This window comes from Aeromonas sp. 5HA1, from assembly GCF_029237245.1.
Lineage (GTDB): Bacteria > Pseudomonadota > Gammaproteobacteria > Enterobacterales > Aeromonadaceae > Aeromonas > Aeromonas salmonicida.
The window spans coordinates 114,534-172,204 of sequence record NZ_JAACFW010000009.1 but is presented as its reverse complement, the minus strand read 5'-3'; the positions used below and the strand labels follow the sequence as shown (position 1 = coordinate 172,204).

Annotated in this window: 48 protein-coding genes and 1 pseudogene (2 of these 49 cut by a window edge); 24 read left to right on the top strand and 25 right to left on the bottom strand. The window is 59.0% G+C overall.

Going from position 1 to position 57,671, the window contains the following annotated elements:
* Together GWQ27_RS10645 and GWQ27_RS10640 are read right to left on the bottom strand one after the other, a co-directional pair.
* Positions 1 to 1,874: the 5' portion of a type I secretion system permease/ATPase gene (locus tag GWQ27_RS10645; protein WP_005314720.1), read on the bottom strand. It extends 271 nt beyond the left edge of the window; 1,874 of the gene's 2,145 nt are visible here — the first part of the coding sequence; its start codon is at positions 1,872 to 1,874; the stop codon falls past the left edge of the window.
* A gap of 400 nt (positions 1,875 to 2,274) precedes the next feature.
* Positions 2,275 to 3,210 carry a TIGR01212 family radical SAM protein gene (locus GWQ27_RS10640; protein ID WP_219598768.1) on the bottom strand — a complete coding sequence of 312 codons (936 nt, stop codon included), beginning with the start codon at positions 3,208 to 3,210 and terminating at the stop codon, positions 2,275 to 2,277.
* A gap of 600 nt (positions 3,211 to 3,810) precedes the next feature.
* On the opposite strand from GWQ27_RS10640, the gene gltB reads away from it, so the two are divergent.
* Positions 3,811 to 8,268 carry a glutamate synthase large subunit gene (gene gltB / locus GWQ27_RS10635; protein ID WP_275907317.1) on the top strand — a complete coding sequence of 1,486 codons (4,458 nt, stop codon included), beginning with the start codon at positions 3,811 to 3,813 and terminating at the stop codon, positions 8,266 to 8,268.
* A gap of 12 nt (positions 8,269 to 8,280) precedes the next feature.
* Positions 8,281 to 9,696 carry an FAD-dependent oxidoreductase gene (locus tag GWQ27_RS10630; protein ID WP_275907316.1) on the top strand — a complete coding sequence of 472 codons (1,416 nt, stop codon included), beginning with the start codon at positions 8,281 to 8,283 and terminating at the stop codon, positions 9,694 to 9,696.
* A gap of 93 nt (positions 9,697 to 9,789) precedes the next feature.
* Here GWQ27_RS10630 and GWQ27_RS10625 read toward each other — a convergent pair whose 3' ends face one another.
* The 3 genes and pseudogenes from GWQ27_RS10625 to soxR form a co-directional block, all read right to left on the bottom strand.
* Complete coding sequence (locus GWQ27_RS10625; protein WP_345893541.1) at positions 9,790 to 10,200, bottom strand: nuclear transport factor 2 family protein; 411 nt, start codon at positions 10,198 to 10,200, stop codon at positions 9,790 to 9,792.
* Positions 10,201 to 10,247: 47 nt separating this feature from the next.
* Positions 10,248 to 10,367: pseudogene (locus tag GWQ27_RS10620) on the bottom strand (methyltransferase); the annotation flags it as partial.
* A 62-nt stretch (positions 10,368 to 10,429) separates the two neighbouring features.
* The gene (gene soxR / locus GWQ27_RS10615; protein WP_058394131.1) at positions 10,430 to 10,909 is read right to left on the bottom strand and encodes a redox-sensitive transcriptional activator SoxR; all 480 of its coding nucleotides are present in this window, start codon (positions 10,907 to 10,909) and stop codon (positions 10,430 to 10,432) included.
* A 60-nt stretch (positions 10,910 to 10,969) separates the two neighbouring features.
* On the opposite strand from soxR, the gene GWQ27_RS10610 reads away from it, so the two are divergent.
* On the top strand, positions 10,970 to 11,965 hold the full coding sequence (locus GWQ27_RS10610) for a questin oxidase family protein (RefSeq protein WP_275907315.1): 996 nt from the start codon (positions 10,970 to 10,972) through the stop codon (positions 11,963 to 11,965).
* On the opposite strand, the gene GWQ27_RS10605 is transcribed toward GWQ27_RS10610, so the two are convergent.
* The 6 genes from GWQ27_RS10605 to GWQ27_RS10580 all read right to left on the bottom strand — a co-directional run bounded on the left by GWQ27_RS10605 (position 11,962) and on the right by GWQ27_RS10580 (position 17,541).
* A complete protein-coding gene (locus GWQ27_RS10605; protein WP_034282895.1) occupies positions 11,962 to 12,396 on the bottom strand; it encodes a hypothetical protein in 435 nt (144 codons plus the stop codon). The genes GWQ27_RS10610 and GWQ27_RS10605 overlap by 4 nt on opposite strands.
* Positions 12,397 to 12,445: 49 nt before the next feature.
* Positions 12,446 to 13,486 carry a M35 family metallo-endopeptidase gene (locus GWQ27_RS10600; protein ID WP_275907314.1) on the bottom strand — a complete coding sequence of 347 codons (1,041 nt, stop codon included), beginning with the start codon at positions 13,484 to 13,486 and terminating at the stop codon, positions 12,446 to 12,448.
* 405 nt (positions 13,487 to 13,891) lie between these two features.
* On the bottom strand, positions 13,892 to 14,536 hold the full coding sequence (locus GWQ27_RS10595; RefSeq protein WP_111587651.1) for a DUF2913 family protein: 645 nt from the start codon (positions 14,534 to 14,536) through the stop codon (positions 13,892 to 13,894).
* A gap of 139 nt (positions 14,537 to 14,675) precedes the next feature.
* Complete coding sequence (locus GWQ27_RS10590) at positions 14,676 to 15,971, bottom strand: DEAD/DEAH box helicase (protein ID WP_005314664.1); 1,296 nt, start codon at positions 15,969 to 15,971, stop codon at positions 14,676 to 14,678.
* Between the two features lie 274 nt (positions 15,972 to 16,245).
* The gene (speG, locus tag GWQ27_RS10585; protein ID WP_017413054.1) at positions 16,246 to 16,779 is read right to left on the bottom strand and encodes a spermidine N1-acetyltransferase; all 534 of its coding nucleotides are present in this window, start codon (positions 16,777 to 16,779) and stop codon (positions 16,246 to 16,248) included.
* Between the two features lie 111 nt (positions 16,780 to 16,890).
* On the bottom strand, positions 16,891 to 17,541 hold the full coding sequence (locus GWQ27_RS10580) for a DedA family protein (protein WP_275907313.1): 651 nt from the start codon (positions 17,539 to 17,541) through the stop codon (positions 16,891 to 16,893).
* 321 nt (positions 17,542 to 17,862) lie between these two features.
* On the opposite strand from GWQ27_RS10580, the gene GWQ27_RS10575 reads away from it, so the two are divergent.
* From GWQ27_RS10575 to GWQ27_RS10565, 3 genes are all read left to right on the top strand, one after another.
* On the top strand, positions 17,863 to 18,825 hold the full coding sequence (locus GWQ27_RS10575; protein ID WP_275907312.1) for a hypothetical protein: 963 nt from the start codon (positions 17,863 to 17,865) through the stop codon (positions 18,823 to 18,825).
* A gap of 374 nt (positions 18,826 to 19,199) precedes the next feature.
* A complete protein-coding gene (locus GWQ27_RS10570) occupies positions 19,200 to 20,054 on the top strand; it encodes an NERD domain-containing protein (RefSeq protein ID WP_275907311.1) in 855 nt (284 codons plus the stop codon).
* A gap of 46 nt (positions 20,055 to 20,100) precedes the next feature.
* Positions 20,101 to 21,675 (top strand): TIGR04141 family sporadically distributed protein, encoded by a 1,575-nt coding sequence (locus tag GWQ27_RS10565; RefSeq protein WP_275907310.1) that lies wholly within the window; start codon positions 20,101 to 20,103, stop codon positions 21,673 to 21,675.
* A 68-nt stretch (positions 21,676 to 21,743) separates the two neighbouring features.
* Here the strand turns inward: GWQ27_RS10565 and GWQ27_RS10560 are convergent, their stop codons facing one another.
* From GWQ27_RS10560 to dapB, 5 genes are all read right to left on the bottom strand, one after another.
* Entirely contained in the window at positions 21,744 to 22,910 is a 1,167-nt protein-coding gene (locus GWQ27_RS10560) for a DUF1615 family protein (protein WP_275907309.1), read from the bottom strand.
* A 216-nt stretch (positions 22,911 to 23,126) separates the two neighbouring features.
* Positions 23,127 to 24,785 carry a 2-isopropylmalate synthase gene (gene leuA / locus GWQ27_RS10555; RefSeq protein ID WP_275907308.1) on the bottom strand — a complete coding sequence of 553 codons (1,659 nt, stop codon included), beginning with the start codon at positions 24,783 to 24,785 and terminating at the stop codon, positions 23,127 to 23,129.
* 532 nt (positions 24,786 to 25,317) lie between these two features.
* Positions 25,318 to 28,542, bottom strand: a complete 3,225-nt coding sequence (gene carB, locus GWQ27_RS10550; protein WP_275907307.1) for a carbamoyl-phosphate synthase large subunit — start codon at positions 28,540 to 28,542, stop codon at positions 25,318 to 25,320.
* A 16-nt stretch (positions 28,543 to 28,558) separates the two neighbouring features.
* A complete protein-coding gene (gene carA, locus GWQ27_RS10545; protein WP_275907306.1) occupies positions 28,559 to 29,695 on the bottom strand; it encodes a glutamine-hydrolyzing carbamoyl-phosphate synthase small subunit in 1,137 nt (378 codons plus the stop codon).
* 676 nt (positions 29,696 to 30,371) lie between these two features.
* Complete coding sequence (dapB, locus tag GWQ27_RS10540) at positions 30,372 to 31,184, bottom strand: 4-hydroxy-tetrahydrodipicolinate reductase (RefSeq protein WP_087755431.1); 813 nt, start codon at positions 31,182 to 31,184, stop codon at positions 30,372 to 30,374.
* Between the two features lie 241 nt (positions 31,185 to 31,425).
* On the opposite strand from dapB, the gene GWQ27_RS10535 reads away from it, so the two are divergent.
* The 5 genes from GWQ27_RS10535 (at position 31,426) to serA (ending at position 37,271) form a co-directional block, all read left to right on the top strand.
* On the top strand, positions 31,426 to 32,394 hold the full coding sequence (locus GWQ27_RS10535; RefSeq protein WP_275907305.1) for an alpha/beta fold hydrolase: 969 nt from the start codon (positions 31,426 to 31,428) through the stop codon (positions 32,392 to 32,394).
* Between the two features lie 409 nt (positions 32,395 to 32,803).
* Positions 32,804 to 34,138: a Na+/H+ antiporter NhaC family protein gene (locus tag GWQ27_RS10530; protein WP_275907304.1), complete on the top strand. Its 1,335-nt coding sequence runs from the start codon at positions 32,804 to 32,806 to the stop codon at positions 34,136 to 34,138.
* A gap of 154 nt (positions 34,139 to 34,292) precedes the next feature.
* Positions 34,293 to 34,901 carry a 5-formyltetrahydrofolate cyclo-ligase gene (locus tag GWQ27_RS10525; RefSeq protein ID WP_275907303.1) on the top strand — a complete coding sequence of 203 codons (609 nt, stop codon included), beginning with the start codon at positions 34,293 to 34,295 and terminating at the stop codon, positions 34,899 to 34,901.
* A gap of 255 nt (positions 34,902 to 35,156) precedes the next feature.
* The gene (gene rpiA / locus GWQ27_RS10520) at positions 35,157 to 35,810 is read left to right on the top strand and encodes a ribose-5-phosphate isomerase RpiA (protein ID WP_111587643.1); all 654 of its coding nucleotides are present in this window, start codon (positions 35,157 to 35,159) and stop codon (positions 35,808 to 35,810) included.
* Between the two features lie 228 nt (positions 35,811 to 36,038).
* Positions 36,039 to 37,271, top strand: coding sequence for a phosphoglycerate dehydrogenase (gene serA, locus GWQ27_RS10515; protein ID WP_099992663.1), 1,233 nt, complete (start codon positions 36,039 to 36,041; stop codon positions 37,269 to 37,271).
* Between the two features lie 242 nt (positions 37,272 to 37,513).
* On the opposite strand, the gene GWQ27_RS10510 is transcribed toward serA, so the two are convergent.
* A complete protein-coding gene (locus GWQ27_RS10510; RefSeq protein ID WP_005314618.1) occupies positions 37,514 to 37,894 on the bottom strand; it encodes a diacylglycerol kinase in 381 nt (126 codons plus the stop codon).
* A gap of 154 nt (positions 37,895 to 38,048) precedes the next feature.
* Between GWQ27_RS10510 and GWQ27_RS10505 the strand changes: the two genes are divergently transcribed.
* Positions 38,049 to 39,110 carry a 3-deoxy-7-phosphoheptulonate synthase gene (locus GWQ27_RS10505; protein ID WP_275907302.1) on the top strand — a complete coding sequence of 354 codons (1,062 nt, stop codon included), beginning with the start codon at positions 38,049 to 38,051 and terminating at the stop codon, positions 39,108 to 39,110.
* A 116-nt stretch (positions 39,111 to 39,226) separates the two neighbouring features.
* Here GWQ27_RS10505 and GWQ27_RS10500 read toward each other — a convergent pair whose 3' ends face one another.
* The 3 genes from GWQ27_RS10500 to GWQ27_RS10490 form a co-directional block, all read right to left on the bottom strand.
* A complete protein-coding gene (locus GWQ27_RS10500; RefSeq protein WP_275907321.1) occupies positions 39,227 to 40,036 on the bottom strand; it encodes an ATP-binding cassette domain-containing protein in 810 nt (269 codons plus the stop codon).
* Between the two features lie 59 nt (positions 40,037 to 40,095).
* A complete protein-coding gene (btuC, locus tag GWQ27_RS10495; protein WP_275907301.1) occupies positions 40,096 to 41,103 on the bottom strand; it encodes a vitamin B12 ABC transporter permease BtuC in 1,008 nt (335 codons plus the stop codon).
* A gap of 103 nt (positions 41,104 to 41,206) precedes the next feature.
* Positions 41,207 to 41,938, bottom strand: coding sequence for a transporter substrate-binding domain-containing protein (locus tag GWQ27_RS10490; RefSeq protein ID WP_265433875.1), 732 nt, complete (start codon positions 41,936 to 41,938; stop codon positions 41,207 to 41,209).
* A gap of 111 nt (positions 41,939 to 42,049) precedes the next feature.
* Here GWQ27_RS10490 and GWQ27_RS10485 point away from each other — a divergent pair, with 111 nt between their 5' ends.
* The 4 genes from GWQ27_RS10485 (at position 42,050) to GWQ27_RS10470 (ending at position 45,775) form a co-directional block, all read left to right on the top strand.
* On the top strand, positions 42,050 to 42,406 hold the full coding sequence (locus GWQ27_RS10485) for a DMT family protein (protein WP_005314602.1): 357 nt from the start codon (positions 42,050 to 42,052) through the stop codon (positions 42,404 to 42,406).
* A gap of 59 nt (positions 42,407 to 42,465) precedes the next feature.
* Complete coding sequence (gene tapW / locus GWQ27_RS10480) at positions 42,466 to 43,605, top strand: type IVa pilus ATPase TapW (RefSeq protein WP_275907300.1); 1,140 nt, start codon at positions 42,466 to 42,468, stop codon at positions 43,603 to 43,605.
* Positions 43,606 to 43,877: 272 nt separating this feature from the next.
* Positions 43,878 to 45,149: a glucose-1-phosphate adenylyltransferase gene (gene glgC / locus GWQ27_RS10475; protein ID WP_017412109.1), complete on the top strand. Its 1,272-nt coding sequence runs from the start codon at positions 43,878 to 43,880 to the stop codon at positions 45,147 to 45,149.
* A gap of 146 nt (positions 45,150 to 45,295) precedes the next feature.
* Positions 45,296 to 45,775, top strand: a complete 480-nt coding sequence (locus GWQ27_RS10470) for a WbuC family cupin fold metalloprotein (protein ID WP_275907299.1) — start codon at positions 45,296 to 45,298, stop codon at positions 45,773 to 45,775.
* 114 nt (positions 45,776 to 45,889) lie between these two features.
* On the opposite strand, the gene GWQ27_RS10465 is transcribed toward GWQ27_RS10470, so the two are convergent.
* From GWQ27_RS10465 to GWQ27_RS10455, 3 genes are read right to left on the bottom strand one after another with little or no spacing between them, the layout of a single operon-like run.
* A complete protein-coding gene (locus GWQ27_RS10465) occupies positions 45,890 to 46,132 on the bottom strand; it encodes a FeoC-like transcriptional regulator (protein WP_021140137.1) in 243 nt (80 codons plus the stop codon).
* Positions 46,129 to 48,399, bottom strand: coding sequence for a Fe(2+) transporter permease subunit FeoB (feoB, locus tag GWQ27_RS10460; protein ID WP_275907298.1), 2,271 nt, complete (start codon positions 48,397 to 48,399; stop codon positions 46,129 to 46,131). Before feoB ends, GWQ27_RS10465 begins: the two co-directional genes overlap by 4 nt.
* Entirely contained in the window at positions 48,396 to 48,623 is a 228-nt protein-coding gene (locus GWQ27_RS10455) for a FeoA family protein (protein WP_005314583.1), read from the bottom strand. The genes feoB and GWQ27_RS10455 overlap by 4 nt, the downstream gene beginning before the upstream one ends.
* 119 nt (positions 48,624 to 48,742) lie before the next feature.
* On the opposite strand from GWQ27_RS10455, the gene GWQ27_RS10450 reads away from it, so the two are divergent.
* The 7 genes from GWQ27_RS10450 (at position 48,743) to GWQ27_RS10420 (ending at position 54,291) form a co-directional block, all read left to right on the top strand.
* A complete protein-coding gene (locus tag GWQ27_RS10450) occupies positions 48,743 to 49,072 on the top strand; it encodes a translation initiation factor (RefSeq protein ID WP_005314581.1) in 330 nt (109 codons plus the stop codon).
* A gap of 244 nt (positions 49,073 to 49,316) precedes the next feature.
* The gene (locus GWQ27_RS10445) at positions 49,317 to 49,874 is read left to right on the top strand and encodes a TMEM165/GDT1 family protein (RefSeq protein WP_234595776.1); all 558 of its coding nucleotides are present in this window, start codon (positions 49,317 to 49,319) and stop codon (positions 49,872 to 49,874) included.
* Between the two features lie 252 nt (positions 49,875 to 50,126).
* The gene (locus GWQ27_RS10440) at positions 50,127 to 51,065 is read left to right on the top strand and encodes a DUF2157 domain-containing protein (RefSeq protein WP_275907297.1); all 939 of its coding nucleotides are present in this window, start codon (positions 50,127 to 50,129) and stop codon (positions 51,063 to 51,065) included.
* Between the two features lie 36 nt (positions 51,066 to 51,101).
* Positions 51,102 to 52,109: a DUF4401 domain-containing protein gene (locus GWQ27_RS10435; protein WP_234577584.1), complete on the top strand. Its 1,008-nt coding sequence runs from the start codon at positions 51,102 to 51,104 to the stop codon at positions 52,107 to 52,109.
* Complete coding sequence (locus GWQ27_RS10430; RefSeq protein WP_275907296.1) at positions 52,106 to 52,609, top strand: GDYXXLXY domain-containing protein; 504 nt, start codon at positions 52,106 to 52,108, stop codon at positions 52,607 to 52,609. The genes GWQ27_RS10435 and GWQ27_RS10430 overlap by 4 nt, the downstream gene beginning before the upstream one ends.
* Before the next feature lie 73 nt (positions 52,610 to 52,682).
* Entirely contained in the window at positions 52,683 to 53,429 is a 747-nt protein-coding gene (locus GWQ27_RS10425; RefSeq protein WP_275907295.1) for a transporter substrate-binding domain-containing protein, read from the top strand.
* Positions 53,430 to 53,544: 115 nt separating this feature from the next.
* A complete protein-coding gene (locus GWQ27_RS10420) occupies positions 53,545 to 54,291 on the top strand; it encodes a transporter substrate-binding domain-containing protein (protein ID WP_034282846.1) in 747 nt (248 codons plus the stop codon).
* Between the two features lie 218 nt (positions 54,292 to 54,509).
* On the opposite strand, the gene GWQ27_RS10415 is transcribed toward GWQ27_RS10420, so the two are convergent.
* Positions 54,510 to 55,523, bottom strand: a complete 1,014-nt coding sequence (locus GWQ27_RS10415) for a GGDEF domain-containing protein (RefSeq protein WP_271787958.1) — start codon at positions 55,521 to 55,523, stop codon at positions 54,510 to 54,512.
* Positions 55,524 to 56,240: 717 nt separating this feature from the next.
* Positions 56,241 to 56,549: a hypothetical protein gene (locus tag GWQ27_RS10410; RefSeq protein ID WP_059169322.1), complete on the bottom strand. Its 309-nt coding sequence runs from the start codon at positions 56,547 to 56,549 to the stop codon at positions 56,241 to 56,243.
* A gap of 789 nt (positions 56,550 to 57,338) precedes the next feature.
* Between GWQ27_RS10410 and GWQ27_RS10405 the strand changes: the two genes are divergently transcribed.
* On the top strand, positions 57,339 to 57,671 hold the 5' portion of the coding sequence (locus GWQ27_RS10405) for a hypothetical protein (RefSeq protein WP_275907294.1). Its footprint extends 882 nt past the window's final position; only the first 333 of its 1,215 coding nucleotides appear in the window; it begins with the start codon at positions 57,339 to 57,341; its stop codon lies off the right edge, out of view.

Sequence of the window (57,671 nt, the reverse complement as noted above, 5' to 3'; positions counted from 1 at the left end):
CGTGCCAGCAGGATCGCCTGACGCTGACCGCCGGATAGCTGACGTCCCCCTTCCCCTATTTGTCTGTCCAGACCGTTAGGGTCACGGTTGGTAAAGTTGGTGACACCGGCCCGTTTGGCCGCACGCAGCACACGCGCATCGTCCACCAGCGGATTGCCCAGCATGATGTTGTCACGCACAGAGCCGAAAAACAGGGTCACATCCTGAGGGACACAACCTATGTTGCGCCGGATCACAGATGCGGGCAGCTGATCCAGTTCGAACCCGTCGAGACGGACCGAACCATCTGTGGGTCGATACAACCCCATCAGAATCTTTTCGAGAGTGGTCTTGCCTGCCCCGATCCGACCTATGATGGCCACCTTCTCACCCGGCTCAATACGCAGATTGATATTGTGCAGCGTGCTCGTCTCCATCCCCGGATACTTGAACGACACATTATCAAATTCAATGCGCCCGGAGATGATGGGGTGGTGAATGTACTGCTTGCCTTCCTCCTGCTCACCCGGCGTCATCATTATTTTCTCCAGGATCTCCAGCGCGGACTTGGCCTGGTTGTAACGAGTGGAGAGCACGGAGAGTTGCACCATGGGGGCGATGGCGCGGCTGGAAAGCATGACGGCGGCAATCATGCCCCCCATGGTGACCAGCCCTTCCGATATCTGGTAGACACCGACGATCACCAGGCCCACGGTTACCACCTGCTGGATATAGCTGGCCAGGGAGGACATGGAGTTGGTGATGCGGCGAGTCTGCACGCCCCAGGTAGAGATGTGGGATACAGCCTGTTCCCAGCGATGCTGGAACATGCTCTCGGCGCCGAAGATCTTGACGGTCTCCAGTCCGGAAATACTCTCGATGAGGTTGGCATTTTTCTGGGAGGCGAGGCGCGAACCCTCTTCGATGGATTGCTTGAGCGGCGCCTGAATATAGAAGCTGTAAATAATCAGGATCAGCATGGCGACGATGGGCACGACCACCATGACGCCGGCAAACAACCAGATAATGAAGAGGAAGAAGACCGCAAACGGCAGATCGATGAGGGTCGAGACAGTGGCCGAGGTGAAAAACTCCCGTACCGACTCAAACTCTTGCAGGTGTTTGGCAAAAGCACCGGTGGAAGCCGGTCTCGACTCCATACGCATGCCCATCACCTTGGCGAAGATCTTGGCCGACAGCAATACATCGGATTTCTTGCCCGCAATATCAATGAAATAGCTGCGCAGCTGGCGCATCACAAAATCAAAGGTAAACACCACCATGGCGCCTACCGCCAGCACCCAGAGTGACTCGAACGCCAGGTTGGGCACGATTTTGTCATAAACGTTCATGGTGAACAGCGGACTGGCCACCGCAAACAGGTTGATCAAAATGGAGGCAATCAGCACATCCCGATAGATGCCGCGGGATTCAAACAGCGTGCTCCAGAACCAGTGACCATCACGGGTCTCCAGTACCTTGGGAGAGCGGTCATCAAACTTGAACTGCTTTTTGACAAAGAAGAGCCGGCCCAGATATTCGTCACCCAGTTGGGCAACGCCGAGCCACTGGGCGGCATCACCCGCCTGAGGAAAAATCACCTTGCCCTGGGTTCTGTCTTCGTTCCACTCCAGCAGTATGCAGGCACCACCGTTTCGCATCTGCAATACGCAAGGCAGCAACAAGGATGAGATGTCGGCAAGGGGCTGGATCACTTCACGTGCTGAAAGTCCCCCCCGCTCTGCTGCGCGGCTGAACAGGTTCGGAGTCAGCAAGCCAGATACCAGCGGCAGTCCGGTCGTCAGGGCATCCTTGCTGTTGGGCACGCCATAAAAGCGGGTCAAAAAGACCAGACATTCCAACAGCTCATCAATACGGTTCGTTTCTGCTTGCATAGCATCCTGTCACTGCTTGAATAGGTCGGCCGTCATCATCACGCATCTGTGGTCACACATGGTTGCATGACGCGCGCACGCTCGTGGAATAAACATCAGGATCCCACAGCATAGAGATCAACAGCCTGATAAACGTTAAGCACAGGTAAATGACACTGGATATCATCATCAGACCTGAGAGGCATTACGCCCAAAGACGGTACGGCATGAAAGTGCTTGATAGCGACACAAGATGGCGCCATGTCTGATATATCCCGCCAAAATTGGAAACAACACACGCTTATTGATAATGATATCTTTTCCAAGCGGAATACTATATCAAGACAATTTTACCGAAACTATACCGCAAAGACTGAATTTCATCTAATAACCCTCTGTTTTTTTGACGAAATTTGATTGCTTACTCTATATGGTCAGAAAGGGAGAAGGGCCGTCCCAGACTGTGTCCCTGAGCACCGGAGCGGGCCAGTTCACTAGCAATCCCTGCCATGGCTGTCCAGCGATTTTCGCACCAGACCGGTGCCAACAGGGTCGGTCGGCGGGCAGAGGCAGAGATGCGATGATAGACCACCTCGGGAGGGGTGTGCTGGATCATGGCCACTGCCGCTTCAACATATTGATCCAGTGACAACACCTCCAGCCGCCCTGCCTGCCACGCCTTGCCGAGGGTGCTCCCCTCCACCACATGGAGCGGATGCAGCTTGATCCCCTCGACCCCGGTCGCCACGATGCGATGCAGGGTATCGAGGCTATCCATCGGCACCTCCCCCGGCAGGCCGACGATCAGATGGGCACAGACCTTGATGCCGCGCTGATGGGCCCGCGCAACCGCATCGGCATAGGCGGCGTAACCATGACCGCGATTGATGCGCTGCAAGGTCTTGTCATTGGCACTTTGCAGCCCCAGCTCCAGCCACACCTCATAGCCACGGGCCTGATACGCCGCCAGCAGGTCCAGCACCGCATCCGGCACGCAATCGGGGCGGGTACCGACACACAAACCCACCATGTCACTGACTGACAACGCCTCTTCATACATGCGTTGCAGGTACTCGACCTCGGCATAGGTGCTGGTATAGGCCTGAAAGTAGGCGAGATAGCGTTTGGCACGGGTCACTTCATCCCGGCGCGCCAACAGTTGCTGCACCACGGAAAGCTGCTGGGCCGACTCGTCGGCAAAAGAGGAGACATTGCAAAAAGTGCAGCCACCACGGCCCAGGGTGCCGTCCCGGTTGGGGCAGGTGAAAGCGCCGTGAATAGAGAGCTTGTGGATCTTCTGGCCGTGGCGTTGCTTGAGATCCTGACCGAATGTATTGACGAGTTCGTGTAACTGCATGACACCTCCGCTAAAGGAGCGTCATTGTACGAGCTTGCAAAAACAGGGCGCTGAGCTGGATCAAGGGAGGGGAAGGTCAGAAAACATATAAATATTCACCAATATCTGGATAAATATCAGCAAGCGGGTCGTTGTTGATGCTTTCGAAACCCTTACACCAAACACAGCATGCGCAATCCTGATGAATAACAGTTAGCTAACCACCTGTTAGGCAATGAAAATTCACGCATAGACTCACTGACGACAAAAGCAAGACTCGTGGTGCGTAATTGTGATCTCTCCCCACCACTTGCCTGATGAATTGGTAAAATTACTACAAATCCCCTCCCCCACTGAGTCAACCAACAAAAGCCCACATATCAACATTAAATACTGTAAAAATAAAAACTGCCAGAGCAATCACCAATTCAAGCCCCATATATACCCGCACTCCAACATTTTGTTATGACATTGTAATAATGAAAACAGCCGGGATGTTCAATTGACCTTGCCGAAAAATCCCATTAGTTTGGAGATTCGCCACGTCAGGCGGACGGAACCACAAGAGCCAATCGCAATTTATGCAGTTTGCGATGCAAGGCCGAGCAAGGGAGAAATGCAATGTCACTATATGATCCAAAGCTGGAGAGGGATAACTGTGGCTTCGGCCTGTTGGCCCACATGGAAGGTGAAGCCAGCCACAAGCTTGTCCGTCTCGCGATGTCAGCATTGGCTCGCATGCAGCACCGCGGCGGTATCTCCGCCGACGGCAAGACCGGCGATGGTTGCGGTCTGTTGCTGCAAAAACCGGATAGCTTCTTTAGAGCCGTCGCCGAAGAGAAAGGATGGCATCTGGGCCGCAAATACGCGGTCGGCATGCTGTTTCTCAACCCGGACCCCGTATTGGCCCAGCAGACTCGCGACATCATCGACGAGGAGCTGGAAAGAGAGACCTTGAGTCTGGTCGGTTGGCGCAAGGTGCCCATCGATACCAATGTGCTCGGTCCCATCGCCAAAGCCTCCCTGCCCAGTATTGAACAGGTCTTTGTCAATGCGCCGCCAGGCTGGGTCGACAAGGATCTTGAGCGCCGCCTCTATATAGTGCGTCGCCGTATCGAAAAGCGCATCAGCGACGACTACTTCTACGTGGTCAGCCTCTCCAACCTGGTCACCGTCTATAAAGGACTGTGCATGCCGGTGGATTTGCCCCACTTCTATCTGGATCTTGCCGACATTCGCCTGCAATCGGCCATCTGCGTGTTCCACCAGCGTTTCTCCACCAACACCAGCCCGCGCTGGCCGTTGGCGCAGCCGTTCCGTTATCTCGCCCACAATGGCGAGATCAACACCATTGCTGGCAACCGCCAGTGGGCCAAGGCCCGCAGCTACAAGTTCGCGACCCCGCTCATTCCGGATCTGCAAGAGGCGGCGCCCTTCGTCAACACCACGGGCTCCGACTCCTCCAGCCTCGACAACATGCTGGATCTCTTCCTGGCCGGTGGCATGGACTTGTTCCGTGCCATGCGCCTGCTGATCCCGCCTGCATGGCAAAAACATCCGAACATGGATGACGACCTGCGCGCCTTCTACGACTTCAACTCCATGCACATGGAGCCCTGGGATGGTCCGGCCGGCATCGTCATGACCGATGGCCGCTATGCCACCTGCGCACTGGACCGTAACGGCCTGCGTCCGGCCCGCTATGTCATCACCAAGGACAAGTTCATCACGCTCGCGTCTGAGGTCGGTACCTGGGACTACACCCCGGATGAAGTGCTGGAGAAGGGCCGGGTCGGCCCGGGCGAGCTGTTCGTGGTGGATACCAGCAACGGCAAGGTGTGGACCAGCTTCGAGATCGACGACGATCTCAAGAGCCGTCACACCTACAAACAGTGGATGGACTCCCATTGCAAGCGGCTGGTGCCGTTCGAGCAGATGGATGACGCAAGCACGGGAGCCCGCGAGTTCTCGGACGATCAGCTCAAGACCTATCAGAAACTGTTCGGCTACTCCTACGAGGAGCTGGATCAGATCATTCGCGTGCTCGGCGAGAACGGTCAGGAAGCGGTGGGCTCCATGGGAGATGACACCCCGATGGCTGTGCTCTCCTCCAGCCAGCGCACCCTGTATGACTACTTCCGCCAGATGTTCGCCCAGGTGACCAACCCGCCGATCGATCCCCTGCGGGAAAACCACGTCATGTCACTGGCTACCTGTATCGGTCGCGAGCAGAACGTCTTCAACGAGACCTTCGGCCACGCCCACCGGGTACTGTTCCAGTCGCCGATCCTGCTCTACTCCGACTTCCACCAGTTGCTTGCGCTGGAAGGGGAACACTATCGCCATCAGGTGATCAGCCTCAACTTCAGGCCCGAAGAGGGACTGGAAGCAGCCTTGGTGCGCATCTGCGAAGAGGCCCAGACTGCCGCCCGCAACGGTACTGTGCTGCTGATCCTGTCGGATCGGGACGTCAGTGCCGACACACTGCCCATTCCCGCCGCCATGGCGGTAGGCGCGGTGCAGCGCACCCTGGTGGACAACAATCTGCGCTGCGACGCCAATATCCTGGTGGAGACCGCCAGCTGCCGCGACCCGCACCACTTCTCGGTACTGCTGGGCTTTGGCGCCACCGCCATCTACCCCTATCTGGCTTATGAAACCCTCGCCAAACAGGTCGAGGAAGGCGTACTCAAGATGAGCCTGCGCCAGGCCATGCTCAACTACCGCAACGGCATCAACAAGGGCCTCTACAAGGTGATGTCCAAAATGGGCATCAGCACGGTCGCCAGCTATCGCTGCTCCCAGCTGTTTGAAGCTGTGGGCCTCTCCAGTGCCGTGGTCGCCATGTGCTTCCGTGGTGTATCCAGCCGTATCCAGGGCGCCGATTTTACCGATATCCAGCAGGATCAGTTCAATCTGGCCCGCCTGGCCTGGTTGCAACGCAAGGCCCTCACTCAGGGTGGCCTGCTCAAGTTTGTCCACGGCGGCGAGTATCACACTTACAATCCGGATGTGGTGCAGACCCTGCAAACCGCGGTGCGCTCCGGCAACTATGCCGATTACAAGGAGTATGCTCGGCTCGTGAACGAGCGCCCTGTCTCTACCCTGCGCGATCTGCTTGCTCTGAAGAAGGTCGACAATCCGGTAGACATCAGCGTAGTGGAGCCAGCAGCCAAGCTGTTCCCCCGCTTCGACTCCGCTGCAATGTCTATCGGCGCCTTGGGCCCTGAGGCGCACGAAGCGCTGGCAGTGGCCATGAACCGCCTCGGCGGTCAGAGCAACTCCGGTGAAGGCGGTGAAGATCCCAAGCGTTTTGGTACAGAGAAAAATTCCCGTATCAAGCAGGTGGCTTCGGGGCGCTTTGGCGTCACCCCCCACTACCTGATGAACGCGGACGTGGTGCAGATCAAGGTGGCCCAGGGCGCCAAGCCCGGTGAAGGGGGTCAGCTGCCCGGTGACAAGGTTACCGCCCAGATAGCCAAGCTGCGCTATTCCGTGCCTGGCGTGACCCTGATCTCGCCGCCGCCGCACCACGATATCTACTCCATCGAAGACCTGGCCCAGCTCATCTTCGACATCAAGCAGATCAACCCGGACTGTCTGGTGTCGGTCAAGCTGGTCTCCGAGCCCGGTGTCGGCACCATCGCCTGCGGCGTGGCCAAGGCCTATGCCGACTTCATTACCGTCTCCGGCTATGACGGTGGCACAGGCGCAAGCCCGCTGACTTCGGTCAAGTATGCCGGTTCCCCCTGGGAGCTGGGCCTGGCGGAAACCCAGCAGGCGCTGGTTGCCAACGGCCTGCGCCACAAGGTGCGGCTGCAGGTGGATGGCGGTCTCAAAACCGGCCTCGACATCATCAAGGCCGCCATCCTCGGTGCCGAGAGCTTCGGTTTTGGCACTGGCCCCATGGTGGCGCTCGGCTGCAAATACCTGCGCATCTGCCACCTGAACAACTGCGCCACCGGCGTCGCCACCCAGGATGAGAAGCTGCGCCGCGAGCACTTCACCGGCTTGCCGGAGATGGTGATGAACTACTTCAAGTTCATCGCAGAAGAGACACGCGAACTCATGGCTCAGCTGGGGGTCACCCAGCTGACCGATCTCATCGGTCGTACCGATTTGCTGGAAGCCCTGCCAGGCCTCACCGCACGTCAGGCCAAGCTGGATCTCTCCGGTATTCTGGCAAGTCCGGTGGCGCCGGCAGGCTCCAGCCTGTTCAGCCAGCAGCACAACCCCACCTTTGACAAGGGACCGCTCAACTTGCGGATAGTGGACGATCTGCTGGAGGCGGTGGAGCACAAGTCGGGCGGCGAGTTCCGTTACGACATCCGCAACACGGATCGCTCTGTGGGGGCCCGTCTGTCGGGCGAGATCGTCAAGCGTCACGGCAACCAGGGCATGGCGGCCGATCCGGTGAAGGTTCACTTCAACGGCACAGCAGGCCAGAGCTTCGGCGTCTGGAACGCGGGTGGCCTCGAGATGATACTCACGGGTGATGCCAACGACTACGTGGGCAAGGGCATGACTGGCGGCAAACTGGTGGTCAAACCCCACGTCGGCGTGGCATTCAAGTCCCACGAAGCCGCCATCATTGGCAACACCTGCCTCTATGGCGCCACCGGCGGCAAGCTGTTTGCGGCCGGTACGGCGGGCGAGCGCTTCGCGGTGCGCAACTCAGGGGCCCTGGCCGTGGTAGAGGGGATAGGCGACAACGGCTGTGAATACATGACAGGCGGTATCGTAACCATCCTCGGCACCACTGGCGTCAACTTCGCGGCAGGCATGACAGGTGGTTTTGCCTACGTGCTGGATGAGTGCGGCAACTTTGCCAAACGCACCAACCCCGAGCTGGTCGAACTGCTGGACGTGGCGACACTCGCCATCCATCAGGAACACCTGCGCGGCATCATAACGGCGCACCTCAATGAGACTGGCAGCTCGCGCGCCGAGGAGATCCTGGCCAACTTCGACTCCTATGTGCCCAAGTTCAGGCTGATCAAGCCCAAGTCCAGCGACGTCAAGTCCCTGCTTGGCCACACCAGCCGTTCCAGTGCAGAACTCAGAATCCAGGCGCAATAAGGAGGGAACCCTATGAGCCAGAACGTATTCCAGTTTATCGATGTCCAGCGGGTCGACCCGCCCAAGAAGCCGCTCAAGATCCGCAAGATCCAGTTTGTGGAGATCTACGAGCCCTTTAACCAGGCCCAGGTCGGTATGCAGGCGGATCGCTGCCTCGACTGCGGCAACCCCTATTGCGAGTGGAAATGCCCGGTCCACAACTACATTCCCAACTGGCTGAAACTGGCCAATGAGGGGCGCATCCTGGAGGCGGTGGAGCTTTCCCACCAGACCAACAGCCTGCCGGAAGTGTGTGGCCGCGTCTGCCCGCAAGACAGGCTGTGTGAGGGTGCCTGTACCCTGAACGATCGCTTCGGCGCCGTGACCATAGGCAATATCGAGAAATACATCACCGACAAGGCATTCGAGATGGGCTGGCGCCCGGATCTCTCCAACGTGGTGAAAACTGACAAGCGGGTCGCCATCATAGGTGCAGGCCCGGCCGGGCTCGCCTGTGCCGATGTGCTGGCACGGGGTGGTGTCAGCGCCGTGGTGTTTGACAAGTATCCGGAAATTGGCGGCCTGCTCACCTTCGGCATTCCCTCCTTCAAGCTGGAAAAAGAGGTGATGCAGCGCAGACGCGAGATCTTCGAGGATATGGGCATCGAGTTCCGCCTCGAGACCGAGGTGGGCAAAGATGTCACCTTCGCCGACCTGCTGGGCGAGTTCGACGCCGTCTTCCTCGGGGTCGGCACCTACAAGTACATGAAGGGTGGCTTCGAGAATGAGACGGCCCCCGGTGTGTACGATGCCCTGCCCTATCTCATCTCCAACGCCAACCGGCTGCTGGGCTTTGAGAAGGCGCAGGCCGATTACATCAACTTCGCCGGCAAGCAAGTCGTGGTGCTCGGTGGTGGCGATACCGCCATGGACTGCGTGCGTACCGCCATCCGTCAAGGTGCCGCCAAAGTCATTTGCGCCTATCGCCGCGATGCCGAGAACATGCCGGGCTCCAAGCGGGAAGTGAAAAATGCCCGGGAGGAAGGGGTGGAATTCATGTTCAACCTGCAGCCCATCGGCGTCGAGCTGGATGCTGATGGCCAGACCTGTGGCATCAAGATGGTGAGCACTGAACTCGGTGCGCCCGATGCCAATGGCCGTCGCAATGCGGTAGTGATAGAGGGTTCAGAGCAGGTGCTGGCTGCCGATGCGGTGGTGATGGCGTTTGGCTTCCAGCCCAACCCCCAGCCCTGGATGCAGGAGTTTGGCATAGCGCTCGACAACCGGGATCGCATCCAGGCCAGCGAGCAGGCTGACTACCCCTTCCAGACCAGCAACCCCAAGGTATTCGCCGGTGGCGATGCAGTGCGCGGTTCCGACCTGGTGGTGACCGCAATCTACGAAGGTCGCAAGGCTGCCGAAGGGATCATGGACTATCTGGCCGTCTGATCCGCCGTCCGTCATCGCCTTTGTGCCAACAAACAGCCCCGCATCTGCGGGGCTGTTTTTTAGGTGACATACGCGCGCCAGCTGACGGATGCATCAGGCCGGTTGCGGCTCCCGGGGAATGGGGGTCACCCAGGGGCGACGCCAGCGGGGTGCCTCGTAGAGATCAGGCCAGAACTCGGTCTGACGCGAGATGACATTGCCGCGCACTGTGTGAAAGGTAATGGCGCGAGCCTGCACCTCACCATCGGTGATCAACACCTCGGTCACGACTTCACCGCCCTGCTCCAGTAGCCTGACCACGTCAAAACTCCAGGGGCCTGCCGCCGGATAGCGGCGGTTGATCTCGACAAAGTTGCAGCGCCCCTCGATGCGCTCCCCCGACTGCGGCCAGTCGCAGATAAAATCATCGCCGAGCCAGCGGGCCGCCCTCGAAAAATCATTGCTTTGCATGGCCTGCCAATAGGCCTCTACCACTGCTTTTGGTTCCATGGTTATTAACTCCATGCTCACTCTCCCGACAAACTCACCACCAGCCACTCCCCCTTGCACCCCGCCAACAACTCGCCGGTATCGCGGGTGATATTGAGCATCTTGCTGCCACGGGTCGGCTGCGCATCATCGTTGCGCTCGCCAAACTGTTCCAACTCCCGTTTAAGCTGTTGCAATGCCATGTCTCCTCCTTGCTCATTACTCAGGTCGCCCAGTGCATGGCATGCCAGGTCGACTCTCATGTTTATTGTTCTTCTGATCCCGGATCGGATGGCGGCACATCCCCCAGCAGATAACGGGGGCCGGCGCCCTGTCCGGCCACCTGATCATCCGGGTTGTAAAGGGCGCAGTGCTCAAGGGACAGGCAACCACAACCAATACAGGAGGTGAGCTTGCCTTTGAGCTGCACCAAAGCCTCGATGCGCTGATCAAGCAGGCCCTGCCACTGGCTGGCTATCTGCTCCCAATCGCTGCGATCCGGCGTGCGGCCATCTGGCAAGCCGGCGAGGGCATCGGCAATCTCGCCAAGGCTCAACCCCATCCCCTGCGCCACCCGGATGAAAGCTATCCGGCGCAGCGCATCCTGCGGATAGAGGCGCTGGCTGCCATCGCTGCGCACGCTGCTGATCAATCCCTTCTGCTCGTAAAAACGCAAGGCACTGGCATTGACCCCGGCGCGCTTCGCTATCTGACCTATGGCTAACCACTTGCGATCCGTTTTCACCCTTGACCTCAAGTTAGCTTTAACTTGCACAATCCTGTCTCCCCTCGCAAAAGGAGTCAAATGATTATGCACCATCTTCACCACTTGCTTGATGCCAACCGGGCTTTTGCCCTCAACGGCAAAGGCACCACCAACCACTGCCCCATGGCGCTGCACGCCCTGCATGAGATGGGTGCAAGCCCCCGCCAGTTGCAGCATTTCTTCGATCATTGGCAGACAACCCATGCGCTGCCGAGCGGGGAAACAAGTCAGGATGAGGATGAAATCCGTTTCGTACGACTGCGTCAGCAGTTGGCAGACCGGATTGCCGCCGAGGGCTGGTTGCCTATCTTCGAGACCTTGCTGGCCCGGCGCTTCTCACCGGCGGGAGGCGCCTTCCATCCTCTTATTCGCTTCGCCTGTGCCCTGGAAAATGGTCATGTGGGAGAGCAGGCTGCGGCACTGGCCGCCTGGCAGTGCAGTCCCCTGATACTGCCGGTCGGGGAAGGCGCACCGGCCCGGGATGTCGCCAGCCTGCTGGCCGGGCTCTCCGAACAGTGGGAGGGTGCGAGCTGGCAGGGCGAGTGGATCACGGGTCGATTGCAGCAGGTGGCAGAGGCGCCGCGCTGGCCGGGCGCGCTGCCGCAAACGCTCGCCGAGTCATCGTCTGTTTTGACACAACTGGCCGAGGTGGCCCTGCCGCTCTATTGGCAAACCAGCAATTTCACCGTGCTGCACATGGTGACCGGCAGCCGGGCCGCAGCCATTGTCGCAACGCAGTTGCCCAGCGAGTGGCAAGGGCAGTGGCAGACCTTGATGTGGCAGGCGGTGGCGGCGGCTTATATCACGGTCGGGGCTCCGCACCTGCGTCCCCAGACATGGCCCGCCTGCAACGGATTATCCTGGCAGCAAGTGTTGGAGCGGGCGCTCGCCAGTCTGGACGATCATGTGATCAAGCTGGTGCACTGCTGCTGGCGGGAACAGGCAAGCAGACCCGGCGATGCATCCCGCTATCTGGCAGTCGCGGCCCGCGCTGTGGGGCTGCTGAACGCAGCAAACGGGCGTGACGCCGCTTAGGGTGCCGCCAACCGGGTAAAACTGATGGCGGGGCAGCTGGGGGCGACCCCCTGGGTCAGGGTCAAGGGCTGGGCGCGATAGCTGAGGTGATAGAGGCCTGGCCGGGACAAATCATAGACCTGGGTCAGATCTGCATCCGCCTGGCTCTGCTGACCCGCCCCCAGAATGAAGAAGTCATCGGCACCGGGTTCGCCACGCTTGGCGAGCGGTCCTTTGTAAACCAGCGGCTGATTGTCGAGGGTGAGATCGATGGCATCGGCGAACCAGCCTTCGAACGGGGTGAACCAGCTCAACACCTCGAGCGGCCCCTCCCCCTTGTTGGTCAAGGTCATCACCAGGGGCAAGGGCTCGTTCACCCGGCTGTGTGCCTTGACCGACAGTTCACACTGCAGGGGAGCGAGCGCGAGGGTGGTGAGCAAGAGTGTCATCATGGAGCCTCCTTCAGCATCAAAAAGGGGCCTTGCGGCCCCTGTCAGCGGATCAGTTTTCGCTCGGGGTATTCTCGGCGAAGTATTCATGATTGTCGGCGTTGTTGAGCGCCTTGACCGGATCCGTCTTCGCCAGATTGCGGGCATTGGCCTGACCGTAACCCAGATCGTCGGTGCCTGCCACCACGTTGAAGTGACTCAGCTCATGGACTATGGTGCCGGCACGGGAATCGGTCCCGGTGACGGGCGCCGTCCAGAAGCTCTTGCACAGATAGACTTTGTAGGGTTGATCCGGATAGACATAGGCGAAGTAGCTCTGCTTGCAGCTGCAGTCAAAGGTGAGCGGCTTGTTGTCAATGGCATCCTTGATCTTGCTGAAGTTCGTCTCGGCCTGATCCCAACGGGCACTGCTATAGGCCCCGAACCAGCTGCGATAGCGCTGGCCATCGGGCTTGTCGACCGCCAGATAGCTGCTGGCGTTGTTGCTGATGCCACTGGCGGCATCCAGCGCCGTCAACAGATCGCTCTTCTGGGTGTTGGTGCAGCGTCCGCTGAAACTGACAGAACCGGCAACAGCCTGGGGCTCGGCGGCGGCCACCTTGGCCTGGACCCGCTCATCGTTCACTCCCTCCACCCACAGGGTGATGGCGTTGGACTCGCTCGCCTGGGCCTGTTTGGCCTTGGCGGCCTTCGCCTCCTGCGGTACGGTCGGCAGCTGATAGCGGATGCTGTACTGACCCTGAGCACTCATGTCATAGAGACCCGACACTTCCGCCTGCACCGTCAGACTCTGGCCAGCCTTGAGCAGCTGAAAATCCTTGTCGGTTGGCGCCGCACGTTTGATCAGCGCCCCCTCATAGCTGACCGGTTGACCATCCCGCTCCACCAGAAACAGGGGGGCATCGTCGCTGCCCGGCAGTTGCCACTTGAGCAGACGGATGGGCTTGTCAGCCGTGTTGGTCAATGTCAGGTTGACGCGCACGTCGTCTGTGCTGCCATCCACCAGGGTGAGTTGGGCATCGAGCCCGGCAGCGCAGAGCGGAGAAGCCAGCACACCGGCCAGCAGCAAGGCTATTGGAGTCACTTTCATCATGTTTCCTCATTCATTGAGTGTCGCCATCAGGCGGTTTGCTTCCTTAAGGCCCTCTTTGGGGCCCACTCACCCTAGAGCAGAAATTTTCCACCACCATCCCACCATATGGGTGACGCCCCCCATCAGAGGGGGGGGGCAAGATGAAGACGCACAACCATGCGACACATTTCGAACGACAAAACGGGAATCCGCTGGCCGTATCACGCAGCCCCTTTGGTTCTTGTAAAAGGTTCTTGTAAAAGGTTCCTGTAAAAGGTGCTTGTAAAAAGGTTCCTGTAAAAATTTTGCTTGCTCTCGCCTCACCAGGCCAAGCCCGCCAGCACCATCACTGGCGCATAAAAAACCCCGGCGCCAGGCCGGGGTTTGGGAACAACATTTGGGAACAACAGGGGAAGAGGCTCGCCGTCAGGCTTTCGCCTCGGCCAGCAGCGCCAGCGCGGGCTGCAAGTTGGCGGGCACCAGACGGTACGCCTTGTGATGCTTGACCAGAGTGACCTTCTTGTTGCCCTGGCTCAGCAGCAGACCATGGTGAAAGGCCGCTTGCGCCAGCCTGGCTTCATCACCACGCACGTACAGGGTCAAGGGTTTGATCAGCTCACCCTGCACTATGTGCTCGCCATATTCGCAACTGGAGATCACCAGACTGGATTGGCCCTGTCCCTGCAAGCGCAGCTTGGCGTTCACCTCGCTGTCGGTAAACACCAACCAACCCGCAGCTTCCAGCTCGGCCAGCAGGGCGGCAAGCCTGGTGCCGAGCTGTTGTGAGTCCGCTTGCACCCGGGCGTACTGGAAGGCGATGCGCTCCAGCAGGCCCTTGAGATCGGCACCGGCCCCCAGAGTACGGCCCTGCTGGATCCAGCCTTTCAGATCCTCCATCACCAGACGGGAGAAACGCTTCTCCTTGAGGGAGTCCGCCATCCAGGTGCAGAGAAAATGGCTCTCCTGGGCGGGGGTGCGCTTGCCCACCTTCTGCTCGGCGGTGCGCGCCAGCTCGGCAAGGCTCTGGGTGGCCATGTCGAGCAGGGCCTGATTGTAGTTGGGAGGTGTCATCACGAGTCCTCAGAGAGACGGGCACAGGCCAGGGGCCGGGTCATCAACAGCATAAAGGCGCCAGTGGCGCCTTTATATACAAAATCACCCCTCCGGGCCTGCCCTGACAAGGGGAAGGCCGGGACGGGGTTGGGCGCGCTTATTTCGGCTGGCGCGGCTTCTTCATTGCCGCCAGACGCTTGAGGCGCTGACCCTGCAACTTGGCTTCGGCCATGGCCTGGGCGGCGGCGTTGTCTTCACGCTGGGGACGCTTGCCGAAGCGACGACGCTCCTGCAACTGCTTGATCAGCTCGTCACGGTTGCCCACTTCGTAGCCCTTCGCCATGACACGGCGGATCTTCTGGCCGATCAGCGCCTCGATCTCGAGCAGGGTGCGCTCTTCTTCGCGGCTGACGAAGGAGATGGCCATGCCGCTCTTGCCGGCACGGCCGGTACGACCGATGCGGTGCACGTAATCTTCGGCCAGGAACGGCAGATCGTAGTTGACCACGTACTGCAGATCCGGGATATCCAGACCACGGGCGGCCACTTCGGTGGCGACCAGTACCCGCAGCTTGCCTTCGGTGAATTCGCGCAGGGCGCGGCGGCGGCTGCCCTGGGCCTTGTCACCATGTACAACGGCAGACTTGATGCCATCCAGGTTCAGCTCGGCCACCAGCTCGTCACAGCTTTCGCGGGTACTGGCAAACACCAGCACCTGCGGCCAGTTCTGCTTGCCGATGAGCTCGGAGAGCAGCTCGCGCTTGCGCTTCTGCTCCACCGGATAGACGGTGTGAGTAACGGTATCGGCGGTGGAGTTCTGCTTGTTGACGCTGATGATCTGCGGCTTGTCCAGCATGACGTTGGCCAGCTTCTTCACCCCGTCGGAGAAAGTGGCGGAGAACAGCAGGTTCTGGCGCTCCTTGTTGACCGCTTGCAGGATCTGCTGCACATCGGCGCTAAAGCCCATGTCGAGGATGCGATCCGCTTCGTCCAGCACCAGACACTCGACGCCGGACAGGCTGAGGTTGCAGGCGGTCAGGTGCTCCAGCAGACGACCCGGGGTCGCCACTATGATGTGAGCACCCGCTTTCAGCTTCTTGGCCTGCACATCCTGCTTGCCGCCGCCAACGAGCGTCAGTACGGTGACATCCAGGTACTTGGCAAAATCATTGATGTTGCTCGCCACCTGGGCCGCCAGCTCGCGAGTCGGGGTCAGGATCAACACGCGGGCATTGGACGGCTGCAGCTCGGCCGGCTTGTCCACCAGGCGCTGCAATATCGGCAGGGCGAAGGCGGCAGTCTTGCCGGTCCCCGTCTGGGCGCTGGCCAGCACATCGAGACCGCGACGGATAGTCGGGATCGCCTGGCGCTGCACAGGGGTCATCTCCTGATAACCGCAATCTGAGACAGCACGCAAAATCTCGGGGGCAAAATCGAACGATTCAAATCTCATAATGGGTTCCTGTGTTCCAGCTGGACTGTGTTTGGCTTGCGGCTCGGCGTAGGCGAGGCGGAGGTTGATACCACCGGTGGCTGCGTCCGACATCAAGTCAGAAAATGAGCCGGAAAATGGCGGGCGCGAAGTGTAACAGATAGGCATCACAAATTCTGCCTCAAATGGCCTGAGTTTTTATCCTGTCACGAGAAAGGTGCCGACAAAGAGAGCCGCATCACTGGCATCGGCCAGTGCAGCCCTGCCCCCATCGGCACCAGAATGTCAGGAAACGTTAGACCCTGTTGGCAGCATTTGCCTGAAAATCACGCTGAAACAGACACATGCGAATGGCGGTGCGATATTTGCCATCGATGAAGAACTCCTCTTTCAGCTCCCCCTCCGGCGCGAACCCCAGCGACTGATAAACGTGTCGCGCCTTGGCATTGTCACTGTCAACGATGAGATACAACTTGTGCAGATTCAGCACGTTGAAGGCATACTTCATCGCCTTCAGGGTCGCTGTCTTGGCATAGCCCAGCCCCTGATAGGCGGGGGCTATGATGATCTGAAACTCGGCGCGGCGGTGGATGCTGCGAATATCCACCAGCTCCACCAGGCCAACATTGGTGCCCTCCACCTCCAGGATGAAACGGCGTTCTTGCTGATCGTGGATGTGCTTGTCATAGAGCTGGGCCAGCTCCATGTAAGCCTCGTAAGGCTCCTCGAACCAGTAACGCATTATGCTGGCGTTGTTGTTGAGCTGATGTACGAATTTCAAATCCTCCCGCTCGAGGGGACGAAGGCTCAGGGTGTCACGACATGGCATAAAGTACCTGCTTGATGGTTGATGGGCGGCATTGGCGGCCCGCCTGGGCCTAGCCAATGCCATTGGTAAATCAATGGAGAACCCGGGGCCCTGCGCTCCCCCGGATATCACTCAGCGAATGCGATTGGTCGGGCGCTTGAACAGCCGGATGGCGATGGCCGCCATGGCGATAACGAACAGACCGAGGGAGGTCACCAGCAGGCACTTGGTCATCAATTCGTGATACTGGACGAACGCCGGCGCCGCCATCACGAACTTGCCCACCAGACTCAGCAGCAGGGCCCAGAGGAAGGCACTGGCAAAACTGGCCATCACCACCTGGGGCAGATGCAGGCGGGAGACCCCCATCAGCATGGGCGTCAGCACCCTGACGAAGGGCACGAAGCGAGAGGAAAACAGAGCCCAGAAACCGTAGTTGTGCAGCAGACGCGAGGCCCGTGGCAGGCTGCCGTCCGGGATCATCCGCTCCACATGGCCCATAAAGGAGGTGCCGTGCAGCGCATGGCCCTGCAGATAGGCGATCAGGCTGCCGATCCCGGCGGCGAGCGGCATGTAGACAAGGGTCACTTCGGGGCCGAGCACCCCCATCCCCACCAGGCCACCGGCCAGCAGCACCAGACTGTCACCGGGCAGGGGTAAAAACACGAAGCTCGACTCGAGAAAGAGGATCACCACCAGACAGGTGACGAGCAGGCCCGCCGCCTGCATCTGGATCAATTGGTCAAAGTCCTGTTGCCATATGGCAAGCAGCATATCCTGCATCTGGTGACTCCCATCAACGTCAGTGAGCATCCATCCCGGGGGGACCCGATGGCCCCCGCTGCGGCTGACACTCCCTGTCGCCATCCCCTTTCCCTCCTTGAAGGGGCTCTTGTTATACACCCGCGCAAGTGAACAAAAAATTAATGTCTGGCACAAAGTCAGCAATCAATACAAAAAGCGAATGGCAGGACAAGGGTTGGACGAGCACTCCGGCTCGGCGATATATAAGCTTCAACCGGCTCACCCTTGGGCTGCCAAGATGATAAAAAGTCGCTACAGTCAAACGGCGCATCATCACAACCGGCTTCGGGGGAACAAGGCATGCCCACACACACTACCCTTCGCACTACCCTGCCCCTGCTGATCACCCCCTTGCTCAGCCATGGCGCCATGGCAGAAGAGTCGTCACTAATACAAAAACGTGCCAACGCAGTGGTGTCGCTGATGACCTTCACTGTGGTGCCCGACATCACAGCCAGCAACCTCGACATCGGCAGCAACACCAGCACAACGGCGTCGTCGGCGCTCAACATGACCCAGATGGGGGGCGGCGCCACCATGAGCGAGAGTGTGCCCATCTATCTGGAAGGGACCCTGGGTTTTAGCCGCTACGATCCCAAGTTCGTGGTGAGCAACGGCAGCGAGAGTCGCACTATCCCCACCCGATGGAACAGTCTCACCGCCACGGGTGGCATCGGCTGGGATCTTCATCTGCATCAGGATCGTCACGGCGGCAACTGGTTATTGCGCCCCATCGGCAACGTCACGCTGGGTACTGTGGCAAGCGATCTGCGCATCGGCAACTGGCTGCTGGGCCAATACACAGGCAGGAACCTCGACTTTCTCGATGGCGGCAGGCTCGATGTCTACGGCCTGGGTGGCGCCCTGATGCTCGACTATGAACTCTTCTCTGCACAGCAGGATATCGACGTTGAGCTGCGCTACTCCTACCAGCATCTGCAAAGTTTTGGCGGCACCTCGGCCAGCGTAACCGGTCAGGCCAATGCGGAGAACCTCGGCCTCTACCTGCGCCGCCGCGCCCCCATCGGCAATCTCACACTGCTGGACAAGCCGCTGCGCTACGTGATGGAAGGGGCTCGCACCGAATATCTTGGCGAGCAAAGGGGCCTGCTCGGTTTCAACTCCCTCAACTCGCTGGGGCTCGGGATAGAACTCGACAGCAGCAAGTACGACATCATAGTGACCCGCACCCGGCTGGTAGCCCGCTATATGTTCAGCCACAACACCAGCGGCTACGGCGTCGGGCTGGCGATGAGTTTCTGAGATCGCCACACGAAAGAGCAACCCACCCTCTTTTGTTGGATCCTGCGTGCCTTCTCCTCGCATAAGGCCTCAAGCAACGACGCCTGACCTTCAGCCACCGCCCTCTAGCTGCCAGCAGCGCCACCGGTTATAAATCACTGATGAGTCACACAGTCAGTGGGATTTGTCACACATTCGTCCTGATTAAATCGCTACAGTAGCTCTTTTCGACGCCCAACCATGGGGATAACGCCAGCCAGGTGTCCAATCCGGTTGCCCGACTGACCGGTTAATGGCAACAGGTTGGGGGCTGAATGCTTGAGCCACCTTTGGTGAGCACCCCTGACCAATATTCCTGTCACCAAGGAGTGGTGATGGGGTCAAGGAGAGATGAAATGGATTTCACCCCCCTTATTGCCGCCCTGCTGGCTCAACTCTGGTATGTGATCCCATTGTTGCTGCTGATGACCATAGTCAAAACCCCCTGGTTCAAGGGCATGGTCGGAGAGTGGCTGATCACCCTCAGCATCCGGCTCTTTCTCGACAAGCGGGAATATCATCTGCTGAACAATGTCACGCTGCCGCTCGAGCAGGGCACAACCCAGATCGATCACGTGATCGTCTCCCGTTTCGGGGTGTTTGTTATCGAGACCAAAAACATGAAAGGGTGGATCTTCGGTGATCCCAAACACAAGCGCTGGACCCAGCAGCTATACCGACGCAGGCACGGCTTCCAGAATCCTCTTCATCAAAACTATCTGCATGTGATGACGCTCAAAACCCTGCTGGGGCTGGCGGATCACCAACTGCACTCTATCGTCTATTTTATTGGCGACTGCACCTTCAAGACCCCCATGCCGGACAACGTCATGCGCCGAGGGCTGGTCAGCCATATCAAAAGGCAGACCACTCCCGTACTGACCCCTGCCGAAGTCATTCAAGTTGTCGAGACAATCCAGCAAGGACGACTGGCCGCCAACTGGCAAACCCATAAACAGCATGTGGCCCTGCTAAAGACGCGCCATGCCAGCCCACCCGCCAACAATGCTTCCACCCGCACGCCTATCAGGCAACCAGTAGTAGACAAGCCGTTACAGAGCGTATTGCCACCGGACAAACCGTCTCCGCTCTGCCCTAGATGTGGCAGCACCATGGTATTGCGCACCGCGACTCGGGGTGAGAACAAGGGCAATCAGTTTTGGGGATGCAGCGGGTTTCCGAAATGTAGAGGCATAGCCAGTTTCAGATAGGAAAATTTTTCTAAATTACTTAGATTATTCTTGAGCAGGGCCACTTATGAAATTGAACACCATTGCATATCTAATCAAAGATGGGGTTGAAGCAGGAAATGCGGTCGATCCCAAAAAAATCCCCAAAGGCATAAATTTCACTCTTGCTGAGAGAGACTGCATTCTTTATCTAAGTGAATCATTTAATAAACCTAAATGGGCTGAGTTATTCAACCCAATTGAAGGGATTGACTATTTTAATTTCAACACGAAGTCGTTAAAAGGCCTTCTGATTGTCCCGGCCGAACAAAGGCATCTGACATTTACTTTTGGATATGGAAAATCGATGCTTTACTCGCATATGATAGAGAGAGGCTTTGGTCTACGTGTGGCACTCAATCTAGGGGATGCTGAAAAAATAAAGTCTATAGACAAATCCACTCTTGATCGTGTCTCGTTAAAAACAAAGTCCCAAACATCAAAAAGTACCAATGTGAATGATTTCGACTTTGAATTTGATCAAGAAATATTAAAGTCTATATGTGCATCTATAGAAAGTGACTGCGATATGAATGAAGTAGTTTCTGGGAGTGATGCCGTTTCTTTATACACTGAAGTAGAATTATCTACCCTTCCTGATATCGCAGATAGATTGATTTCTGCATATAAAGAACAAACTTACAAAGAGAAATATCCATGGGTTGATTTTATTCAGCCTATATCAGATCCAACTCTAATAAACATACTAAATGACAACATATTATCATCAATAAATGACGACCTGCTCGAGAACATTTGGATATCACCACCTGAAGTCATCGATTATAGTGACCTATCTGGATTCGTCTATCGTTCATCAAAGGCTTACTCACCCTGTTTTCATCATGAATTAAATTTAAATATATTAATTAAAGAAGCCCATATGCGGAAACCAATATCAGTGGAATCCCTCAAACGTAAAAAAATAAAAAGATTTAATGCTTCTGAACAAGAGGTGGGTTCATGGTCGGTTTATCATTGTTTGAATGCAGAAGTGTTATTAGGTGATGAAACATACATTCTAAATGATGAGTATTGGTATAGAGTTAACAACGAGTTTTCAAAATCAATAAATAGCTTTTTTAAGAACATGGATAGATCCGACATTGACTTCCCTGACTTTAATGGAATGAATGAGGCAGAATATCTAATGACTGTAGCGGATGGAGAAAATTTTGCGCTTCTGGACCGGAAATTGATTCGACCTATAAACACAGGGAATAGAATTGAGTTTTGTGATCTACTATCACAGTGTAACGCATTTATTCATGTGAAAAAATATTCATCATCATCTGTTTTGAGCCATTTATTTGCGCAAGCATCAGTTGCAATTGACTGTTTAATGAATGACCCATCAGTTCAACCTCAAGTGAATAAATACTTAGAAGATACCTATCTCAGCCTCAGATTTAACATTGAGGATTCACCTAGAAAATACAGAATAATATTAGCAATAATGCAGGGCACTTCTGGAGAACTACATTTACCTTTTTTTTCAAAAGTCAATTTACGTCATCATGCAAGAAGACTAACTAACATGGGGTTTAAAGTTGAATTGGCAAAAATCCATTCAAGTAGAGGTAATTGTAAGGCACCAATCTAAAGTATTGAGTAATCCTAGTTTTAAGAAAAAATAATCAAGGCGGCCACTGGCCGCCTTTGTTATTGCGATTACAAGGATCCCAGCCGTTTCACGCACGCTTGCTCCCTGTCATCCACTCGCTTGGCAAACCAGGCGGTGGTGAGGTTGCGGGTGATCTTGGGGCTCTTGAGTTGAATGCCGGGCAGGATAGCGCGGGGTTGCCGCTTGCCAGCCTGCTTGTCGGCCAGGGTAAAGACCCTGTGGTAGAGGTCGGTCTGGGCAAATTCGGCGGTATCCCCTTTGCGCAGGCTCTGGTGGATCGCCTGCTTGCTCATATTGACCCGACTGGCGAGGGTATAGACAGCCTGCTCAGTCTTGCCCGGCAAGTCTGAGTCATAGCGGACAAGATCCCCATCCAGCGCCAGGGTTTTGCCGCTCAGTCGGCTGACGGCAGCCTGGAAGGCGGCGTTGCGGCTGGCGTACCAGCCCGCATTGAAGTCGGCGAAGCGATAGAGGGTATCCGGGTAGTCGGCGGGATAGCCAAACAGGTGCTTGGTGCCGAACCAGATACCGCCACGACGGCTGAACACCTCATGGCGAATGGAATCCTTGACGGGATAGGGGTAGCCACGGGCATTTGCCTCGGCAAAGGCGATGCTCACCTGCATGGGGCCGCCGGTATGCACCGGGTTCATGTTGCCAAACAGCGTCTTGCCCATGGGCACCATGCTGATCATGTCCTCGAAGATCTCGCTCATCTCCCGCTCGGTGCGAAGCTTGTCGATGCGCTCGGCATAGCTCTTGCCGGTGGGGGACTTGATGCCAAGGGCCGTGCGCACCACGAATTCCGGGATCAACAGCTTGGCGGCGCGGGCATTTATCTCCTTCCAGGCAATCTTGCCAAGGCCCGGCACCACGGGGTCAGCCTGATAGGTGGCCTCCTGCTCGGCCACCGCCAGCACAGTGCAGACATTGTGATCGCTTACCGTCACTCCCTGCGTCGAGAGCGCCGTCACCACATCATTGGCCCAGCCCTGCTTGTCTGGCACCTGACGCGGCAAGAACCGCACTATGCGGCTCTTCATGTCTGCCGGTTTGCGTGGCTGCATGGCGATAGGTTGTTTGGCCTGCTGGGCGCTCATGGCGACATCTTGCTTGGGCGCCGTCGGGTCGCTGGCACACCCGGCAAGCAACAGGATTGCAAAGAGAGGCAGGATGGCGAGCCGAGTGGGAACAAGGGGTGAGGAAAATATCATCAAGGCTTCCGATGCAGGGGCAAGGCGCTAGGCGCCCGGCACACGAGAGTCACGCGAACGGAGCGGCTCCGAACGCAAACAGGCGCTCATTGTAGAGGATTGACAGGCGGATCTGAAGGCGCAGATGCCTTGACGCAGCACCCGCTGGCGCAATCGAGCAGCCCCGTCGGATGGGCGGGGCTGCTGCAAGCGGATGGGCTCTTTGGCGACATGCACTCAAGCCGTTTGGCGCAGGGCCTCAATTTGCGCCGCACCATTGATCACCGCCTGCAAGGAGGCATTGACCACGTCGCGGCCGATGGCGACCCCGCACATGCGCTGGCCATCGACGCTGAGCAGCACATAGGCGGCGGCGCGAGATTCTGTGCCGGCGGTGAGGGCATGTTCCGAATAATCGAGCACGTCGATGTGCATCCCAGTCTGGCGCTCCCAGCCGTTGACGAGCGCCGTGATGGCCCCCTCCCCTTCGCCGCTCAGGTGCAAGGTGCCGTTCGGGGTCTGCAACTCGAGGCGCAGACTCTCCTGACTGTCGTGACCAAGCTGGAAGCGACCAATGCGATAGCCGTGTACTGGCTCGAGGTAATGCTGCTCAAACAGGGCACGGATCTGTTCCGGGCTGATTTCGCTGCTGCTTGCCTCGGCCTGTGCCTGGACCCGACGGCTGAAGTCGATTTGCAGCCAGCGCGGCAGTTGCAGGCCAAGGTCGCGCTCCAGCAGATAGGTGACACCGCCCTTGCCGGACTGGCTGTTGATGCGGATCACCGCCTCGTAGCTGCGGCCAAGGTCTGCGGGATCGATGGGCAGATAGGCCACGTCCCAGTAGGCATCGGGTTTCTCGGCCGCCAGAGATTTGCGAATCGCATCCTGGTGACTGCCGGAAAACGCCGTGTAGACCAGCTCGCCCGCGTAGGGGTGGCGCGGGTGCAGGGCTATCTGGGTGCAGGCGCCCACAGTGGCGACTATGGCGTCCATGTCTGAGAGATCCAGCTCGGGATCAATCCCCTGGCTGTAGAGGTTCATGGCCATGGTGACTATGTCCATGTTGCCGGTGCGCTCGCCGTTGCCAAGCAGGGTTCCCTCGATGCGATCGGCCCCCGCCAGCACAGCCAGCTCGGCGGCGGCCACCCCGCAGCCCCTGTCATTGTGGGTATGGATGGAGATGCTCACCTCGGGGCGCGCCTTGAGGTGGCGGCAGAACCACTCCACTTGATCCGCGAACACATTGGGAGTGCTCACCTCGACCGTGGCAGGGAGGTTGAGAATCATGGGGCGGCCAGCAGGGCGCCACTCGTCGATGACGGCGTCGCACACCTCTACCGCGAACTCCACCTCTGTGCTGCTGAAGCTCTCCGGCGAATACTGGAAGCTCCACTCTGTGCCAGGGTTGCGCGCCGCATGGTCGCGCACCCAGCGCGCACCCTGCACGGCGATGGCCTTGACCCCCTCGCGCCCTGTGTTGAACACATAGTTGCGCTGGGTCGGGTTGACCGAGTTGTAGACGTGGACGATGGCGCGTTTAGCCCCCTTGAGCGATTCAAAGGTGCGGGCGATGAGATCTTCGCGGGCCTGCACCAGCACCTGAATGGTGACGTCATCGGGAATGAGATTGCGATCGATCAGCTCACGCACGAAGTCGAAATCAGGCTGGGAGGCAGCCGGGAAGCCTACCTCGATATGCTTGAAGCCGACATGGATCATCAACGCCCACATTTGCAGCTTCTGGGCCACCGTCATGGGTTCGACCAGCGCCTGGTTGCCGTCGCGCAAATCCACGGCGCACCAGAGCGGCGCCCGTGTCATCACCTGGTTGGGCCATTGACGGTCCGCCAGTGCAATAACGGGGGCGGGGCGGTATTTGCGATGATCGAAGCTCATATTCAGATTCCCTTGGCTGATGTCCTTGAGGCGCGGCGCCGTTGCGGGCAATGAAGGTGAGCAACGACGCGACTGGGCAGGCAAGCAAACGGGGTAAGGAGGGGGAAGCTGGCTTGCGCGGTAACGCTGGCCCTGACGGTTGCGCAGGTGGTAACCCCACAACCGGTTTCCTGTGGCCCCTCTGGGTAAAAGGGGACGGCCTCGGCTACCGGATAAGCAACTGGCCCTGATCCTCGCACCCCGCTGTTGCAGGCGCAGACGACCTTATGTGATGAGAAACCAGTATATAGAGGAGAGTCGGGTGAGTGATTGCAAAGATTGCGGTATAAATCGAAAATTGCGCAATCATTGTCACATTTAGTTCACTTTAAGGGATTATCTATCCCTGTCGATGTGAAATCAGGCCAATACTGTTTACGCAGTGCTGGCGCCGCAAAACAAAAACCCCGCCATTGCTGGCGGGGTTTTTCAGGGTTCGCAAGTGTTGTGCAAAGAAGGAGAGAAAGACTCCCCTGCCCTTGTTACGCAATGCTTAGCGGTTTTTCACCTTCTGATGCAGCTCCTGCACCGAGTTCACGTTGGCGGTGGCATCCATGCTGATGGCCATGCAGGTGGCAAACGCCTCATTCATGGTGGTGGTATAAGCCACTTTGTGCTGCAAGGCGGCGCGGCGCAACTGCTTGGAGTCCTGAATCGCCACTCGCCCTTCGGCTGTGTTGACGATATAGGTGTACTCGCCATTCTTGATGCGGTCGAGAATGTGCGGGCGACCCTCGTGTACCTTGTTGACCAGGCGCGGGTTGATGCTCGCTTCACCCAGGGCCACTGCGGTGCCGTGAGTGGCATCCAGCTCGTAGCCCAGCTCCAGCAGCTTGGCAGCCAAATCGACCACCAGCGCCTTGTCGCTGTGACGCACCGACAAGAGCGCGCGACCCTCTTTCGGCACCGCATGGCTGGCACCCAGCTGGGCCTTGGCATAGGCCTCGGCAAAGCTGCTGCCCACCCCCATTACTTCACCGGTAGAGCGCATCTCTGGCCCCAGCAACGGGTCAACCCCAGGGAACTTGGCGAACGGCAGTACCACCTCTTTCACCGAGTAGTAAGGCGGGATTATCTCGGTGGTAAAGCCCTGATCTTTCAGGCTCTGGCCGGCCATGACGCGGGCGGCAATCTTGGCCAGCGGCGCACCGGTCGCCTTGGAGACGAAGGGCACGGTGCGGGCGGCACGCGGGTTCACTTCGATGAGGTAGATGTCATCGCCCTTGACCGCAAACTGCACGTTCATCAGGCCGACCACACCGAGTTCCAGTGCCAGCTTGCGCACCTGCTCGCGGATCTCGTCCTGAATTTTCTTGGACAAGGTGTAGGGCGGCAGGGAGCAGCCGGAGTCACCGGAGTGGATACCGGCCTGCTCGATATGCTCCATGATGCCGCCGATGACCACGTCCACGCCGTCACAGATGGCATCCACGTCCAGCTCGGTGGCATCGTCCAGAAAGCGGTCCAGCAGTACCGGCGATTCGTTGGAAACGCTCACCGCCTCGGCGAAGTAGCGACGCAGGTCGGTCTCGTCATAGACGATCTCCATGGCGCGGCCACCCAGCACGTAGGAGGGGCGCACCACCAGCGGGTAAGTGATCCGCTCGGCGGTCAGCACCGCCTGCTCCAACGCGGTGACTGTGCCGTTTTCCGGCTGCTTGAGGCCGAGGCGCTCAACGGCGGACTGGAAGCGCTCGCGGTCTTCGGCGCGGTCGATGGCATCCGGGCTGGTACCGATGATCGGCACACCGTTCGCTTCCAATGCCCGTGCAAGTTTGAGCGGGGTCTGGCCGCCGTACTGGACGATGACGCCCTTGGGTTTCTCGATGCGCACGATTTCCAGCACGTCTTCCAGGGTCACCGGCTCGAAGTAGAGGCGGTCGGAGGTGTCGTAATCGGTGGAGACGGTCTCCGGGTTGCAGTTGACCATGATGGTCTCGTAACCGTCTTCGCGCAGGGCCAGTGCCGCGTGCACGCAGCAGTAGTCAAACTCGATCCCCTGACCGATACGGTTCGGGCCGCCGCCGATGATCATGATCTTGTCACGATTGGTCGGGTTGGCCTCGCACTCTTCGTCATAGCTCGAATACATGTAGGCGGTGTTGGTGGCGAACTCGGCCGCGCAGGTATCGACCCGCTTGTAGATCGGGAAGATGTTGTGGCGGGCACGCAGTTTGCGCACCTCGCCCTCGGCCACGCCGAGGATCTTGGCCAGACGCGCGTCGGCGAAGCCCTTGCGCTTCAGGGCGCGCAGGAAGTCGGCATCGAGACCGGCCATGCCGCGCTCTTTCACCTCTTCTTCCAGCTTCACCAGATCTTCAATTTGCACCAGGAACCAGGGGTCAATCTTGGTCAGTTTGAAGATGCCGTCCATGGAAAGACCGGCGCGAAACGCATCGGCGATATACCAGATACGGTCGCAACCGGCGTCCTGCAGCTCGTGACGAATGCGGGTCAGGGAGTCCGGGGCATTGAGGTCAACCATGGGGTCGAAGCCGGTTTTGCCGGTCTCGAGGCTGCGCAGCGCCTTGTGCAGGGACTCCTGGAAGTTGCGACCGATGGCCATCACTTCACCGACCGACTTCATCTGGGTAGTCAGACGGTCGTTGGCACCGGCGAACTTTTCAAAGTTGAAGCGCGGCACCTTGGTGACCACGTAGTCGATGGCCGGCTCGAAGGAGGCCGGAGTACGACCGCCCGTGATGTCGTTCATCAGCTCGTCGAGGGTGTAACCGATGGCGAGCTTGGCCGCAATCTTGGCGATGGGGAAGCCGGTCGCCTTGGAGGCCAGCGCAGAGGAGCGGGACACCCGCGGGTTCATCTCGATGATGACCATGCGGCCATCTTTCGGGTTGATGCCGAACTGGACGTTGGAACCGCCGGTTTCGACGCCGATCTCGCGCAGTATCGCCATGGAGGCGTTGCGCATGATCTGGAACTCCTTGTCGGTCAGCGTCTGGGCTGGCGCGACCGTGATGGAGTCACCGGTGTGGATACCCATGGGGTCGAAGTTTTCGATGGTGCAGACGATGATGCAGTTGTCGTTGCGATCCCGCACCACTTCCATCTCGTACTCTTTCCAGCCGATCAGCGACTCATCGATCAGCAGCTCCTTGGTCGGCGACAAGTCCAGACCGCGCTCGCAGATCTCAACGAACTCTTCGGTGTTGTAGGCAATGCCGCCACCCGAGCCACCCATGGTAAAGGAGGGGCGGATGATGCAGGGGAAGCCGACCATCTGCTGCACGCCCCACGCCTCTTCCATGTTGTGGGCGATACCGGCGCGCGGACACTCCAGACCAATGCTCTTCATGGCGATGTCAAAGCGGCGGCGATCTTCGGCCTTGTCGATGGCGTCGGCGGTGGCACCGATCATCTCGACACCGAACTCGGCCAGCACGCCATGCTTTTCCAGATCCAGCGCGCAGTTGAGTGCAGTCTGGCCACCCATGGTGGGCAGCACGGCATCCGGGCGCTCTTTCTTGATGATCTCGCGTACCACTTCCCAGGTGATGGGCTCTATGTAGGTGGCATCGGCCATCTCAGGGTCGGTCATGATGGTGGCCGGGTTGGAGTTCACCAGGATGACGCGGTAGCCCTCCTCGCGCAGGGCCTTACAGGCCTGGGCGCCGGAGTAGTCAAATTCGCAGGCCTGACCGATGACGATGGGGCCGGCGCCGAGGATCAGGATGCTCTGTAGGTCGTTACGTTTTGGCATGGCTTCTCTTTTCCTCTTAAGCGCGATACTGCTTGATCAATTCAATAAAGTGGTCGAACAGACCGGCACAGTCGTGCGGGCCCGGGCTCGCTTCGGGGTGACCCTGGAAGCTGAAGGCCGGACGGTCGGTGCGGTGGATGCCTTGCAAGGACCCGTCAAACAGAGAGACATGGGTGGGGCGCAGGCAATCCGGCAGTGAGCTCTCGTCCACTGCAAAGCCGTGGTTCTGGGCGGTGATCATGACGGTGTTGTCATCCAGGCTCTTCACCGGATGGTTGGCGCCGTGATGGCCGAACTTCATCTTGATGGTCTTGGCGCCGGAGGCCAGACCGAGCAGCTGGTGACCCAGGCAGATGCCAAATACCGGCGTGTTGGTGTTGAGAAAAGCCTTGATGGCGTCGATGGCATAGTCACACGGCTCGGGGTCACCGGGGCCGTTGGAGAGGAAGATGCCATCGGGATTCATCGCCAGCACCTCGGCGGCCGGTGTCTTGGCCGGTACTACCGTCAGACGGCAGCCACGATCCACCAGCATCCGCAAAATGTTGCGCTTGACGCCAAAGTCGTAGGCTACCACGTGGTATTTGAGTTCATCGGCCGCCGGAGTGACATGCCCCTTGCCAAGCTGCCAGCTGCCTTCGGTCCAGGCGTAGGCGTCTGACACAGTAACTTCCTTGGCCAAGTCCATCCCCTTGAGGCCGGGGAAGGCGCGGGCCTGTTCGAGGGCATATGCCTCATCAACTTGCTTGCCAGCCAGGATGCAGCCAGCCTGGGCGCCTTTCTCGCGCAGGATGCGAGTCAGTTTGCGGGTGTCGATGTCGGCGATGCCAACGATGTTGTGAGACTTGAGGTAATCGGAGAGGGATTGCTGATTGCGGAAATTGGAGGCAAGTATCGGAAGGTCCCGGATGATCAATCCCTGTGCATGGATTTGACTGGACTCTTCATCTTCGCTGTTGGTGCCGGTGTTGCCTATATGGGGGTAAGTGAGGGTGACTATCTGACGGGAATAAGAGGGATCGGTAAGGATTTCCTGATAGCCCGTCATCGACGTATTGAAAACCACTTCACCAACGGAACATCCCTCGGCGCCTATCGACACGCCTTTGAACACAGTTCCATCTTCCAGCACTAGCAATGCAGTGTGATTCAAGACAACCTCCAGTTATTTAGCTTTAAATTCAGCAATTTACCTGGGTGTTGCGGGTCCGGACGCTGTTTGAAACAGGGCTCAAACCCGGCAGATTTCTGGCAAATTGGGCGCATTCTACTTAAAAATGATCGCATTTCAACGTCTTTTCTCGTTTTAAATGCATCTAAATTCAATAAACAAGCAACATTACCCATTATCTATGCACTCAATCGCTTTGCAACCCCCTCCAGCAAAAGAAAAGCCAGAACCCGCGACAAAAGTGGCGCCTTGTGCCACTCAAAGCACAAAAACCAACATTTAACCCTTTAAAAACAAGTAACTGTGATTTATAAAAAAACCTAACCAGCCATAAAAAGAGTCATTTAATGACAGATAAGTGACTTGCAAAAATAGAAAACGTTTTTCTTGTTTTGAATTTTTAGTCTTTTTTGTGACATGTGAAAAAATGCGACCGCAGGGAGTGTAGAGGCCCAATCTCGTTACGCTTTGATGACATTTGACAGAAGGGAGCCAGGCCACCGTTCTAGAAAGAGGTAGTTTGGATGGTTTGGGTGAAAAAACGCGGCGTAATCACCATTTATACAAGAAAATACGAAAAACCCCGGCGAACCGGGGTTTGGCAAGGCAGTGGGTGCCCCTCGCAGGGGGAGCGATGACACCCAGGACGTCAGGCAGCTTATTTCAGACTGAGTACATCCTGCATGTCGTAAAGACCGGCACCCTGCTGGCCAAGCCACTTGCCCGCGCGCACAGCGCCATTGGCGAAAGTGAGGCGGCTGGAGGCCTTGTGACTGATCTCCACCCGCTCGCCGATGTCGGCAAACATGACGGTGTGCTCCCCCACCAGATCGCCGGCGCGAATGGTGGCAAAGCCGATGGTGTTGCGATCCCGTTCGCCGGTGATCCCTTCACGGCCATAGACGGCGCACTCCTTGAGATCGCGGCCAAGGGTTTTGGCCACCACTTCCCCCATGGAAAGCGCAGTGCCGGACGGTGCATCCACCTTGTGTCTGTGATGTCCTTCGATGATCTCGATGTCGGTGTAATCCCCCATCACCTTGGCGGCCTGCTCCAGCAGCTTGAACACCAGGTTGACGCCGACCGAGTAGTTGGAGGCGAAGACGATGCCGATCTGCTTGCCCGCCTCTTTCAGCGCCGCCTTGCCTGCGTCATCAAAACCTGTGGTGCCGATCACCATCTGCTTGTTGTGGGCCAGGGCAAAGGCCAGGTTGGCCAGGGTCACCTCGGGACGGGTGAAGTCGATGATGAGATCAAACTCATCCCGAACCTTGTCCAGGCTGTCGCTGATCATCACACCCAGCTTGCCCAGACCGTTGAGCTCACCGGCATCCAGCCCGATCACGGCAGAGCCAGGTCGCTCCAGCGCCGCCCCGACCACCACGCCCTCGGCGTTGGTGATGGCTTCCAGCAGCACCTTGCCCATACGACCATTACAGCCCATCACGGCCACACGGATCGGATTGTCCATCTCCACCCTCTCATCTGTTTTATGGAAAGAGACCGTTTTACCAGCCTGCGCCGGCTTTGAAAAGCCGTGAGACACCCTCTTCGGTTCGGGCGCGACGGTGAACCGCTCAAAATGGCTGATCCACCCCTTGCCATTCCAACCCCGCAGACTGGCGGTTTGGAGTTTGGCAGAGACGACGCCGTATGATAGGTTTACGCCGATAAAAAGCCGCAATTGACACCCGCAACTAGGAAGTAAACATATGAATACGGAATTGCTGTGCGTACTGGGCCTGCTGTCCCTCGGCCTTGTCACCCTTGTGGCGGCGCTGCTGTTTGGCGGGCCAGGCCCGGCGCCGGAGATGGCCAGTATCAGCAACCCCTTCAAAACCCTTGACTGGAGCGGCCTGCCGCCGCTCTCAAGATACCCGGCCCGTGACGGCGCGCAGTTGGGTTACCGACACTATGCCCCCGCAGGCAAGGATGTCAGGGGTAGCGTTGTGCTGGTTCATGGTTCCTCGGCCAGCAGCCAGAGCATGCACATACTGGCGAGCGCCTTCTCGCAAGCCGGTTATGGTGCCTACACCCTCGATATCCGCGGCCATGGCGAGTCGGGCCAGAGAGGCACGATAGCCTACATAGGGCAACTGGAAGACGATCTGGAAGATTTCGCCGCAGCAGTGGCTCCGAGCAAACCCGCCACCCTCGCAGGCTTCTCGTCAGGGGGTGGCTTTGTGCTGCGCGTCGCCGGTGGCTCACGGCAAGTCCTGTTTGACAACTACCTGCTCCTCTCTCCGTATCTGGGCCCCACTGCCGCCAACTACCGACCAAACAGCGGCGGCTGGGTGCGTGTCGGCCTTCCTCGCCTCATTGCCCTGAGCATCCTCAACGGTTTCCATATTTCAGCACTCAACCATCTGACGGTGCTGAACTTTGCGCTCAATGACGAAGCGAAAGCTCTCCTGACCCCCTCCTACTCATTCAACCTCGCCGCGAACTTCCAGCCAGAGCGCGACTACCGGCAGAATTTGCGCAATGTACAGCGCCCCTGCGCCGTGATCGCGGGCACCGATGACGAAGCGTTTAAAACCGACCAACTGGAACCCGAGTTAAGAGCGCTCGGCATTCCATGGCCCGTCACCCTGGTGCCGGGTATCAGCCACATTCCCCTGACTCTCGATAGCCACGCCCTGGCTGCAGCCGTTCAAGCAGTGGGGGAAATGGCGCAGTAACCGCGCCGCCCTCACCGAGTATCAAGGCCGCCTCATTGCCTGCAGACGCAGGTGCCATGCCCAGCACGCGCAAGGCGGCGTCGGCGGCCTACCCCAGACGCAGATAACCTGGATATTCAGTACCATCAGCCCGTCAGCCAAATGACATGTCTGTGAAAAGCGCCCTGCATGTCTCAAGTCAATGCCGAACAATTGACAGCATTGATTAATTTTTCCGAACATACTTTTGATATTTCAATGGCGTCAGAATTGACCGATAAAAAGCCCTATCCGTCTGGACGTCTATCTTGACCGAATGCCCCCGACTCACTACTGTAGGCGCCCCACAGCGGCAGGATGCCCGCCACGCTCATCCCATCAACCCGGGCTGGTGACGACAGGGAGGTCATGTTCAACCACAGAGGAATACATGATCCAGACCCAACCCAGCGCCAGAGCCCTGCTGCCTCTTCTGGTCTTTCTTGCTCTCTTTATCGGTACCGGCACCTGGCTCACCCTGCAAGGGGTGGAATTCGCCTTCTATCAACTGCCAGCCCCCGTGGCTGCACTGCCTGCCGTCATGCTGGCACTGACGCTGGGGAAAGAGGGGTTCAACAAGAACCTTGAAACCTTCTTCAAGGGGGTGGGTGACAGCAGCATAATGGCAATGTGCATCATCTATCTGCTGGCTGGCGCCTTCGCCACCGTGGCCAAGGCCACCGGTGGGGTCGATGCCACCGTGGCGCTCGGTCTGTCGCTGATCCCGGGCTGGTTCCTGCTGCCGGGCCTGTTCCTCATCTCTGCGTTTATTGCCACCGCCATGGGCACCTCCATGGGCACTATCGGCGCCGTGGCGCCGGTAGCGCTCGGCGTCGCCCAGGCAGCCGGTATCGACCCCGTGCTGATGGCGGGCACCATTCTCTCCGGCGCCATGTTCGGCGATAACCTCTCCATCATCTCGGACACCACCATAGCGGCGACCCGCAGCCAGGGCTGCGAAATGAAGGACAAGTTTCGCGAGAACATCAAGATTGCGGCCCCTGCCGCCATCGCAGTGATCCTGCTCTATCTGACCCTGGGTTCAGTGGGAGAAGCCCCCGCCACCACCGCCAGCGCGGACCTGTTCAAGGTGATGCCTTATCTGTTGATCCTGGTGCTGGCGCTCGCTGGCATGAACGTCTTCATGGTGCTGGGAATTGGCATTGTGGCCGCGGGCGCGGTTGGCATGATCAGCGGTTACCCGCTGGGCCAGTTCAGCAAGGATATCTATCAGGGCTTTACCGGCATGCAGGAGATCTTTTTGCTCTCCATGCTGATCGGCGGTCTCGGCGCCCTGATGGAACACCAGGGCGGGCTGGCCTGGATCAGCGCCCGCATCAGCGCCCTGATTGCCCGCTTTACCCGCCAGCACGATGGCGAGCAGAACGAGAAGGCGGCCGAACTCGGCATCGCCGGCGTGGTGGGCTTGACCAACCTCTGCACCGCCAACAACACAGTGGCCATCATAGTGGCCAGCAAGGTAGCGCGGGAGCTGGCGGAGCATCACGGCGTCACCCCGCGCCGCGCCGCCTCCATGCTGGATATCTTCTCCTGCGTGGTACAAGGACTCATCCCCTGGGGCGCACAGGCGCTGCTGCTGGGCTCCATCTTCGCACTGTCGCCGCTGGCGGTGGTGAGTATGAGCTTCTATCCCATGGCCCTGGCACTGGCTGCGATAGTGGCTGTCTTCATCAAGCATCAGATGGGCAAGACATCGGACAAATAACCGGGACGGCTGTCGGACCGGGCATTGCACCCGGCCTGGCAGCCCATCCCCACCGGGTTTGTCGCTCTGTTCATCCCTCGCAAGCCTTGTTAAGGTAACCGGGCCTTTGCGGCCAACTCCCTGCTCAACCCAGGTGCACAATACAGGAGCCCCCATGCCGGATACCCAACCCGAGCAAGCCCATGAGCGGCAAACCCTGCGCCAGCTCATTCGTCTGCGCAGAAAAAGCCTGAACCAGGCCGAGCAGCAGGAGGCAGCCCAGCAGCTGGTTGCCCAGTTCAAGCAGCACAGCGAGATCCTGGCCGCCAGACGCATTGCCCTCTACCTGGCCAACGATGGCGAACTCAACCCCCTGCCCGCCATCCACTGGCTCTGGGCCCAGCAAAAAGAGGTCTATCTGCCGGTGCTGCACCCCTTCACCCCGGGTCACCTGCTCTTCTTGCGCTACACAGCCACCAGCCCCATGACCCGCAATCGCTACGGCATCGCCGAGCCTGAGCTGGATATGTCCCAGGTGGTGCCTCATAGCACCCTGGACCTTATCTGTACCCCGCTGGTGGCATTCGATGCCGAGGGCAACCGGCTCGGTATGGGGGGCGGCTATTACGATCGCACCCTCGCCTGCTGGCACGAACACAGGCTGGGCCCCAAGCCGCTGGGTCTCGCCCATGACTGCCAACAGGTGGATGCAGTGCCACAGGAGCAGTGGGACGTGCCGCTACCGCAGATCATCACCCCGAGCCGCTGCTGGCAATTTGCATGACCGCACAGGCAGTCGGCCTGTGCCGACTGCCGTGACCGCCCCCGTTGGCTGTGCTGCCGTCTCTGTTTTTTTGCCATCCCCCCCTCTCAGTACCCCCCCCTTTTCGTGCCCGCCACGCCAGATGCCATCCAGAAGGCTCAATAAACAGGCAAACGATTTACATCTTGGTTTTTTTGGACCGGAACGTGAGCTGGGTGGTCGCTCTGGGGGGGATGCTTGGATATAATGCGCCCGCTTTTTCCCAGAGGATCGATCATGACTCAAGATGAAATGAAGAAGGCGGCTGGTTGGGCTGCGCTCAAATACGTGGTGCCCGGTACCATAGTCGGGGTAGGCACAGGCTCTACCGTCAACCACTTTATCGATGCGCTGGCGACCATGAAGGACCAGATTGAAGGGGCAGTATCCAGCTCAATCGCCTCCACCGAGCGCCTCAAAGCCTTGGGTATCAATGTCTATGACCTCAACGATATCGATGCCCTCTCCGTCTACGTGGATGGCGCCGACGAGATCAATGCCACCCGCGACATGATCAAGGGCGGTGGCGCGGCCCTGACCCGCGAGAAGATAGTGGCAGCCGTGGCTGACAAGTTCATCTGCATCATCGACAACACCAAAACCGTGGACGTGCTGGGCCAGTTCCCGCTGCCGGTAGAGGTGATCCCCATGGCCCGTGAATACGTGGCCCGCGAGATCCGCAAATTGGGTGGCAACCCCGAGTGGCGCAAAGGTGTGGTCACCGACAACGGCAACATCATACTGGATGTCAAGGGCATGGCCATCAAGGATGCCAAGGCGCTGGAAGTACAGCTCAATGGCATAGTGGGCGTGGTCACCAACGGCCTGTTTGCCCACCGTGGCGCGGACGTGGTACTGATCGGCACACCTGACGGGGTCATCACCCAATAAGGCCACCTCGGCAACATCATTGCTCTGCAAATCGACGACGGCGCCTGATGGCGCCGTTTTCATTTATCACTCAATGAGTTGCAAACTGTGGTTTACAACTATCGTTGAAAACTTCAAAGAATTTGACTTTCGTCACAAATATTCCCTCTCACAATCGTTTTTGCTACTTTACGGTTTTCTTCACAGACCATATCTGCACTCATTCTTTGCATACATAGAGGGATCGTCATGACTGCCAAGTTTTCGCTGGACAAGGATAAGATCAAGGTACTGCTGCTGGAGGGAGTGCATCCCAACACGGTAGAGACCTTTCGTGCCGCAGGTTATACCAGCGTGGAGTACCTCAAGACCTCCCTGTCGGAAGAGGATCTGATCGAGCGCATTCGTGATGTGCATTTCGTGGGCCTGCGCTCGCGCACCCAGCTCACCGAGAAGGTGCTGGATGCCGCAAGCAAGCTGGTCGCCATCGGCTGCTTCTGCATCGGCACCAACCAGGTTGATCTCGACGCCGCCCACCTGCGTGGCATCCCCGTCTTCAACGCCCCCTTTTCCAATACCCGTTCCGTTGCAGAGCTGGTGCTGGGCGAGATACTGCTGCTGCTGCGCGGCATCCCGGAGAAAAACGCCAAGTGCCATCGCGGCGTGTGGGAAAAACTGGCCAATCGCTCGGTGGAAGCCCGTGGCAAGAAGCTCGGCATCATAGGCTACGGCCATATCGGTACCCAGCTTGGCATCATAGCCGAGAGCATCGGCATGAAGGTCTACTACTACGACATCGAGAACAAGCTCTCCCTGGGCAACGCCATCCAGGTTCCGAGCATGGTCGAACTGCTCAACATGTCCGATGTCATCAGCCTGCACGTGCCGGAGACCGCCTCCACCAAGAACATGATCGGCGCCGAGCAGCTGCGCATGATGAAACCGGGCGCCATCTTCATCAACGCCGCCCGCGGTACCGTGGTGGATATCGATGCCCTGGCCGACGTCATCAAGAGCGGTCATGTCTCCGGTGCCGCCATCGACGTCTTCCCGGTTGAGCCCAAGTCCAACGACGAAGAGTTCCTGAGCCCGCTGCGCGGGTTGGACAACGTGATCCTCACCCCCCATATCGGTGGCACCACTCAGGAAGCCCAGGAGAACATTGGTCTGGAAGTGGCCAACAAGCTGGTCAAGTATTCTGACAACGGCTCCACCCTCTCCGCCGTCAACTTCCCGGAAGTGTCGCTGCCGGGGCACAAGGGCTCCAGCCGCCTGCTGCACATTCACCGCAACCAGCCGGGTGTGATGAACAAGATCAACCAGATCTTCGCCGAAGAGGGGATCAACATCGCCGGTCAGTACCTGCAAACCAGCAGCCATATCGGTTATGTGGTGATCGACGTGGAGACAGAGCACAGCGAGAAGGCGCTCTCCAAGCTCAAGGAGATCAACGGCACCATACGTGCGCGGATCCTGCATTGAGCCGTCGGGTTATGCCGTCAAGCGACTAATCCAACTGACAAAATGCAATAAACAAGAAACCCGCCGAATGGCGGGTTTCTTTATGGCCGGGTACTGTGGTTCAGTGACCAAAGAGCGTCGGGTCGATTGGCACAGCGTGATCGGACGCCCCTGTCTCTTAGCCACGAGAAAGGTTGCTCTCGCAACCTACCACCAGCCCAGCTGGGTTATGCCCCGCCGGGCTTTTCTTGGTACCGAAAATGCTACCACCAGCCGAGCAGGTTGCGTCCCACCAGAGCCCCCCACACCAGGGCGTTGAGCGCCAGGGCGATAAAGACGGCGGCGGAGCCAAGATCCTTGGCGCGGCCCGACAGCTCGTGATGCTCCGAGCCCACCCTGTCTACCACTGCCTCTATGGCGGAGTTGAGTACCTCGACGATCACCACCAGCCAGCTGATGGCAACCAGCAGCAGGATCTGGTTGAGGGAATCTCCGAGCCAGAAGGCCAACGGCATCAGCAGCAGGATCAACATCAGCTCCTGCCTAAAGGCCGCCTCGTTGACCCAGGCTGACTTGAGCCCCTTCATGCTGTAACCGGTTGCGTTGATGATGCGGGTAACCCCGGTTGCTCCTGGCTTTGCCACGCTATCTACCTCATTTGGCGTCGTTTTAGGGTTCACATCCTATCAGAGCCCCTCGAGGTTTCCATCAGGGGCATTTTGCTTTATTTTATCCCCTTGCAATTTCGGCACGCGGTCAACGCTACAGCCCACGCCACCCACTCGAGAATTGAGTCGTATGTCCATTCACACCGATGAATTGCGCACCCGTCGCCTGGAGTCCCTGATCACTCCAAGCGAGCTCGCGCACGCCTTCCCGTTAAACGACACCGTTGCCCAGAACCTGCTGGATGCCCGCCGCGAAGTGGAAGCCATTCTGGCCGGTGAGGATCAGCGCCTGCTGGTCATCGTCGGCCCCTGCTCCATCCATGATCCGGCCGCCGCCCACGAGTATGCCCGTCGCCTCAACGCCCTGCGCGAGCAGTACAAAGAGAGCCTCTGCATCGTGATGCGCACCTACTTCGAGAAGCCGCGCACTATCGTCGGCTGGAAGGGACTCATCAATGATCCGCGCCTCGATGGCAGCTTCGATGTCAACGAAGGGCTGAAACTGGCCCGCAAGCTCTTGGTCGACATCAACGAGATCGGCATGCCCACCGCCACCGAGTTTCTCGATATGGTGACCGGTCAGTACATCAGCGATCTCATCACCTGGGGTGCCATAGGCGCCCGCACCACCGAATCCCAGGTACACCGCGAGATGGCCTCCGCCCTCTCCTGTCCGGTCGGCTTCAAGAACGGTACCGACGGCAACACCCGCATCGCCATCGATGCGGTGCGCGCCGCCCGCCACAGCCACATCTTCTATTCCCCGGACAAGGACGGCAAGATGACCATCTACCGTACCGCCGGCAACTCCTATGGCCACGTGATCTTGCGTGGCGGCCACAGACCCAACTACGATACCGCCAGCATCGACGAGGCGTGTGAAGCCCTGGCCGACGTGGGCCTGCCAGAGCGCCTGGTGGTGGATTTCAGCCACGGCAACAGCATGAAGGATCACCGCCGTCAGCTGCTGGTGGCCCAGGACATCTGCGATCAACTGCGCCGCGGCCGTACCGGCATCGCCGGCATCATGGCCGAGAGCTTCCTGGTGGAAGGTCGTCAGGATGTGGAGAACGGCTGCACTGCCACCTTCGGCCAGAGCATCACGGATGCCTGCCTGTCGTGGAGCGACACCGAAACCCTGCTGGCCATGCTGGCCGAGGCCGCCCAGGTACGCCTGAGCAAACAGGCTTGAACTGCGAATAAAACCAAAGGGGCCGGTATTGTTGATACCGGCCCCTTCTTCTTGCAGTCGGTCGATTACGCTTCGCTAATCGACCCTACACGCGCACTCTTTCCTCTATACCCCGCTTACAAGCTGGGCATAAACCAGACCCGACCGGCCGCCTCAATGCGGTCGGTCTTGATCTGGAACACCCGCTCCAGCAAGGCTTCGTCGATGACATCGACGCCCCCCTCGCTCACCACGCGCCCCTGTTGCAGACAGAGGATCCGATCCGCCCAGTCGATGGCCAGATTGATGTCGTGGATGGCGAGCACCACCAGCAGCCCCTGCCGTGTCAACGATTTCAGCAGCCGCAACAGCGCCAGCTGATGGTGCAGATCCAGCCCCGCCAGCGGTTCGTCCAGCAGCAAGACTCGCCCCGCCGGATTGAGGCCGGGCCACACCTGCAGCAGGGTACGGGCGATCAGCACCCGCTGTTGCTCCCCGCCGGAGAGGCGACTGAAGTCCCGCGCCAATAGTGAGCTCAGCTCAAGTGCATCGCACAGGGCGTCGATGGCATCGCTCTGGGCCTGCTTCACATCGCCCGGTTGCCTGGCCTGCACCCGCTCATCCAGCCCTATGGCCAACACCTGAAACACAGGAATATGAAACAGCTGGGGCTGGCGCTGGGGCAGCATGGCGCGGCGCTGGGCCAGCTCCGGCCAGCTCAGCTCGCGGATCGCCACCCCGCCAAGCCGCACTGTGCCCGCGGCGGGCAAAATACCGGCCAGGGCGCCAAGCAGGGTGGATTTGCCGCTGCCGTTGGGACCGAGCAGGGCCACCAGCTGACCCCCCTGCCAATCGAGATCCAGCGCAGCCAGTCGCTCCGGGATCGCAAGGGCCCGCGCCTCAATCAGGGAGGCTGACTCAAGCGAAGAGGGATCAGCGGGCAGCATCGGCATCTTGCCTCAACAGCGAGTAGACAACTTGAGCATGTCGGCATTCGGGCCGGTATTTATGCGGTAGCATTGGCATCTTGCCTCAGCAGCAGATAGATGAAGAGCGGGGCGCCGACCGAGGCGGTGATGACACCGATGGGCAGCTCACCGGCGCTTAATGCAGAGCGTGCAACCAGATCGGCCCCCAGCAGCAGGGCGCCGCCCCCCAGCGCAGAGGCGGGCAACAGGAAGCGTTGATCGCTGCCGCCACACAGACGCAGCAGATGAGGCACCACCAGCCCGACAAAGCCGATGACACCACATAGCGACACGGCAATGCCGGTGAGCAGACAGACCGCCAGCACCAGTCGCACCCGCATCCTGTCCACGTCCAGTCCCATCAGACGGGCCTGGGTCTCCCCCAGCAGCAGTTGCTGCAAGGCCCTGCCCTGCCAGCAAAGCCAGCCGAGCGTCAGCGGCAGCACCAGCCACCACCAGGCCAGTTGCTGGCTGCCATAGGAGAGGCTGCCCATCATCCAGAACATGTATTCGCGCAGAGAGCCGTCATCGGCAAAGTACATCAGCCAGGTCATGACCGCATTGGTGAGGATGCCGATGGCGACCCCGAACAGCAGCAGACGGGTATGGCCGAGCCTGGCCCGTCGCGCCAGCCGAATGAGCAGCATGGTCACCGCCAGGGCGCCACCAAACGCTGCCAGCGACAAGCCCCAGCCTGGCAGATAGATACCGAGGGACTTGGCCACGGCCATCGCCACCATGGCGGCGAGGCCAGCGCCGCTCGACACGCCAAGCAGGCCGGGTTCGGCCACCGGGTTGTGCAGCATCACCTGCAGCACGGCGCCGCCGCAGGCGAGCGCCGCCCCCGCCAGCAGGGCCAGCAAGGCACGGGGCAACCGCAATTCCAGCAGGATGCGTTGTTCAAGATCGCCCATGGGCTGCCAGGGCAGCAGCATGAATTCGCCCCAGATAAGGGAGAAGAAAAAGAGCAGCAGGGTCAGCAGCGTCAGGCAAAACAACCAGCCCCGCTGCCAGCGTCGCTGGCGGGCGAGCAAAGAGAGATACACAGAAGCTCCCCGAACGTGTACAAGGCCCGGCGCCGATGCTGTATTGACCAGCCCGGCGCACAAGGATGAAAAGCGCATGATAACAGTGCGTTACCACCCAAGGTCAAGGCTGGTAAGGTTTGGCAAGGGCACCTATCTCGCCGCTCGCCACCATCTCCTGCAACGCCAGCGCCAGCGGCTGCCGCAGGGCGTGGTGAGGGGAGCGCTTGCTCATGCCCAGATAGAGTATGACCGGCTTGGGTGGCAGATAGGCCGCCTTGATGAGCCCGGCCTCATTGTGCTGGCTCAGGGCATAATCCACCTGGCAATCCGTGCCTATCATCAGCGATAAATGGCCCCGCTGCACCATGCGCAGCAGTTGATCCTCGGTGGGTACGCCGTGCTTGTCGAGCCGGGTATCCGAATCAAACGGCTCGAAGTAGGCGGAGTTGAGCACATGACCGACCTTGCGCCCCTGCAGATCGGCATAGGTGTTAAGGGATGACACCACTGCCGGTTTGCCATAAAAAGACGTGTGGCACTGGTAGTAGGCGGGTTGCAGATAATCGATGAACTGTGCCCTGTCCGGCGTCATCGCCACCCCCATCATGAGGTCAACCTGACCGGTCTGCATCTGCTTGAGGGCCCGTCCCCAGGGAACCCGCTTCACCTCGAACTGTATGCCGCTACGGCTCTGCAGCCGCTGCAGAATATCCATGTCCAACCCGCGAAACTGCCCATCCGGCTGCAAGACGCGAAACGGTGGCCAGACATCGGTGGCCACAGTCAGGGTTGGGGCACCCTGTGCCTGGCAGGCCAGCAGCAGGCCAAACACACCCCAGCCTCTCTTCCCCATCCCCTGATCCCTGTGTCACCTACCCTTGATGGGTTAAAAATACCCTGCCGTGCCACTTATGGAAACCCGGGGTTCAGGGATAAAATGCGCCGGACTTTCAAGGAGAACCCAATGAACCCGATTTTCGCCAGTATCGGTCTGCTCTTGTGCAGCAACGTCTTCATGACGTTCGCCTGGTATGCCCACCTCAAGAGCATGAACCACAAACCCTGGATCATCGCCGCCCTGGTGAGCTGGGGTATAGCCCTGTTCGAATACCTGTTGCAGGTCCCCGCCAACCGTATCGGCCATACAGTGATGAGTGTTGGCCAGCTCAAGATACTGCAAGAGGTGATCACCCTTACCGTGTTTGTCCCCTTCTCGGTCTTCTATCTGAAAGAGGATCTGAAGTGGGATTACCTCTGGGCCGGCCTTTGCATCATGGGCGCGGTGTTTTTTGTGTTTCGCGAGAAACTCACCGGTGCCTGAGGCTGTACACTCAATAACATCCCAAGTAACGGCATCTCCTTGATAGACGAGGCAAAACCATGGAATTGCGAGACATGCTACAGATCCTGGCCAAGCAGGACGGCTCAGACCTCTATCTGTCGACCGGCGCCCCTCCCTGTGCCAAGTTCAACGGTGGGCTGCGCCCCCTGTCCGAGACGTCGCTCGAACCGGGTGAAGTAGCCAAGATCGCCGCCGACATCATGGATGGCGAGCAGAAGCAGCAGTTCGAGCGGGAGCTGGAGATGAACCTCGCCATCTCCCTGCCCCAGATAGGCCGTTTTCGGATCAACATCTTCAAGCAACGCAACGAAGTCTCCCTGGTGGCCCGCAACATCAAGACAGAGATACCCCACTTCGAGGATCTCAAACTGCCGCCCGTGCTGCTCGACACCATCATGGAGAAACGGGGTCTGGTGCTGTTTGTGGGCGGAACAGGCTCGGGCAAATCCACGTCGCTGGCGGCCCTCATCGACCATCGCAACCGCAACAGCGGCGGCCACATCATCACCATCGAGGATCCGGTGGAGTTCGTCCATCGTCACCGCAAGAGCATCATCAACCAGCGAGAGGTAGGGGTAGATACCCGCAGCTTCCACGCCGCGCTCAAGAACACCCTGCGCCAGGCACCGGATGTGATCCTCATCGGTGAAATTCGCGATCGCGAGACCATGGAGCACGCCCTTGCCTTCTCCGAGACCGGGCATCTGGCCATCTCCACCCTGCACGCCAACAACGCCAACCAGGCGCTGGATCGCATCATCAACTTCTTCCCGGAAGAGCGCCGGCCACAGTTGCTCAACGATCTTGGCAACAACCTCAAGGCATTTGTCTCCCAGCGACTGGTGAAAACCACAGACGGTGGCCGCCGGGCGGCGGTGGAGATCATGCTGGGCACCCACACCATCCGCGACATGATCAAACGCGGTGAATTTGGCAGCCTGAAAGAGGTGATGGAGAAATCCAGAGCGCTCGGCATGGTCACCTTCGACAGCGCCCTGTTCGATCTGGTGGTGGAAGGGGTGATAGAGGAGGAAGAAGCGGTGAAAAACGCCGACTCGGCCAACAACCTGCGCCTCAAGATCAAGTTGTGGAAAGAGAAGGGCCAGATCGCCAGCAGTGCGGATGCCACCGGCTGGAGTCTGGAGCCCACCAAGGATGAAAGTAACGATCCCTTCTAGTCCGCCCCCTGTCCCCTCCCCCTTGAACCGTCATCCGCCATGGCAGATGACGGTTCAAAAAAACGCCAGCCACCAATCCTTGTCTTAGCCCCCGCCTCTTCTCGCCATGTTGCTATCTGGTTAACACCCGTCCCCGGCCATGGCGTTTGCTCACATAAATGACAAAAAAATCAATGTGAGCCCCCTGCTTGCAAAAAATGTCGTTGAAAGCCCTTTCATACAGGCCTCAAAGGAGGCAGTATCAAGAGATTCTATCAACAAAGGGGTATTCAATGTTGTTACAACCTGCCAATACAGCAAAATCCAGACAATTGCTGAACGAGACCATGGCCTTGGTTCTCGCAGGAGGGCGGGGCAGTCGCCTCAAGCAGTTGACGGACAACAGGGCGAAACCGGCAGTTCATTTTGGCGGTAAATTCCGCATCATCGACTTCGTACTCTCCAATTGCATCAACTCGGGGATCCGTCGGGTCGGCGTGGTCACCCAATACAAATCCCACAGCCTGCTGCGCCATCTGCAATCGGGCTGGTCATTCCTGCGCTACCAGATGAACGAATTCATCGACCTGCTGCCTGCCCAACAAAGGGTGGACGAGGTCAACTGGTATCGCGGCACCGCCGATGCCGTGTATCAGAATCTGGATATCATTCGCGATCACGCCCCCAAATACGTGGTGGTGCTGGCGGGGGATCACATCTACAAGATGGATTACGCCGCCATGCTGCTCGATCACGTCAACATGGGGGCCAAGGTCACAGTGGCCTGCATCGAGGTGCCGCGCATAGAGGCAAGCGCCTTTGGGGTGATGGCGGTGGATGGGGATCGCAAGATCAACGCCTTCGTCGAGAAACCGGCCAATCCGCCCGCCATGCCAGGCAAGGCCGACATGGCGCTGGCCTCAATGGGGGTCTACATCTTCGAAGCCGAATATCTCTACCAGTTGCTGGAAGAGGATCTGGCCAACCAGGATTCCCACCACGATTTCGGCATGGACGTGATCCCGCGGGTGGTCAAGGAGGGATCCGCCTACGCCCATCCGTTCAGCATGTCCTGCGTCGGCTGCTGCCCGCAAAAACGCCCCTACTGGCGTGATGTGGGGACTGTGGATTCGTTCTGGGAAGCGAACATGGATCTCGCCTCCGTCACTCCCGAGCTCGATATCTATGATCAGGAGTGGCCCATCTGGACCAGCCAGACCATGACCCCCCCCGCCAAGTTCGTTCAGGACAGAAACGGCCAGCACGGCATGACCATCAACTCCATGTTCTCCGGTGGCACCATCGTCAGCGGCTCCTTCATCGTGAGTTCGGTGCTGTTCACCAATGTGCGCGTGCACTCCTTCTGCACCCTGGATCAGGCGGTGATCTTCCCCGGGGTCGAGATAGGTGCCGGTTGTCGCCTGCGCCGTGTGGTGGTCGACAAGGGCTGCATACTGCCCGAAGGGCTGGTGGTGGGGGAAAACGCCTGTGAAGATGCCCGCCGCTTCCACCGATCCGAGCAGGGCATAGTGCTGGTCACCAAAGAGATGCTGGCCAAGCTGTAAGCGAGTTGGTACACAGCAGCCACTGAACAAGGGGGCCCGACCGGCTCCCTTGTTTACATTTGCTTACGGCTCGTCCCTTGCCTGTCAGCCCCTCGGGCATGCTACTCTGCCGACGCTCCTGCCTTTGCCTTATGATGGAACTGCACATGAAAAAACTGGACGTCGCACGCCTTGCCAGTCTCGCCACCGAGGCCGCCCACTCCCCGCGCAAGCGCATGAATCACAATCTGCACGACCAGCTGGCCGACCCCATCCAGCGCCTCGCCATCGCCATGGAGCCGGGCACCTATATCCGCCCCCATCGCCATCTGCAAACCTGGGAGCTGCTCACCGCCCTGTGCGGGCGCTTCGTGGCGCTCAACTTTGACGATGAAGGCACAGTGGTTGCTCGTGGCGTACTGGGGGAAGAGACCTCGGTACTGGAGACCCCGGTCGCCACCTGGCATGCGGTGCTCTCCCTCGATCTTGGCGCCGTCATCTTCGAGGTGAAGCACGGCCCCTACGCACCGTTCAGGGAGGAAGACTTTGCCCCCTGGTCACCGGCCCTGGATGACATCGAGGGCCAGCAGGCCCTGATGGCCTGGTATCGCCACGCCGACGTGGGCCAGCGCTGGCCCGGGCGTTAACGCCCGAGCCTAATTTTGAGAACACAGCCTAGGCGGCCAGCCGCAGAAACAACAAGACCCGCCGATGGCGGGTCTTGTTTATTGCATTATGGGGTGAGGGATCCGACAAGCGCGCTAGCGCTTTTGTACCAAACCAATCTGGCCGGGCTCACACCACTCGAACATCACCTCCTGGCTCTTGCCGCAGCAGCTGCCACCGCACACCTGGGTCTCCCGCTTGGCGACCCGGCCCTTGCGCATCCAGACACCGAGCATGGCCTCCACCGCATCTTCCGAGGTATGGAAGTGGCGCGCCAGATCCCGCCGACTCACTTTGCGCTGCACGGCGAGATAGTCCCCCAGCTCTCGCAGTATCATAAGGCCACCACCTTGCGGGCGACTATGTCACCGTGACGGCGGCCCAGCCACCAGAGCAGCAGCAGGGAGAGGCCATAGCTGCCAATCCAGAACAGGCTCTGCTCGGGGTGAGCGGCAAAGGTGGCCGCCTGATAGAAGACGGTGGCACACAGGAAGGCGGTGTAGTTGCACCAGGCGGCGGTCAGCAGCGCCCACTGGCGACCGGTTTCCCGCACCAGCGCGCCCATGGCGGCGGCGCAAGGCATGTAGAGCAGCACAAACAACAGGTAGGCAAAGGCACCGGCCGCGCCGTCGAAGTGAGTCTGCATGTTGCCATAGGTGGACACGTCCACTTCCTGAGCTTGGGCGGCGGCTTGTCTGTCATCGAGCTCACCGACGGAGATCCCCATGGGATCGCTCGGGTTGATCTCCGCCAGATTGGCGGCAACGGCGGCGATGGCCTCGTGGAAGCTGGCAACGAGGGAGTATTCACTCTCCTCCTCATCACCGGCACTGCCGGCATAGAGGCTGTTGAGGGTACCGACCACCGCCTCTTTGGCGAAGATGCCGGTCACTATGCCGACCGTGGCCTGCCAGTTGTCATCGCGCACACCTATGGGGTGCAGCACAGGGGTGACCGCCTGACTGACCTTGCTCAGCACCGAGCTCTCCTGATCCTGGTGACCAAAGCTGCCATCTGTCCCCAGCGAGTTGAGAACGCTCAGCACGGCAACCACCAGCACTATGGTTTTACCGGCACCAAACACGAAGGATTTGAGTTTCTGCCAGGTCTTGATCCCCACGTTGATGGGGCGCGGCCACTCGTAATCGGGCATCTCCATCAGCATGGAGTCACTCTTGCCCGGCAGCAGTGTGTTGCGCAGCAAGAGGCCGGTGAGCACTGCCACCAGAATGCCGACGAGATAGAGACCGAACACCAGGTTCTGACCCGATTCGGGGAAGAAGGCCACCGCGAACAGGGCATAGACCGGCAGACGGGCACCGCACGACATGAAGGGCGCCATGGCCGAGGTCATCAGCCGCTCGCGCTCCGAGTTCAGGGTGCGAGTCGCCATCACGGAGGGAACCGTACAGCCAAAGCCCATCAGCATGGGCACGAACGCCTTGCCCGGCAAGCCGAGGCGGCGCATCAGGGCATCCACCACGAAGGCAGCCCGCGCCAGATAGCCTGAGCTCTCCAGCACAGCCAGGAACAGGTAGAGACAGCCGATCACGGGGATAAAGGTAGCGACCGTCTGCAAACCGACCCCGAAGCCGCCCGCCAGTATGGCGCCAACCCACTCGGGGGCATTGACCAGCCCCAGCAGGTGATGCACCCCGTCCACAAACAGGGCGCCGCCCATGATGTCGAAGAAGTCGATGAAGGCGCTGCCCACATTGATGGCAAACAGGAACATCAGGTACATCATCAGCAGGAAGAAGGGGATGCCCACCCAGCGATTGAGCAGCACCCGATCCAGCCATTCACTCTGGGCAACGGTGAGTTTGCCCTTTTGCTGGCACGCCTGGCTGGTCCACCGATGAATGTGGCCATAGCGGATATCCGCCAGTTGCAGATCTATGTCCTGAGCATGGTGCGCACGGGCAACCACATTGGTAGCGGCAGCCTGTTGCCCTGCCTGCAGGGTTTCCTGCATCGCCTCATCCTCTTCCAGCAGGCGCAAGGCGCGGCCACGGGCGGTGAGGTGATGGGGGGCGAGCAGTGTCTCCAGCTCCGCCAAGTCTTTCTCAAGAGTGCTGCCGTAATCGAGCATCAGCGCCGGCTGGGGCTTGCCGATAAACTGCTGGATCTGGTGCTTGAAGGCGGCGACCTGCTGGCGATTGTGGGCCGACAGGGGCACCACAGGGCAACCGAGCGCCTTGGCGAGCAGAGCTTCATCTATGGTCACCCGTCGCTTTTGCAGGATATCCATCTTGTTGAGCACCACTACCATGGGCAGCCCCAGCTCGCGCAGTTGCAGCGTGAGGTAGAGAGAGCGTTCCAGGTTGGCGGCATCGATGACGTTGAGCAGCAGGTCCGGCTGCTGACCCTGCACGAAGCGGCTGGCGATCTGCTCGTCCAGGCTCCCTTCCTGATTGGCCAGGCTATAGATACCGGGCAGGTCCATCAGCTTGTAGTCATGTCCCTGGGCAGAAAACTCGCCCATCTTCTTGTCGACGGTCACGCCACTCCAGTTGCCCACCTGCTGGCGGGCACCGGTCAGGGCGTTGAACAGTGAGGTCTTGCCGCTATTGGGATTGCCGACGGTTACGAGGGAGTAGTTCATACCAGTTCAACCTCGATTTGCAGGGCAAGGCTTTTTTGCATGGAGAGACAGATCCCCTGGCACTGGATCTGGAGCGGGTCACCCAGCGGGGCCGCGCGCAGGAAGAGAACTTCGGTCTGTGGCAGCAGGCCCATCACCATCAGTTTGCGCCGCAATGTACGTTCAAGATGGTTCATGTGCTTGATGCGAGCACTCTGTCCCGGTGACAACTGCGCGAGTACCATGACTGACTCCTGAAGTTAAACAATAATAATTCGCTTTTACTCGGGGCATTATAATCCGTGTTTCCCGCGCTGATTTGAGTAAAATCAAACTCCGCTTAGCTAACTCACAAATAACTGCCATGAGTCACGACAACAACAGCCACCTGGTTTACAGCACGGATGGCGGCATGATCAAGGAACAAACCCAGCCCCAATCCGCCTCCCCTTTTCCGCAGGATGGTACTGTGCGCATCCGGCGCGAGACCAAAGGGCGCAAGGGCGCTGGCGTCATCACCATCCACGGTGTACCGGCGGAACAGCAGAAAACCATCGCCACCCTGCTCAAGAAGAAATGCGGCACCGGCGGCGGTTTGAAAGAGGGGATCATCGAGATCCAGGGGGATAAACGGGACCTGATCAAGACCGAGCTGGAGAAGGCCGGTTTCAGCGTCAAGCTGGTCGGTGGTTGAGTCGCTTGTCTCGCGGATGGTTTTTCCCTAGAATGCCCGCTCCCATCGAGGGGGAGTAGTCTCGCAGTCCGACCCCAAACCGGTTTGCGACCCTGATCAACATGCTTGGTGCCAACTCACCATGGTCAGGGTGATCCATCTAATACGTGGATTTGACAAGACCTTTGACGGGCCAGTGCCAATACCGGGGACGGATGGCGCAGGCTTGTCTCAGGTATAACAATTCCGTCCCCCGGTCATTTTTATGGAAGCCTTGTTAACCTCAACCCTGAGCGTGGCTATCGCCGAGATCGGCGACAAGACCCAGCTGCTGGCGTTGCTGCTCATCTGCCGTTTTCGCAAGCCCTGGCCCATCATAGCCGGCATGCTGGCGGCGACCCTGCTCAACCACGCCGGCGCCGCCTGGCTTGGCGAGCTGATCAGCCGCTGGCTGGACCCCAAAGTGATGACCTATCTGGTCGCAGGCTCCTTCATTGCGATGGCGGCCTGGATCCTGGTACCTGACAAGCTGGATGACGAAGAGAGTCCGCTCGACAAGTACGGCCCCTTCATGGCCACCTTCGTGCTGTTCTTCATCGCCGAGATCGGTGACAAGACCCAGATAGCCACTGTGCTGCTGGCGGCCAAGTATGACTCGCTGACGCAAGTCATCGCCGGTACCACCCTCGGCATGATGCTGGCCAACGTGCCCGTGGTACTGCTCGGCAAGCTGGGCGCCGACAAGCTGCCGCTCAAGGGGATCCGCATCGCCTGCGCCATCCTGTTTGCAGGGCTGGGGGTGAGTACTCTCATCTTCGCCTGACAAACCGCCGACATGACCAGAAGGCGGCGAGGCAAGCGTGAGCACTTGCCTACCCCGCTCCCATGCCGGCATCGATGTCGTGCCATCACAAGCCAGCCCCGCCTCTATTCAACCAGGCGGGGCTTTTTGTTACCTGACATTTATTACCTGCCATCATACGGATACGCAGCCTGCTGTCGCCCACGCACAGACAGGGAGTGTCCCGCAGTGCCAAGACAGTGGCATAATGCGGCAAACCTCATGGAGCATCCCATGCACTTCACCTCAAGACAGACGCTGCTCGACTGGGTCAGACGCGGACGCCTCGCCCAGACTCACCTGCCCGCCGCCCTCGCCCTGTGCGACTTGCCCCCTGCCAGTGCCCGCTGGCAATGGTTGTTTGACCGCCTGCTGCTCTGGCTCGGCAGCCTCTGCCTCGGCGCCGGTCTGGTGTTCTTCGTCGCCTTCAACTGGCAGGAGCTGGGCCGCGTCTCTCGCCTCGCCTTGCTGGAGCTGCCCCTGCTCGCCATGCTGGTGCTGCTGTGGCGAAAACCCATGACAGACACACCCCGCCAGGCACTGCTGCTGGCCATGGCCCTCAATATTGGCGCCCTGCTGGCCCTGGTGGGTCAGACCTACCAGACAGGTGCCGATCCCTGGCAGTTGTTCGCCACCTGGGCCCTGATGCTGCTGCCGCTGGCGGCGCTCGGCCAGAGCCCCCTGCTGTGGACCACGAGTTGGCTGCTCGGTCAGCTGGCGCTGATGCTCTACTGGCGACTCGGCCTGTTCAGCTTCTTTTTTGGCTTCGATGAAGAGGGGCTGGGCTGGTGTCTGACCCTGCTCAACGCCGCCTTGTGGGGCGCCCTCTTGCTGGCCCCCTCCCGCTTCAAGCTGATGCCCGCCTGGCTACCCGGGCTCGCCGCGGGATTGGGTGTCACACTGCTGACCCTGCTGGCACTGTTTGATGCCGCCTCCCCCTGGGTATGGCCCGCCTGGCTGGGCTGGCTCGTCGCCGCCTACGCCCTCTGGCACCACAAATTTATCGCCGGGCTCGCCATGGGGTGCCTGAGCCTCATCGCCGTTATCCTGACAGCCCTTGGCAAGTGGATGGATCCCGACGTGGACGGCTTCCTGCTGCTGAGCCTGATCGCCATCGGCCTCTCGGTCGCCGCCAGCCGCTGGCTGCAACAACAACGGAGGTCCCATGTATAAGCAAGGTATCTGGCAAGCCCGCCAAAAGGAGGCAACATGGCTGATCTGACCCCCTGGCAACGGCTGCAACAGGCTGATCTGGTGGAAGGGGAAGCCCCCCGTGATACCCAACCTCACTGGTCCAGCCGCTTTCTGCTCGGCATGGTGGGCTGGGTTGCCGCTCTCTTCCTGCTGTTTTTCCTGTTCATGTCCTTTTCACAGCTCACCCGGGATGCCAACAGCGCCCTCATGATGGGCGCCGTGCTGATGGCCATCGCCTTTGGCCTCAACCGCTTCGCACAGCGCAGCGATCTGTGGGATCAGTTCGTGCTGGCGCTGGCGCTGGCCGCCGATGCCTGGCTGCTCTATGGCCTCATCGATCAGATTGATCTCCACTCGGCGCCACTCTGGCTGGGGCTCGCCGCCCTTTCTCTCTTTATTGCCGCCCTGTTCGAGCACTGGCTGATCCGGCTGTTTCACAGCTTCGCCGCCGCCATACTGCTTACCCTGGGCCTTGCCTGCCTTGGCCTGCAACTGCTGGCCCTGCCGCTGGTCATGATGACGCTTGCCTTCTGCTGGCTGCAGGCAGAACGTCAACCGGCCCACCATCAGTTGTATGAATCCCTGACCCTGGGATTGGCACTCTCCCTGCTGGTGCTTGGGCGCTTGCACCATCCGCTGTGGAATGAGGGGGCCAGCATGCTCGACGAGCTTGGCCTCTCTCGCCTGCCGCTCTGGCTCAATCCCCTGCTCTGCGCGGCGCTGCTGCTCGGGGTCATGATCCGGCTCAAGCTGCCACTGCTATACGGGCTGCCACTGGTGCTGATCAGCGCTTTCATCCCCGGCATGGGGGCGGGTGCCCTGGTGCTGGTACTCGGTTTCCATGCTGGCAGCATGGGGCTGATGACGCTGGCGGGCCTGCTGCTGCTCGGCTTTGGCTCCCTCTATTACTACGATCTGGGGCTGACCCTGATGACCAAATCCTGGCTGCTGCTGGGCTCCGGCGCCCTGCTGCTCGGTGCCCGCCAGTTACTGCATGTGATCAACGCCAGGAGACCGTCATGAGACAGCTTGCCCTCTTGCTGACCGGCCTTGCCATACTGGCAGGCATCAACTTCACCGTCTGGCGTTACGAAGCCGCCATGACCAGCGGCGAGGTAGTCCTGCTCAGGCTGGCGCCGGTGGATCCCCGCTCCCTGATACAGGGGGATTACATGCGCCTCAACTACGACATCGCCCGCCAGCTGGGTACCAGCCGTTACAGCGAGCGCACCAATGGCAGCGATACCCTGGTGATCCGGCTCGATGAGCATCAGGTGGCCAACTGGGCCGCCGATGGCAAGCCGGAGCAACTGGCATCGAATGAGCGTCTGCTGCAAGTGCGCCAGAGCGACAACCAGTGGCTGATCGGGCCCGATGCCTTCTTCTTTGAAGAGGGCACGGGTGAACAGTTTGAAGTGGCGCGCTATGGGGAGTTTCGCCTGCAGGGGGATGGCAAGGCGTTGCTGGTCGGGCTGAGGGACGAGCAGTTCAAACCCGTTGGCAACCCCAGGGCCCGCTGGTAACTGCTGGCAATATCAGGCTTTTTTGCCCACACTTGCGCAAAAGGATTGCAGAAATCACGCCAAGGACGTACCCATGAGGATAAGGTTGTGCTGTTGTCTGCTGCTGATGTCGTGCCTTGGCACGGCTCATGCTGGCTTGACCAAACTGGAGTACCTGACCGAGGAGTATCCTCCCTACAATTTCAGCAATGAGGCAGGCCAGCCCACCGGGCTGGCGGTCGACCTGTTGCAACTCATCTGGCAGCGCAGCGGCACCCCCGCCCAAGCCGTTCGCATCCTGCCCTGGGCGCGGGGCTACTATCTGCTGACCCAGAAACCCAATGTGGTGCTCTTCTCCACCGCCCGCACCGAGACCCGCACTCACCTGTTCAAATGGGCCTGCCCCATCGGCTATTCCGAATACATACTGCTGGCCCACAAGCAGCGCCACATCAGCCTGAGCGCCCCCGAGCAGATGAACGACTACCGGATCAGTGCGGTACGAGCCGATGCCGCCGAGCAGTTGCTGCTCAACCGGGGCATGGATGAAACCCGCATCATACCGGCCAACCGGCTGAGCCAGGCCTTGCGGATGCTGGTGTCGGGCCGTGCCGACCTGCTGGCGACCAGCAAGCTGGCGGTTTATGACGCCATCAAGGCACTGCAGCTCAATGCCGACGACTTCACTGTGGCCTTCGTGCTGGATGCCGAAGAGCTCTGCTACGCCTTCAGCCGCCAGGTGGATGACGACTTGGTCAAACAGTTTCAGCGCGCCATGACCCAGGCACTGGCATCGCCGGAATATCAGGCGCTGCGGCAAAGATACCTGCCAGCCCCTTGAGTCTGTGCAAGGGGGAGCCCGCTTGAACCCTTGATTTAACGCCCGGTTTTATTGGCGAATTATCGCTATGTGGTAACACTTGAGGATGACAGAGCACCTCATCAGGATGGCCAGCATGAAAAAATGGATTGGATTTGCCGCGCTGCTGTTTGCAGCCATCACCCAGGCCAGCCAGGAACTTGGCAAGCTGCACTATCTCAGCGAAGAGTACAAACCCTATAACTACACAGACAGCGCCGGCACCCCGACCGGTCTCGCCGTCGAGCTGCTGCATCAGGTGTGGAAAAAGACCAATACGCCGCCGCAGACCATCACCATCATGCCCTGGGCTCGCGGCTATTACCTGCTGACCCAAAAACCCAATGTGGTGCTGTTCGCCACCGCCCGTACCGAGGCGCGGGATCCGCTGTTCAAATGGGCATGCCCCATCGGGTATGCCGAAATCGTGCTGATAGGGCTGGCCAAGAACCCGCTCACCCTCACCAAGCTTGAAGATGCCCAGCAGCACACCATAGGGGCGGTACGCGCCGATGTGGGGGAGCAACTGCTGCTCAACAACGGCTTTGACGAGCAAAAAATCATGGCCGCCAACCGCCTGCCCCAGGCGCTCAAGATGCTCACCTCCGGCAGGGTCGACTTGATCTCCACCAACAAGACCACACTGATGGATCTCATTGCCTCCCAGCAGCTGGATCCCGCCCAGTTCAAGGTATTCTGGATGTTGAGCTCGGAGCAGTTCTGCTTCGCCTTCAGCCACCCGGTCAGCGATGAACTGGTCAAGGAGTTCCAGAATGGCCTGACCCAGGTGCTGGCCAGCAGCGAATTTCAGCAGATCCAGCACAAATACTTCCCCGTGCCCTGACCGCACCATGGCATAAATCGGGGCCCAACAGGGCCCCGATTTATTGCAGGTATAGCGTCAGTGCCGAAGCCAACCGGATCAGCCAGCAGCCGCGATGCAGCCAGGCGTGCCAGCCGCCAATGAGCGAGTCCCCGCCCCTTGTTGCCCCTGCTTAGTCAGCGACCACTATTGCGGCTTGCATCGAGATCGACAGGTTTGGCGGGCTTGATTCAGACGCCTCAGGATTGGGCGCGGCGCTGACGCTTGACCGCATACATGCAGGCATCGGCCTGGCGCAGCGCATCGTCAATGCTGATGCTGGCCGGATCGACAGCCACCACTCCCACGCTGGCACCGGGATAGTTCAGCACCTGGGACGCCAGTGGCAGTTGAACCTGGCTCTGCTCGAACAGACGGCGCTGAAAACAGTGCACGGCAGCCTCGACCGTCTCCTCACCGCTCAGTGGCCCCATGCCCACGGCAACGAATTCGTCACCGCCAACCCGCGCCAGCAGATCGCCGCTGCGCAGGGCTCCCGCCAGCTGCTGCGCCATGGTTTGCAGCAGCAGATCGCCAGCATCATGACCGTGGGTGTCGTTGATCGCCTTGAAGCCGTCGAGATCGATAAAAGAGATCAGCAGGGGATGACCGGTACGTTTCAACAGCGAAAACAGGCGATGAAGCTCCAGCATCAGCGCCCGACGATTGGGCAGGCCGGTCAGGGGATCGCTCAATGCCTGGCGCGACAGCTCGTTGTTGGCCTGTTGCAGCTGCTGCAGCAACTGCTCCCGCTCCACATGCTCGGCAATCAGTCGGGCGAAAAAGGCGATCAGATGCTCAGAACCTGTCACCAGGGGTTTATGCTCGGCGCTGGCGCCGCACAGGGTGCCATAGAGTGAACCGGAAGAGGTCCGCACCGGACTGCTCATATAGGTGCGGATCCCCATCGCCCTGGCCGCAGCCGAATCACCCCAGCGGTCGGCGACGTCGGCGGCATACAGTCGCCCTTCATCGAGCGCCCGCCGACACAGGGTATCGCTCCAGTCAACGCTTACCCCTTCCGGGATCTGCAAGGCGGCACTATTACGGGCATACAGGATATGTTGTGCGCTCTGTTCGAGGTCGATTTGCGTCAGATAGGTCGACTCCAGTCCAGTGACCGTCTCGAGCATTTCAAGGAGAGGGCGAGTCAGGCTCTCCAGATCCCGCGCCGCTGTCACTTGCACTGACAGAGCCTGCAATATTGTGTCCATGCACACCTCTTAGCTTGCATGTCTTGTCCTGAAACGATAGCCAACCCCACTGCCCCACCACAAGCAAACCGAGGGCCAATCAGGCAAAATACCGCCATTTTTATCCCGGCAGTCGATGGACGGCACTCAGGCGAGTCACGCCTCTGGCGGCGGCGCCGATCCGGCTGCGGCCCAAGGGGCTCCCGGCTCACAACCCCAGACTTTCTCACCGGGCTCGGGGCTCGGCCTTTCCCGTTTATTGCCCACCGGCCCCGAGCAATTCCCTGCCGGGAGGGACCTGCCAAGCCCGGCGACCCCGATTGGCAGCCACCTCGTGGCCATAACTTTGAACTGGCGCAAAAAACCATGCAATTCTGACAGTTGCATCATCAATTCCATGGATTGGGCCGAGATGGCTCCGTAATATGGTGGACGGTGCCTGTTGGCCCCCTTGTTCCCTCTGATGGTCAACAGCGCATTGTGGTAGCGACAGCCAGGGGCGGTAGCAATTATTGCGCAGTCCAGCCGGACTCCCGCGCCTGCGGCGATACGCGGGGACGCTCTCTTCGACGGGGTGTTATCTCAACGAACAGACGAGGTGTTATCTCAGCGAACCAGAGGGGAATTCAACGCCGGCGTCTGGCCAGGATGCGTGTCGCACGCCCATCACCTGACCACAGGCTGACGGATGCAGCTGCCGCCTGGCCCAAGGCCCGTCGCCACCGGACGCGACCCGGGTTATTTGACCCGCATCAGGCGATGGCGGGTATCGCCCAGCTCGAACTGGATCACCTGGGAGCGCTGCATGGCCTCGACCCGTTGCAACATGTCGGCGTTGTACTGCTTGCGCCGCATCCACTGCATGGGCTCCTCAAAGCTGCCTTCATTGACGATAAAGGTATCCGTGTAGGTATCGTTCACTATGCTGACCACCCAGATGCGCTGCTGAAACTCCGAGAGTTCGGCAAAGAGCGCGGCCCCGCGGGTCGCGAGCCAGCGCCCTGCTTGGACGATCCTGTTTTTACTGCTGACGAACCGGTTTGCCATAACTGATAAGGGTTGGATAAGAGGAAAGTTCGGCATCCTAGCATCCAGGGGGATAAGGCACCAAGCAATGGGAGGGGCCGCCCTCCCCTTCGGGCAAGACGTTGGGAGCAATATGCACGTAGGGTGCAATAAGCGGAACGCATTGCACCACGGTAACAATCCCCTCTCCCCTTGCGGGAGAAAGGTAGGGTGCCAATAAGCGTGTAGGGTCGATTAGCGAAGCGTAATCGTCCGCGGCAACAGTACCCTCTCCCCTTGCGGGAGACAGGTAGGGTGCCAATAAGCGAAGCGCATTGCACCACGGTAACGTCTTTATGCGGCGATACGGTATCGGCATGGCTTCGCCATGCAGGACACGAGGGCGCTGCCCTCGACGGGGTTTCGCCACCGCTGCGCGGCTTGGCGAGTGACTTTGGAAAGACCCGCTCTCTTTGGCAAATAACACCAAAGGTCTTCTCCCCCACTTGTTCACCCTCCTGCGTCGGGTTCCCTCGGTTCATGCAAAAGGTCTGGTGGAACGACGCAGACGGTACATCCCTGTACCGCCTGCGTCTGCGCCGTCGTCCATGACGGCGCTCCTGACCTTGTGCCCTCACCTCGGCGAACAACAGGTGGGGAAATCCGAATCCTCAATTCCAAGGTCGATTAAGAGTACTCTGTGAGTTCATGGAATTGGCTCAAATTAAAGGTCAAATAAAGAATTTTGACTTTTATATGGCCTTATTTCTCGAGCGCCTGATTACACTGCGCTAATCGAACCTACAAGCTAACCTCATAACAAGGGCAAAAATGAAACTAACCATATTAGATAAAAAAGTAGAGGCTGAGGCCACATGCTATTTATGCAGAGTAAACTTAGCAGACTATATCATTTCAATCCCTGATGATTACAAAAATTTTGATATACAGAGAGGTATTGTAAGCAATAAGTATTTAGATCACTTGGTCGATACTGTTGGAAATGTTCGCCACATCCCCCCCATTGTTCTTGTTACAGGTAACAATGTAGTTAAAGGGGATGTTTTAGAGCTGGAACATTTCAAGATTTTAGATGGTCTCCAAAGAACACATAGGCTAAAGCTAATTTATGACACAATTAACACAATACTTTCAAAGAAAGAT

What these genes read in the sequence shown, in the direction of transcription:
- glgC (WP_017412109.1), top strand. Translation starts at nt 43,878, where the DNA reads ATGTTGTTACAACCTGCCAATACAGCAAAATCCAGACAATTGCTGAAC.
- GWQ27_RS10490 (WP_265433875.1), bottom strand. Translation starts at nt 41,938, where the DNA reads ATGGGGAAGAGAGGCTGGGGTGTGTTTGGCCTGCTGCTGGCCTGCCAG.
- GWQ27_RS10605 (WP_034282895.1), bottom strand. Translation starts at nt 12,396, where the DNA reads ATGATGACACTCTTGCTCACCACCCTCGCGCTCGCTCCCCTGCAGTGT.
- GWQ27_RS10470 (WP_275907299.1), top strand. Translation starts at nt 45,296, where the DNA reads ATGAAAAAACTGGACGTCGCACGCCTTGCCAGTCTCGCCACCGAGGCC.
- GWQ27_RS10425 (WP_275907295.1), top strand. Translation starts at nt 52,683, where the DNA reads ATGAGGATAAGGTTGTGCTGTTGTCTGCTGCTGATGTCGTGCCTTGGC.
- GWQ27_RS10600 (WP_275907314.1), bottom strand. Translation starts at nt 13,486, where the DNA reads ATGATGAAAGTGACTCCAATAGCCTTGCTGCTGGCCGGTGTGCTGGCT.
- GWQ27_RS10565 (WP_275907310.1), top strand. Translation starts at nt 20,101, where the DNA reads ATGAAATTGAACACCATTGCATATCTAATCAAAGATGGGGTTGAAGCA.
- carB (WP_275907307.1), bottom strand. Translation starts at nt 28,542, where the DNA reads ATGCCAAAACGTAACGACCTACAGAGCATCCTGATCCTCGGCGCCGGC.
- GWQ27_RS10410 (WP_059169322.1), bottom strand. Translation starts at nt 56,549, where the DNA reads ATGGCAAACCGGTTCGTCAGCAGTAAAAACAGGATCGTCCAAGCAGGG.
- GWQ27_RS10590 (WP_005314664.1), bottom strand. Translation starts at nt 15,971, where the DNA reads ATGAGATTTGAATCGTTCGATTTTGCCCCCGAGATTTTGCGTGCTGTC.
- GWQ27_RS10500 (WP_275907321.1), bottom strand. Translation starts at nt 40,036, where the DNA reads ATGCTGCCCGCTGATCCCTCTTCGCTTGAGTCAGCCTCCCTGATTGAG.
- GWQ27_RS10440 (WP_275907297.1), top strand. Translation starts at nt 50,127, where the DNA reads ATGCACTTCACCTCAAGACAGACGCTGCTCGACTGGGTCAGACGCGGA.
- GWQ27_RS10415 (WP_271787958.1), bottom strand. Translation starts at nt 55,523, where the DNA reads ATGGACACAATATTGCAGGCTCTGTCAGTGCAAGTGACAGCGGCGCGG.
- serA (WP_099992663.1), top strand. Translation starts at nt 36,039, where the DNA reads ATGACTGCCAAGTTTTCGCTGGACAAGGATAAGATCAAGGTACTGCTG.
- dapB (WP_087755431.1), bottom strand. Translation starts at nt 31,184, where the DNA reads ATGGACAATCCGATCCGTGTGGCCGTGATGGGCTGTAATGGTCGTATG.
- GWQ27_RS10630 (WP_275907316.1), top strand. Translation starts at nt 8,281, where the DNA reads ATGAGCCAGAACGTATTCCAGTTTATCGATGTCCAGCGGGTCGACCCG.
- GWQ27_RS10420 (WP_034282846.1), top strand. Translation starts at nt 53,545, where the DNA reads ATGAAAAAATGGATTGGATTTGCCGCGCTGCTGTTTGCAGCCATCACC.
- GWQ27_RS10525 (WP_275907303.1), top strand. Translation starts at nt 34,293, where the DNA reads ATGCCGGATACCCAACCCGAGCAAGCCCATGAGCGGCAAACCCTGCGC.
- GWQ27_RS10570 (WP_275907311.1), top strand. Translation starts at nt 19,200, where the DNA reads ATGGATTTCACCCCCCTTATTGCCGCCCTGCTGGCTCAACTCTGGTAT.
- GWQ27_RS10485 (WP_005314602.1), top strand. Translation starts at nt 42,050, where the DNA reads ATGAACCCGATTTTCGCCAGTATCGGTCTGCTCTTGTGCAGCAACGTC.
- feoB (WP_275907298.1), bottom strand. Translation starts at nt 48,399, where the DNA reads ATGAACTACTCCCTCGTAACCGTCGGCAATCCCAATAGCGGCAAGACC.
- GWQ27_RS10640 (WP_219598768.1), bottom strand. Translation starts at nt 3,210, where the DNA reads ATGCAGTTACACGAACTCGTCAATACATTCGGTCAGGATCTCAAGCAA.
- tapW (WP_275907300.1), top strand. Translation starts at nt 42,466, where the DNA reads ATGGAATTGCGAGACATGCTACAGATCCTGGCCAAGCAGGACGGCTCA.
- GWQ27_RS10435 (WP_234577584.1), top strand. Translation starts at nt 51,102, where the DNA reads ATGGCTGATCTGACCCCCTGGCAACGGCTGCAACAGGCTGATCTGGTG.
- GWQ27_RS10575 (WP_275907312.1), top strand. Translation starts at nt 17,863, where the DNA reads ATGCCCACACACACTACCCTTCGCACTACCCTGCCCCTGCTGATCACC.
- GWQ27_RS10445 (WP_234595776.1), top strand. Translation starts at nt 49,317, where the DNA reads ATGGAAGCCTTGTTAACCTCAACCCTGAGCGTGGCTATCGCCGAGATC.
- GWQ27_RS10455 (WP_005314583.1), bottom strand. Translation starts at nt 48,623, where the DNA reads ATGGTACTCGCGCAGTTGTCACCGGGACAGAGTGCTCGCATCAAGCAC.
- GWQ27_RS10530 (WP_275907304.1), top strand. Translation starts at nt 32,804, where the DNA reads ATGATCCAGACCCAACCCAGCGCCAGAGCCCTGCTGCCTCTTCTGGTC.
- GWQ27_RS10505 (WP_275907302.1), top strand. Translation starts at nt 38,049, where the DNA reads ATGTCCATTCACACCGATGAATTGCGCACCCGTCGCCTGGAGTCCCTG.
- leuA (WP_275907308.1), bottom strand. Translation starts at nt 24,785, where the DNA reads ATGAGCTTCGATCATCGCAAATACCGCCCCGCCCCCGTTATTGCACTG.
- GWQ27_RS10535 (WP_275907305.1), top strand. Translation starts at nt 31,426, where the DNA reads ATGAATACGGAATTGCTGTGCGTACTGGGCCTGCTGTCCCTCGGCCTT.
- GWQ27_RS10430 (WP_275907296.1), top strand. Translation starts at nt 52,106, where the DNA reads ATGAGACAGCTTGCCCTCTTGCTGACCGGCCTTGCCATACTGGCAGGC.
- GWQ27_RS10450 (WP_005314581.1), top strand. Translation starts at nt 48,743, where the DNA reads ATGAGTCACGACAACAACAGCCACCTGGTTTACAGCACGGATGGCGGC.
- speG (WP_017413054.1), bottom strand. Translation starts at nt 16,779, where the DNA reads ATGCCATGTCGTGACACCCTGAGCCTTCGTCCCCTCGAGCGGGAGGAT.
- GWQ27_RS10625 (WP_345893541.1), bottom strand. Translation starts at nt 10,200, where the DNA reads ATGGAGTTAATAACCATGGAACCAAAAGCAGTGGTAGAGGCCTATTGG.
- GWQ27_RS10560 (WP_275907309.1), bottom strand. Translation starts at nt 22,910, where the DNA reads ATGATATTTTCCTCACCCCTTGTTCCCACTCGGCTCGCCATCCTGCCT.
- GWQ27_RS10465 (WP_021140137.1), bottom strand. Translation starts at nt 46,132, where the DNA reads ATGATACTGCGAGAGCTGGGGGACTATCTCGCCGTGCAGCGCAAAGTG.
- rpiA (WP_111587643.1), top strand. Translation starts at nt 35,157, where the DNA reads ATGACTCAAGATGAAATGAAGAAGGCGGCTGGTTGGGCTGCGCTCAAA.
- GWQ27_RS10610 (WP_275907315.1), top strand. Translation starts at nt 10,970, where the DNA reads ATGATTATGCACCATCTTCACCACTTGCTTGATGCCAACCGGGCTTTT.
- GWQ27_RS10595 (WP_111587651.1), bottom strand. Translation starts at nt 14,536, where the DNA reads ATGACACCTCCCAACTACAATCAGGCCCTGCTCGACATGGCCACCCAG.
- GWQ27_RS10580 (WP_275907313.1), bottom strand. Translation starts at nt 17,541, where the DNA reads ATGCAGGATATGCTGCTTGCCATATGGCAACAGGACTTTGACCAATTG.
- gltB (WP_275907317.1), top strand. Translation starts at nt 3,811, where the DNA reads ATGTCACTATATGATCCAAAGCTGGAGAGGGATAACTGTGGCTTCGGC.